The organism is Thermodesulfovibrionales bacterium, from assembly GCA_026417875.1.
GTDB lineage: Bacteria > Nitrospirota > Thermodesulfovibrionia > Thermodesulfovibrionales > CALJEL01 > CALJEL01.
Map to the genome: position 1 here is coordinate 1 of JAOACK010000008.1, position 50,475 is coordinate 50,475.

The window sequence follows — 50,475 nt, forward strand, 5'->3', positions numbered from 1 at the left end:
TGCCAGCACCGTACTGACCTTCAGGGATAATACCCTCAAAATCAGCATACTCAAGACTGTGGTCGTCAACCAGCACGGCAAGTCTTTTATCAGCAGGATTCATTGAAGGTCCTTTTGGAACTGCCCATGATTTCAAGACACCATCCATCTCGAGTCTGAGGTCATAATGGAGGTGTCTTGCATGGTGCTCATGGACCACAAATATGGCCATCCTTAGAGAACTTCAAGAAGCTCTATATCAAATATCAGTTCCTTTCCTGCAAGTGGATGGTTTGCATCCAGTGTGACAGTTGTTCCCGTTATCTTTGTAATAACCACATCAACAAAGGAACCATTGTCCTGCCTTATCTGAAGATGCAGTCCTACCTCTGGTTTTATATGAGTTGGAAATTGACTCATATCAACATCCGCTGTTAGCTCTTCAAGATAAGGGCCATAGGCCTCATCAGGCGAAAGGACAACCGTCTTTGTCTCACCTGTATTCATACCTATAACAGCCTTTTCAAAGCCTGGGATCAGTCTGCCTTCTCCGATTGTGAATTCAAGAGGCTCTCTTCCGAGGGATGTATCAAACACTGTGCCATCACTCAGTTTTCCTGTGTAATGCACCCTAACGGTATCTCCTATGCCTGCTCTTGCCATAAAAAACTCCTTGGGGATTTACTTCCAGACACCCTGATAAAGAAAAATTCAATATTCAGGGGCAGCCCTGACAGTTCAGGGATGAAATCCCATTAGAAATTATAACATAACTTATGACGCTGTCAATTGAAGAGATATAATCTTTGACACACCCGGCTCTTCCATTGTCACACCATAAAGATAATCGCAGTAACTCATTGTGGTCTTGTTATGAGTTATAACTATAAACTGGATCATTTTTGAAAGCTCTTTCAGCATCTTTGCAAATCTTTCAATATTAGCGTCATCAAGAGGAGCATCAGCTTCATCAAGTATGCAGAGCGGGGCTGGCTTTATAAGAAAACTCGCTATAAGAAGTGAAAGGGCTGTCAGAGCCTTCTCTCCACCTGAAAGAAGATTTATATTCTGGAGTCTTTTGCCGGGTGGCTGGGCTATTACCTCTATACCACTTTCAAGGATATTATTCTCATCTGTAAGAACAATAGATGCCTTGCCACCCCCAAATAGGGAGCTGAAGACCTCGCCAAACTTCTCATTGAGTGCTTCAAAAGCTTCCCTTAGTTTTTTCCTTGTTGTGACATTTATCTTCTGTATTGCTTCCTCAAGTTCTCGGATAGAATTCGTTAAATCCTCCTGCTGCGTGCTCAAAAAATTGTATCGCTCCTTTATCTCCTCATACTCTTCTATGATACCGGGATTAACAGGACCGAGTTCTTCTATCTTCTTTCTTATAACCTCAAGTCTCTCTGAAAGCTCCTCAACGGTTCCTTCAACGGGAAGTTCCTTTTCATCAAGTTCTTCAATATTGATTCCATAATTTATATTTATGGAATCCCTTATTCCATCAAGTCTCACAACGGTCTCTGCTCTTTGAACATCAAGCTCGCTAATTTCTTTAAGAATGACTTCAAGGCCCTCCCTCATTGTTTTAATCTTTTCCTCTGCCTCTAAAAATCTTTTTCTCTCTTCCTGAATCTCCTGCCTCTCCATAAAAAGTCTTTCCTTCATCTCCAATATCTCTTTTGCATGCTCTGCTGTCCTTTGTTTGAGTTCTTCAATATTCTTTAAAAGATTCTCTCTATCCCTATCAAGACCCTCGATAGCAGTAAGAAGAATTCCCTTTTTCTCCTCTATTATTCTGATCCTCTTTTCCCCATCTTCTATCTCTTTAAGAAGGGAATTATAATTCTCTATCTTCTTTGTCTGGTTCATCCTGAGCTCAGTGTACTCCTGCCTCATTGCTTCCATGAGTTGCCTCTTTTCAAGGAGTTTATTTTTTACAGATTCTATGTCTGATTCAAGAACAATCCTTTTTTCCTCGAGATCCCCTATCTCCTCATCCATCCTTTTAAGCTCTTCACTTAATGTAACTTTCTCTTTCAAAGACTCCTCTCTTTCAATATGGAGCGTGGAAAGCCTTCTCTCAAGTCTCTCTTTTTCCTGAAAGGCCTTATCCAGAGAATGCTTTAGACCTGTTAAGCGACCTTCCTCCTGTGTGAGAAGTTCATCGATTTTTTGAATTTCCTGTTCAAGACCAGACAATATATCTTTTTTTGTCTGTATCTCACTGTTTTTTCTATCAATAAGTTTTTTAAGACTGTCAATATAGTGCTCGAGTTCCTTTATTTCTCTCTTTCTCTTGAGAACCTCTTTCCCCTTACCTGACCATATTATTCCATCTTGATCCACAACCTCTCCATCTATTGTAGCTATTCTATCACTGTAGCCTTCTTTTTTTATCCTTATTGCTTCCTCAATCGACTCAACTATTATTGTATCCCTCAATATAGCCTTAAGAAGATTCTCATACCTGCTATCGATAATCTTAACAATATCTATTGCTTTTACTGAATTTAATGTTAAAGAGGTATGCTCTGCTTCACTGGGAGAAAAAAGGCCTTCACTGAAAAAGGCTGTTCTTGAAAGTTCCTTTTCTTTTACAAGACTGACAGCCCTTTTGAGGTCCTCCGGTCCTGAAAGCATAAAGGTGTTAATCCTTTCAGAAAGTATTCCTTCAACTGCTCTCTCATATTTCTCAGGAACTTCAAAAAGGTCTGAAAGGACTCCTTCTATCCTGAGACCCTCTGCTTCCATAAAAAACTTCTCTGTTGCTTCATCAAGTACGAGCTCCCTAAGCGAGCTGAGCCTTGACAGACCTGATGCAAGCTCTTCCTTTGCCTTCTGAAGCTCCTCTGTGAGACTTTCAATATTATTTTCTATCGTTCCCATCTGATCAAGTAATTCTTCCTTCCTGTTTTTCAAAGAGAAGATCTCCTCAGAAGAAAATTTTATGTCTTTTTCTATAGTTTCTATTGTTCCATCCAGGTTACTCAGTAATTCCTGAATTTCTCCAAGTTCCTTTTCAAAAGAGAAAAATCTTTTTTCTATTGATTCAAGATTTGCCTCTATTCTTGTCTTATCATTTGACCACCTGCTGAGTTCTTCAGAAAGCCTGAAGAGCGACCTTCTCTTTTCTTCAAGACTTTGGTCCTGAAAAGCTATCTCCTCTTCTAATGATTTCAACTTAAGAGAAAGTTCCTCAATCTTAACTTTTATACTGTCAATCTCAAGATTCAGGGCATTCCTTCTGAGAGAGAGTTCTTCTACGTTCTTCTTGAGGTCCTCAACTTTTTTAAGATTCTCCTCTCCCTCAAATTCAAGCCTTTCCTTCTCTTTCCTTTTTGCCTCTGCCTCAGCTTCCATCTGGATTATTGTCTTTTCATTTTCTGCAATCAATCTCTCCTTTTCTTCAAGTGCCAAATAGAGATTTTCCAGAGCCTTTTCCTTTTCAATAAGGAAAAGTCTTCCCTGCTGTATAGAATTATCAAGAATATTGATTTCAGCCCTTAAAGCACCCTCCCTCTCCTTATGAATATTTATTTTTTCAAGTACACTGGAAAGAAATGAATTCAGCTGATTAAAGTGATTTTTCGCAAGGTAAAGTTCTATCAGCCTTCGTTCATCAGAGAGTTTTTTATATCTTTCTGCCTTCTTTACCTGTCTGTCCAGGCTGTTTAACTGCCTCTTGACCTCGTTGATAATGTCATTTATCCTCTGAAGATTTATCTTTGATTGCTCAAGTTTCTGAAGTGCCTCTGCCTTTTTTACCTTGTATTTTATAACACCAGCTATCTCCTCAATCAGGAATCTCCTCTCCTGGGGTTTGGCATTTATTAATTGGGATATCCTTTCCTGTTCAAAGATAAAGTAATTTTTTACATCCATACCTGTGTCAAGAAGAAGGTCTTTTATATCCTTTAACCTGCAGGAATTATTGTTTATGGCATATTCACTTTCTCCGCTTCTATATATCCTTCTTGTTATTACTGTAATATTATTGCCTCCCGAACCATTATCTTCTGAAGAGGGTAAAAGGCCTGATATATGGAGGGATACCTCGGCCATGCCTTTTGGTTTCCTCGTCTGGGAGCCATTGAAGATAAGCTCATCCATCTTTTCGCCCCTCAGGGATTTAGCACTCTGTTCACCAAGAAGCCACTTTACGGCATCGACAAGATTGCTCTTTCCACAACCATTGGGACCAACGATACCAGTAATCCCTGGATGGAGCTGGATGGAAATCCTTTCGGCGAAAGATTTGAAACCTGATAGTTCAATTTTCTCTATCTTCATTACAGGGCAATTCAGGAAGCCATCTCTATGAGTTTTTCTGCAATCTGGATTGCATTGAGGGCTGCGCCCTTTCTTAGATTATCTGCCACAATCCACATATTTATACCATTTGGAATTGATTCATCTTCCCTTATCCTTCCCACATAGACCTCATCCTTTCCAGCTACATGCACAGGAAGGGGATAGACATTCTTCTCTGGAGCATCGAAGACAATCACTCCGGGAGCTTGAGAAAGGATTGCCCTCACCTCATTTGCTGAGAGCTTCTTCTCTGTTTCTATATTTACACTCTCTGAGTGACCCCTGAAAACAGGTACTCGCACCGTTGTAGCGGTAACCCTTATTGAAGGATCCCCCATTATCTTCTTTGTCTCGTTTACCATCTTCATCTCTTCTTTTGTATAACCATTCTCAAGGAATTTGTCTATATGGGGCAGTACATTGAAGGCAATCTGGTGGGGATAAACATTACACTTTATATCTCTGAAATTAAGAAGGTCTGCTGTCTGCTGAAGAAGTTCATCCATTGCCTTTTTGCCGGTTCCAGAAACAGACTGAAAGGTGGTAACCACAATCCTCTTTATTTTTGCAACATCATGAAGTGGTTTAAGTGCAACGACCATCTGAATGGTTGAGCAGTTAGGATTGGCAATTATTCCCTTATGCCACTTAAGGTCTTGGGGATTGACCTCTGGAACAACAAGAGGAACATCGGGCTCCATTCTCCACTGACTTGAATTATCAATTACCACACAGCCCGACCTGACAGCCACTGGTGCCCATACCTTTGAACGCTCCGCTCCTGCTGAAAAAAGGGCTATATCCACTCCCTTGAAAGAGTCTTCATTGAGGGTCTCAACAGGAATCTCTCTACTACGGAATTCTATCTTCTTACCAAGAGATCTCTCAGAGGCAAAGGCCCTTAATTCCCTTACGGGAAAGTCCCTCTCTTCAAGTATAAGGATCATCTCCTCACCAACTGCACCTGTTGCTCCTACAACAGCAACTACATAGGAATCTTTCTTCTTTAACATATTAACTCCTGCTCATACCTTTTATATTTATTCTAAAAAATTTTCGTACTTTGTAGCTCCAAGAAAATTAAGTTAAGAAAGAATCTCAAATTTCAATCAGGGATTAATCATATCAGAGCATTGTTACATATTTAGCAACCAAGTCACCAACCTCTGTTGTTGTATATCCCATCTGACCTGCCTGAAGACTTTTAAGATGCTTTGATGTAACTTCAATAACCGCCTTCTCAAGAATTTCAGCTGCCTTAGTTTCACCAAGGTATTCAAGCATCATACCTCCAGCGCAGATAGCTGCCAGGGGGTTAATCATGTTTTTACCAGTATATTTAGGCGCAGAGCCTCCAATAGGCTCAAACATTGAAACACCCTGAGGATTGATATTACCACCTGCAGCAATTCCCATTCCACCCTGTATCATGGCTCCAAGGTCAGTTATAATATCTCCAAACATATTATCTGTCACAATAACATCAAACCATTCAGGATTCTTAACAAACCACATGGTTATGGCATCAACATGGGCATAATCCACATTTATATCAGGATACTCCCTTGCGACTTCATAAAAAACCCTCTCCCAAAGGTCAAAGGCATAGGTTAGAACATTTGTCTTTCCACAGAGGGTAAGCTTTTTATTCTTATTCCTCTTTCTGCAGTATTCAAAGGCAAATCTTATACAGCGTTCAACACCTTTTCTTGTATTGATTGATTCCTGAATTGCTACCTCATCAGAAGTGCCCTTTCTGAGGAAACCTCCCGCACCTGCATAAAGTCCTTCTGTATTTTCCCTTACAACGACAAAATCTATATCCTCTGGTTTCTTATTTTTTAGAGGACAATCAACCCCGGGGTAAAGTTTTACTGGTCGGAGGTTTATATACTGATCAAGCTCAAATCTTATCCTCAACAGGATACCCTTTTCAAGTATACCGGGTTTTACCTGAGGATGGCCTATTGCTCCAAGATAAATAGCATGAAAATTTTTAAGCTCCTCTATAGCACCTTCAGGAAGGGTCTCCCCTGTTCTAAGGTACCGCTCACCACCAAAATCATAATAGTGATAATTCAATTTAAAGCCCAGTCTTTGTGATAGAGCATCGAGGACCTTCACTCCCTCTCTTATAACCTCAGGTCCCGTACCATCACCGGGAATTACAGCAATATTATAGGACTTCACGGAAACCTCCTGTTTAAATTTCTGAGGAATATTACTTTGCTATTTTCTTCTTCACCCACTCAATAAGACCTCCGGCAGCTATAAGCTCCTGCATGAAAGGCGGGATTGGTTTTGCTCTGTACTGCTTACCGGTTGTGATATTTTTAATGATACCTGTACCGGCATCAATCTCTATCTCGTCACCCTCGCTTATATTGTCTGCTGCTTCTACTGACTCAAAAATTGGTAGCCCTATATTAAAGGCGTTCCTGTAAAATATCCTTGCAAAGCTCTTTGCTATAACTGCCTGTACTCCTGCAGCCTTTATGGCAATTGGTGCATGCTCTCTTGAAGAACCACAGCCAAAATTCTTGCCTGCAACTATAATATCACCTGGCTTGACCTTGGATGCAAATTCCTTGTCTGCATCCTCCATCACATGCCTTGCCAGTTCAGATGGATCAGAGGTATTCAGATACCGTGCGGGAATAATTGCATCGGTATCTATGTTATCTCCAAACCTCCAGACCCTACCTTTCAATAACATTGTTTATTATATACATTACAGATATGAAGAGTAAAGACTTTTTAAAAAAGATTGTTGATAGGTAAAATAGCAGCCTGAATAGTTCAATTGAGACTGTGCTATTTTCAATGTTTTAAAAGTATCTCCTTCACACTATTTAAGGTCATGAATTATATTATGAAAGGCTTCCGGTAGAAATATTTATCTGCCCTGGAAATAAAATATTTTTATATTCAGGTACCCTAGGGCTGGCATTTTTGTTAAAATAACTTCATGATGTCTCTATTTCATCTCGCTCATAAGAACTTAAAGCTAAAAACCTTCAGAACTTCTGCCCTGATCGTATCAATTGCTCTTGTCTCGGGCCTCCTCTTTGCAGGCTCCATAAGCATGAAAAGTGTACTTAAGAGTGTCAAAGTAGGTGCAGAGAGGCTCGGTGCTGACATCATGGTGGTACCAGAGGGCTATGAGGAAAAGGCACGTTCTACCCTCATAGCAGGTAAACCATCTGTCTTTTATATGCCTGGTGAGATATTTGATAAAGTTAGAAAGATAAAGGGTGTGAAACAGGCCTCACCTCAACTGTTTATAAAATCATTACCCTATCCATGCTGTAGCATCGTGGATGTTCTGCTTGTTGCCTTTGATCCGGAGAGTGATTTCACAGTTAAACCCTGGCTTCAGGAAACAATAAAAAGAAAACTTTCCAGAGATGAAATTATTATAGGTGCCTCCATACCTGTCAGTAAAGATGAGAAAATGACCTTCTATGGTAAGGAACTCACTGTTGTCGGTAAACTCTCAAAGACAGGTCTAGAATACATAGACCATGCGGCTTATATGACAATGGAGACAGCCCGTGAACTTATAAGGGTTTCAAAAATAAAAGCCTATGAGCCACTTAATATAAAAGATGATGTATATTCAGCAATACTTGTTCAACTTGATCCCGGGATATCTCCTGAAAGGGCAGCACTTTTTATAGAGTATGAAATAAAGGGTATAAAGGCAATTACCTCACAGGAGGTCATGCTTTCTGTGAAAAGACAGCTCTCTGTGCTCATGAGGACATTGTTTGGTATAGCTATAAGTCTCTGGATAGTAACAATAATACTTGTTGGGGTAATCTTTTCAATGATAGTTAATGAAAGAAAGAGAGAGATAGGTATCCTGAGATCCCTTGGAGCAAAACGGTCAGAAGTATTTTATCTCATTACAATAGAGGCGTTTATAATATCCCTCATCGGAGGAATTACAGGAATACTTTCTGGTGGTTTAATTATTTTAGCAATAAAAGAACCTATCAGGGTAGCATTCAATCTTCCCTATCTTTGGCCTGATGCCCTTTTTGTGCTTGCCGTAGGAATAGTAATACTGCTGATATCCCTATTAACGGGTACAGGAACAGCGCTATTTCCAGCTCTCAGAATAAGTAGAATGGAGCCCTATGAGGCTATAAGAATGGGAGAATGATTGAGGATTTAATATAAAACTTTAAAAAATAGGAGGTTAAAACATGTTAAGAATTTTTGTTATTGTAATTATTATCAGCTTATTTTCATCAGTCAATGCTTCAGATATAATTATTGAGGATGTATCAGGTATCTTTTCTCCAAAGATACCCGATGCTGGTGCTATCTTCATGAAGATAAAGAATTTTGGCAATATGGATGATGCAATTATAGATGCAAGAGTTGATATAAAAGGTGTTACAGTGGAACTTCACGATGTAAAGGATGGTCAGATGTACAGAATTGATAAAATCAATCTGCCAGCAAAAAGCACTGTAGAACTTAAAAAAGGAGGGCTCCATATAATGCTCTTCAAACTCCCCATTGAACTTAAGGAAGACCAGGAATTCAAGCTTACCATTATATTAGAAAAGGCAGGAGAGATCACTCTTCCAGTGAAACTCAAGAGCTCAAGACAGATGCACCATCATTCCCATTAGAAATTTCACTATAAAACCAGTGCGGCGAAAGATCAAAATAGGCATAAGCGCCTGTCTTATAGGTAAGAAGGTCAGATACAATGGTTCACATAAACTGAATAGAAACATAAAGAGATGGGCATCATCAAAAGGAATTGAATTAATCCCGGTCTGCCCTGAGGTTGAGTGCGGCCTTCCTGTTCCGAGGGAACCGATGATCCTCATTGGTAATCCAGAAGCTCCAAGGCTATTAACCATCGAGACTGGAATTGATTATACAGATAAATTAAAAAGATGGTCAAAGGAGAAATTAAAAGCCCTGAAAAAAGAAAAACTCTCAGGATTCATTTTTAAAAGTCGTTCTCCAAGCTGTGGATTAAGAAGTGTAAAAATAAAAGGTCATAGAAAAAAAATTAATGGTCTCTTTACTTCATCAATCATAGATAGCTTTCCAGAAATGCCTGTTACAGAAGATGATAGACTGAAAACACCAGCCTCACGGGAAAGATTTTTTAAAAAAATTAAAAACCATATGAAAGAACAAAAAGCATAAAATAAAAATGTAGAGAGTCTATTTCCCGCCTCCAAAGTAAATCCTTTATCAAGGATCTTTCTAAAGCCTCAAGTTTTTTCCTATAATCACAAATTTTTTTATAGAAATTTTCTATTTTTCTATCGCTAATTTATTTTTTAAAATTTTTTCCGGAAGGAGCATGGAGCCGTGTTCCACTGGTCTGTAAAATCAATGTTTGGTTGAAAGATGAACGGAAAACTTCCTTAAATTCTAATCATAATCTAAAATCTATAGATAAAATAAAAATCATAGAAAATATCTGTTGGATTTTTTTAAAAAAACTTGATATAAAAATTACATGGAGCTTATTGATGCAAGAGGAATTCCATGCCCCAAACCAGTCATGCTGGCTGAAGAAGCCCTCTCCAGGATTAGTGAAGGTATTATCGAAATACTAGTTGATAATGAGGCCTCTGTAAAAAATCTCACAAGGTTTGCTAACAAGAATGGCTTTTATACAGAGAATTTGAAGGAAGATAACTACTGGAGGGTAAAGATTGTTAAAGGTTATCCATGCGAGATTGAAAGTCCTCCGGAGAGTATGAAAAGAGCAGAAGAGGTAACAAGTTCTGAAGTCCTCTCACGACTGTCAGAATATTTCTTGATAGTGGCAACAGATACTATGGGCAGGGATGAAGAACTTGGAAGGGTTTTGATGAAGTCCTTTTTTGAGACCATGAAGGTCACAAAGGAATTGCCCAAGATAATATTTTTTATGAACACCGGAGTGAAATTAACAACCATAAATGAAGAGCTCATTCTTATCCTCAAGGATATAGAGGAAATGGGTGTTGAGATCTTCTCCTGCGGGACATGCCTTAAATATTACAACTTAGAATCATCCCTGAAGGTTGGTTACAGGGGCACATCAAATCATATTATAGAGAATATGAAAGACTACAGAACAGTCTGGATTGGCTGAAATTATCTATTAAAATGTCTTTTAAGGGAGGTAACATGAAAAGATTAACTTTGATGGTAATTTTTTTATTATGTCTTATTCCTGTTATTTTATTAGCCTCTGAAAAGATTTCTCAAAAATATCCTACAAAAGAAGAACCGATGATAGTTGATGAAAAATCAAAAACAGTAATGATCTATACAGAGGTTCATGAGATGAATGTCCATCAGTACAATGTCCACTGGGGAGTGGTATTCAAGGATGGTAGATTTGCGGACAGGGCTATACTTAAGGCCTATGTTAATCAGCTTGATTTTCATGATGCCTTGATAAAAATCGGCGCAAAACCCGGAAACAATCTTAATAAAGACACTATAGGCTCCTATGTGGAAGGCGATGTATTGGAGGTTAAAGCAACCTGGCCAGGTCTTGGCAAGGAACTGTCTCTGGAAGAGATATTTGAAGATACATCAGGAAAAGGGTTTTTAATTAAATTTGGAGGTAACAGAAAGGCATCAGAGGAACAGAAGACAGGATGCATAACCTGTCTTGAAAGCTGCTGGATATCCATTACTAGTAATGCAAACTATCCCCAGACAGGGTCAATAAAGAGATTTATCAATCCTAATTCAAGATTCAGGGGAAGGGCTGATGTCCTTCCTCCAGATGGACAGCCTGTCATATTGATTTATAAATTGAAAAGACAATGAAACTTTCTGTAATTATTCCTGCACTGAATGAAGAAAATTTTATTATTAGATGCATAGAATCAGCAAAAACACTTAATCCCTCAGAGATTATAGTCGTTGATGCTGGAAGCAGTGATAAAACAGCTGAACTTGCTGAAAGGGAGGGTGCACTGGTTATAAAATCATCCCCAGGCAGGGGCATCCAGCTAATGAAGGGTGCCCTTGCATCAGAGGGTGAAATACTAATGTTTCTTCATGCTGATAGCATTATCTCTGAACCTTTAGATATAAAAAGTTATATAAATAATGGTTTTTCAGGAGGATTTTTAAGACTGAAATTTGATTATCACACACTCTCCCTGAGGCTTGTGGAATTTTTTGCAAACCTTAGAGCAAAACTTCTAAATCTCCCCTATGGAGATCAGGCTATCTTTGTAAGAAGAGACATATTTTATGAAATCGGGGGGTTCAGGGATTATCCTTTTTTAGAGGATATTGATTTTGTCATGAGATTGAGAAAAAGAGGAAGACTTGCAAGCATACCTGTACCGGTCATTGTCTCGTCAAGAAGACTGTTAAAGGGTTATCCCCTCTCACCCATTTTTGTAAGCCTGAGAAACGTTATGATTGTAATGCTTTTTCTAATGGGATTCAGTCCCTTCAAGCTTAAAAGACTTTACAAATGAGGTAACCATGGAAGAATCTGTATTAAAAAGATATAGGGATGCGGCAAAAGAAATAGAAAAGTCATTATGCTGTCCCACATCATACAATCCTGAATACCTGAAGATTATTCCTCAGGAAATACTTGAAAAAGACTATGGATGCGGTGATCCATCAAGATATGTTAGGCAGTCTGAGACTGTCCTTGACCTCGGCTCAGGAGCGGGAAAACTCTGCTACATAATGGCCCAGATAGTAGGACCTGAAGGAAAGGTTATCGGAGTTGATATGAATGACGAGATGCTCTCGGTAGCAAGAAAATACCAGAATACCATAGCAGAAAAACTCGGATACAGCAATGTGGAATTTAAAAAAGCAAGGATTCAGAATCTTAGACTTGATCTTGAAAGAGTTGATGAATATCTGAAAAAAAATCCTGTCAGGACATCAGATGATCTGATATTACTAAACAGCTTCTGTGAGAAACTTGAAAAAGAATCTCCTCTTATACCTGATAATTCCGTGGATGTTGTTGTATCAAACTGTGTTCTTAATCTTGTAAAGGAGGAGGACAAAAATAATCTTTTCAGAGAGATTTACAGAGTTCTTAAGCCAGGTGGAAGGGCTGTGATAAGCGATATAGTCTCTGACGAGGATGTGCCCGAACACATGAAAAAGGATCCTGAACTCTGGTCCGGATGCATTTCAGGCGCACTGAGAGAAGATCTATTTTTAAAGGCCTTTGAAGATGCAGGCTTTTACGGTACCAGGATACTTAAGTGGGATGATGCGCCCTGGAAGATAGTTGAAGGTATAGAATTTAGATCTTTAACAATCGTAGCCTATAAAGGTAAAGAAGGAGCATGCCTTGATAAAGGTCATGCAGTTATATATAAAGGGCCATTCAGAAAGATCGAGGACGATGATGGCCATGTCTTTGAAAGGGGAAAAAGAATTGCTGTCTGCGAAAAGACCTTTAATGTGCTTTTAAAGGAGCCCTATGCTGAAAATTTTGTTTTCATCCAGCCTTCTCAGCCTGTCTCACCTGTACCATTCCCATGCAGTGAAAAGATTGTTTACAGACATCCTTCAGAGACAAAAAAGGGAGTAGTCTTCAGCAATAACTCATGCAGTTCCTCTGATTGTTGTCCTAACTTTGAGCCATTCAGTGAAAGACTTAAAAGACTTAACCTTGTTTTACAGAAGAAAAGAATCAGGATTATACAGTTAAATCTCGGAAATCGCTGCAATCAATCATGCCTGCACTGTCATGTAGAGGCCTCTCCTTCAGGAAGGTTTATGGAAAGAGAAATAATAGAGAAGGTTATAAAATTTCTAAAGAAAAATCCAGGTCTTGATGTAGACATCACAGGTGGCGCACCTGAACTCCATCCTGATATAGAGTATCTCCTTAAAGAAATAGTAAGTTCGGTAAACAAAATTTACCTTAGGACCAATCTAACTGCTCTCATGGAACGTACTGAATTGATCCGGCTCTTCAAGGATCTGGAAATCGAATTGATCGCCTCACTTCCAGACATATCCGAAGAAAGGACAGACCTTATGCGAGGTAGAGGAGTTTTTGAAAGGTCTATAGAGGCTCTCAAAAAATTAAATGACCATGCCTTTGGAATAGAATCCCCTCTTCACCTCGTCCATAACCCTCCGGAGTATCTCTTACCTGAATTTCAGGAGATTGTTGAGAAAAAATACAGAGATTACCTCAGAGAAGAATACGGCATTTCATTTACCAGACTCTTTGTTCTCAACAACATGCCTGTTGGAAGATTTAAAGAAAGGCTTTATAAAAAAGGACAGTATCAGAATTATATGGCCATGCTTGCTTCAAATTTTAATCCCTCTACAGTTGAGAATCTCATGTGCCTTTTCATGATAAATATAAACTATGAAGGAAAGGTATCAGACTGTGACTTCAACAATATGCTTCAGCTCTATCTGAATGCCAGTATTGATGACCTATCAATTGATTACCTGAACGGTAGAAATATCATAACAGGTGACCACTGTTATGGATGTACTGCACTGAGGGGTTCTGGATGCTATGGAAGCGTACTTAAATAAAATATCAGAGACAGAAGAATCTCAAAAGAAGACAGCCCTTTTAGAAGGCTGTACTTATTGCGGTAAGTGTAAGAGGGCCTGCCCCTTTCTTGAAAGATACGGCCTCCCCTCAGAAATAATTATTAGTGAATCCGACTCTGTCTTTCTCTGCACGAATTGCAAAGCCTGCGACCTGGTCTGCCCGGAATCTCTTTCTCCATCTGATGCTCTATTGAATCTAAAATATGAACTGATCAAGAGAGACAGAATCAGTATAACCACAAAAAAGGCAATATATTCATCCAGTAGCTATGCAATGAGGGGTCATAGATTTCCTTTTGTTTATTATTCAAGGTCAGAGAAGGCCTTCTGGCCAGGTTGCTCCCTTCAGGGTACAAGACCGGACATTGTAAGAAAGCTTGTCAGAACCTTAAAGACAGGGCTTGTGCTTGATTGTTGCTTTGACCCCTTATTCCAGAACGGAGACCTTGATGGAGTGAGGACAGCCTCGGAGAGGATAAAGGAAAGACTAAAAAAACATGGAATAAATCATCTTATCCTTGGATGCACCAACTGTAAAAAGATATTCTCCCTTTACATGCCTGAAATAAAGACAGAGCATGTGCTTGAGACCATGGCTGAAATTCCTTTCTCAAAAAATTTTCATCTTAAAGAGCTTTATCTCCATCATCCCTGCCCTTCTTTCCGTTTTTCTATAAGAGAAGTAGCCAAGAGATTTATACCATCTTCAGTCAATATTATTTTGGAGTCATCCCGACCACTCTGCTGCGGACTTGGAGGTTCTGCAAGTGCTATTTCAGAAGAGCTATCAGACAGATTTACAGAGAAGATAATTGCTGATTCAAAGGAAAAACCGGTCATAACATACTGTATGGGTTGCAAAAATAAATTTCTCAAAAAAGGAAAAGAGGCATATCATATACTTGAATTCCTTACAGATGTAAAACCTCTTAAAAGTACAGTATCTTCAGGGAAAAAGTGGGTCAACAGATTTCTGCTTTCAACAATCTATAAACTCAAAAACAAAAAATTCCTTTTTGGACTCTCTCTGGTCCTTGCAATACTTCTTGTCACCTATTTAAGAAAGGCTGGATATATTTCTTCAGAATCCCTTTTTGATTTCATAAGAAAAAATAAGGTGCTCGCACCTTTATTATTTATACTGATCTATTCAATAGGTCCGAGCCTCTTTATACCCAGTCTTCCACTCACAATCGGAGCAGGTTTTCTCTGGGGACCTTTCTGGGGAGTCCTTTTTTCCATTACTGGTGCAACCTCAGGTGCCTTTGTCTCATTCCTTTTGAGTCGCTATCTTATGGGTGAGACAATAAAATATAAATTTGGATATGAGAGATGGAACTGGTTAAATGAAAAGGTTAAGAGACACGGCTGGAAGGCTGTTGCCTTTGCAAGGCTTCTTCCCATTCTTCCCTTTCCTGTACTAAATTATCTATTCGGTATTACACCCATTCCTGCTTTACACTATCTATGGAGTACCTGTGTCTTTATGCTTCCAGCTTGTATTGCCTATGTCTATTTCGGTAGTTCTATGGAGCAATTAATATTCAGAGGCAATTTAAAGGCAATTATTTTAGGAATACTTTTTGTGTCCCTCTTAATGCTTCTTCCTCTTGTAATAAAACCTTTATTTAAAAAATTGAGTTCAGAAAATGGAAGATAAAGCATGCATTGGGATCATCTTCAGGACCCCTGATTATGGTAAAGTAAAGAAGAGACTTGCCTCAACAATAGGAGAAGAAAGGGCCCTCCGGGCCTACACCGTCATGCTCTATGCAACCATTAGCAATGTATCAGGACTGGATAGAATAGATATATTTGGTTTCTATGAAGGAAGATTTCCCGAAGAGATAAGCACAATAAGCAGGTTCAAGGAAATCCTTCCTCAGGAAGGGCAGGAACTGGGAGAAAGACTCTTAAGAGCAATAGAACGCCTTTCTAAAGCAGGTTATAAAAAAATCCTATTAATAGGAGCTGATTCCCCTGATCTGCCTGCTGATAATATAAAAGAAGCTTTTAGAGCCCTTGATAACTTTGACCTTGTCATAGGTCCTTCAGAGGATGGAGGATATTATCTTATAGGTATGAAAGAACCTCTTTTCTTTATCTTTCAGGAGATCCCCTGGGGAGGGAGCGAGGTTTTAAAAACAACACTCAGGATGGCGTTACAAAAGGGGCTTTCTGTCTATCTTCTTCCGAGATGGTATGATATAGACACAGAGAAAGACCTAAAAAGATGGTTCAGTAAGTGCCTGAATTATTGAGAAGGAGTTTTAAGTATTTCTCTTTTATAAGCACTGGGTGTATAGCCAGCATATTTCTTAAAATATCTTATGAAATTACTCAGATCATTAAAACCCACCTCTGCTGCAACATCAGATACTGTTCTGTCAGGATCTCTCAGAAGTATCTTTGCCCTTTCAAGACGCAGCAGGCAGAGTAATTTCTTCGGACTGATACCTGTATATCTCCTGAATATCCTGCAGAAGTGAAACCTGCTGAAACCTGCCTCCCTTGCCATATCTAATATTGAAAGTTTGTCACCGAGATGTTCATTCATGAAATAGATTGTTTTTATTATACTGGCAGGAATATCTTCAATAGGCTTGTCAAGAAATTTAAGCACATCTGTTACGGGGAATGCTGTCCTTTTCTCTCTTGCTCTTCTTTTAAGGGTTAAAAGCTCATTCAATCTTTTTTTAAACTCATTCAGGTCGAATGGTTTTTTAAAAAATTCTCTTGCTCCTGCCTTGAATGTCTTTATTACAATCTCTTCAGAAGTTTCCTCTGTTAAAAATACAACCGGAATCTCGGGTCTCAAATTCTTTATTTCTTTTAAAATCATGAGGCCCTTGACTGGATTATATCCTGAATCAAGGATAAGAAGATCCATATCCATTTTTTTGATACGGTCACTCTGGCTGAGAGGGTAAATAAAGACAGACTCTCCCTCCAGTGAGAGAGTATTATAAATCTTTTCCTCTCCTTCTGTGAGCACAACAACAGGTCTTCTAGTCATATATATAAAATGCTCCCTGAATTATTTATTAATTATTAACTTTCTAAAATAAAATAAGCAATATTTGTGCCTGTAAAAATTGCTATGAGAATTCATAATTTTAAAATATCAAACTTCTTAAATATGTGTGTTTTCGCAATAAATTGTGAGTTTTCACACAGTTATAGGCAGTATAGCATGACATAATGGAAATTTTGCTCATTCTTGAGATAAAACCCTCCTGTCCTGTACCATAAATTTATGGAGAGAGAGATATTGAAAGATTACTTTACTGATGGGGATATCGAAAACCTTTTAAGAAAAAAGATCCTTGAACCCTGTCATGCAGAGGGTCTGGAATATTTCAGGCTCTCACAGGAATTTAAAAAATACTACAGGGGAACTGTATTTCATGAAAAGGGTTTTATACCAGGTTATCCAAGAATTCCCAGGATACTGCATCTTGAAAATGGCATAAAGAGATATTTTAAAAACTCTTTTTATATAGAAGAAAAGATGGATGGCTATAATGTGAGGTTATGTCTTATCAACAGCAGACCCCTTGCCTTTACAAGGGGTGGTTTTGTCTGCCCTTTTACTACAGACAGGATTGATGATTTTGTAAATCCCGATTTTTTCAGAAAATATCCTGATTATATTATCTGTGGAGAGGTGGTTGGACCTGGAAATCCTTACAACATAGAGACCACTTCATATATTAAGGAAGATGTGGCCTTCTTCGTATTTGACCTGTTTAATGAAAAAGGTGAGAGGCTTCCTCCGGAAAAAAGATATGCTATTGTCAAAGAGTTCAATATGAAAGAGGTCAGGAGATGGGGTCCTTTTTCAGCCACAGAAATAGAAAAGATTAAAGAGATTGTACTTGAATTGAATTATTCAATGAGAGAGGGCATTGTGATTAAATCCATTGACGGAAAGGTGAATCTTAAATATGTTACCCTTTCATCCTGCCTGAGGGATCTAGAGGCAACAACCCATCTTATAACAGAGCTGCCAGCTGGTTTTTATATCCAGAGGATACTTAGGGCAATATTCTTCAGCAATGAATTTAAAATACCTCTTACAGAGGAATACCTCCTTGAATCTGCAAAGGCTTTCTACCTAAAACCCCTTGAAACCCTCAGGAGTGTTGAAAAGGGTAAAGGTATAAGAGAGGTCTTCAGCGTAAAGGTAAAGAACAAAACAACAATTAATAAGCTCATTAAACACCTAAGCAGGGCAGGTATAAGAACAGAACTCCTTGAGATAAAAGAAGAGCAAGGTTATTTTAATTTCAAATTTGCAAGGCTCTATACAAAAGGAACAAAGGAGTTCAGACAGAGGCTTATGGGAAAGTCCTTTTATGATTAATCCCCTAAAGGGTCCTTGAATATCGCTTCAAGTTCAATCTTTAAATCTTTGAGCAACTGAGACTCTACTGTTCCCTTTCCCTCAGCTTTTATAATTAAAGAAAAACTGCCTACTTCATTGAAATATATTTCAACAGAATTAATCTCTGGATCAACGATCCAGTATTCCTTAACACCAGCCCTTTCATAAACTCTAAACTTCTCCCTTATATCTCGGAAAGCAGTAAAAGGTGAAAGAATCTCTATCACGAGATCAGGTGCTCCATATATACCATCCTTCTTTATGATATCTTTTTTTTCCCTTGTTATGAATATAATATCAGGCTGGAAGGCATTTTCATCATCAAGATAGACATCCACTGGTGAGGATATTACTATACCCTTTCCCTGCGTAGAATTCCTGATTCTTTCCACAATATTTCCAAGTACTATCTGGTGGCGGGGATTTGGTGCCGGTGTCATAACAAGCTCACCTTCTATTAGCTGGTATGGTGCTCCCTCTGGAAGTAATTTATAATAATTAACAGAGAGTCTTTTCTCTTTAATCAACGGCATAATTCATTATACCACATGCAGAAATTCTTTAAGTTTGAACTCCTCTGAGGAGTGTAGTCCTTTTAATTGCACCGAGCAGATAATCCTTGAATTTCTCAGGAAAGAGCCATTTTATACCGAGTTTTTCAGCCCACTTTATTAATCCCTGGTCTGCTGTTACTAAAAGGGCATCAAGCTCCATGGCAAGTAAAAGAAGATCAACATCCTCCTTGCTGTCAATAATTCCTTCCCTGAGTGCCTCCCTGTATTTCCTTCTAAGGTCCTGTATGATCTCCTCAGGGCTCTTTTTCTCCACATCCCTGACAGCCCTCTCAGCAATCCTCAGACCTTTATTTACCCTTTCCCTAATATCCTCTATCAATTCATAAAGTAGAAAAGCAGGGCACTTAAGCTCATGCATCTTTGGAGGTTTCTGATGCAAAACAACCAGGAGATCACCTGGTATCTTGCTCCTTTCCACAAAATGCATCAGCTCTGTAAATATAGAAGGAGGCATGTAAAACTCCAGTATATGAATCTGGGCAGCAAGAAAGAGAAAGGTCTCAAAGGCCTGAGTGGGATTGTCTCCAAAGCTTGCCCTTACATCTGGATTCACAAAAAGGCTTGTATCAAGCACGACCTTCTGGGGTGTTATTATAACAGAGTCCTGGGTCTCTCTCTTTTCCTCTTTTTCGACTTCCATTAGATNAATGATACAGGATAATACACGGGTGTTGCAACATAAAACCAGATGGCCTCATTTTTCTGATACAGAGTGGAAGGTTTTACCTTCTGATGATGATAGTTTCAGAGAAAGGTCCTTCCCGGGAAGGACCAACGGCTGTAATTCTGTAAATAACCTCTTTAAAATCTCCTGGCTCATCCACATATAGGGGATAGGCAGCTTCTCCGACAGGTGTAAAACTTTCACCGTAACTTCTGTATATCCTGTAACCCTTTATCCATTTTTCAGGATTTTCTTTCCATGTAAGCATAACCTTTTTATCAGAGAGAACAAATCTTAACCCCTCAGGTTTCGAAGGTATATAGTCCTCAGGCCTAACGGTCACCTCAGCTGCAAAACCCTCCACAGAATCTCTCTTACATCTCAGTCTGTAAGTCCTAATCATATTTGGCTCGGGTGTATCTTTAAAATAGCTGTCCTTAATCGGTTCTTTATTCAGAATCTCCTCCCTGCCATCCTCCACCTTGTAGAGATTGTAATGACATTCAGCAGATAAATTCCATGAAAGAACGATTCCATCATCTATTATCCTGAAATTAAATGAAGCCGGATAATCAGGTAAGGAGATTGAAGGAATTAACAATTTCCCTTCTTTTCTGTAGCCATCCACTGATACTGTTACAATAAGATATTCCACTGCCTCACCTGTATAGGGGCTGCTATCTGTAAAAGAGTGCTCCCTGGTCTGGCCTATTTTGATAAATGATCCCTGGCTCTTTTTGAAGATTTCAAAATATACTCCTTCCCTTGAATGATAATTCCAGTTTATTCTAATGCCATCAGGTCTGATGAGATAATTTATTTCTGAAACAGGCTCGGGAATTATAAATTTCTTATATGAAGGTTCACCCTTCTTACCGCAACCATGAAGTAGAGATGAAATAAAAAATAAATAAAAGAGATAACAGAAGACAACTGATAATTTCATTAGGTGACCCTTTGAATCAATCTCTTAAGTGCACTTATCTGTCTTCTTACTTCCCTGAGAGATGTGCCGCCTTTTGAATTCTTTGCACTAACAGAACCCTCTGGTGAGAGGAGCCTGAAGATATCAGATTCAATGAGGGGTGAAAATTTTTTCATCTCATCAATGCTTAATGTCTCAATGGACTTACCATTCTCTATGCAGTATCTTACAATTCTGCCAGTTATTTCATGAGCCCTTCTGAAGGGAAGGCCCTTTTTTACAAGATATTCAGCCAGATCTGTGGCCAAAGAGAATCCACCTGAGGCACTATACATGGCATCTTTATTAAATTTAATCAGGGGAAGCATCTCAGTTAGTAATCTCAGGCATGCCTTCACTGTATCAACGGTATCAAAGATAGGTTCCTTGTCTTCCTGCATGTCCCTGTTGTATGTAAGAGGAAGACCCTTCATGACTGTAAGAAGACTAATAAGGTTTCCGTAAATCCTTCCTGTTTTTCCCCTAATAAGCTCAAGGACATCGGGGTTCTTTTTCTGGGGCATAATGCTTGAACCCGTTGTATAGGCATCTGGCAATTCTGCAAAGTTAAATTCTGAAGAAGACCAGAGAATAAACTCCTCAGAAAGTCTTGAAAGATGCATCATAAGTACTGAAGTATTAAATAAAAACTCAAGGGCAAAATCCCTGTCAGAAACAGCATCCATACTATTAAGTGCTATCTCTTTAAATCCGAGCTTTTTTGCAACGAAATCCCTGTCAGTTGGAAGGGATGTTCCAGCAAGGGCACAGGCTCCAAGAGGCATAACATTAATCCTTTTAAGATTCTCCCTGAACCTCTCTGAATCCCTTAAAAGCATCCAGGCATAGGCAAGAAGGTGATGGCTTAGCAGCACTGGCTGGGCTCTCTGAAGGTGGGTATATCCAGGCATTATGTACTCCTTGTATTTTTCAGCAAGTTTAATAATAACCTTTATTAGTTTATCAATGAGTTTTAATATCTCTCTGACTTCCTCCCTTAGATAGAGTCTCAGGTCAGTAACCACCTGGTCATTTCTGGAACGGGCGGTATGAAGTCTTGCACCTGCCTCACCAGTTCGTTCCGTAAGATTATATTCAATGTTCATATGAACATCCTCAAGCTCTTTTTTAAAATCAAACCTTCCTTTCTCTATGTCTCTGAGGATATCCTTGAGACCCTTGATAATCTTTCTGCCATCAGACTTTGAGATGATACCCTGCTTTATGAGCATTTCCGCATGGCTGATACTTCCAAGTACATCGTATCTTGCAAGTCTTTTATCAAAGGAGATAGATTCAGTAAATTCCTCAACAGAGGATGCAGTGCCTTCTTTGAATCTTCCTGACCAGGGCTTTTTCATAAAATCTCCATTAGTCTTGATATTGCAAATTATACCATAGTTATGGAGTATTGCTGAATTTGCCAGCTTGTTTTCGATTGGCATAATTAAGTGATCTAATCATGCATAACAAGAGATTCTTTACCCTTAAAATAAATAGCCCTGAGCTTTCCGGTTTCTATAAAATCCTCATCGATTATTAAATAGTTACCCTTTGTAACCTCATCTTCAGGCATGCAGGTTATACTGATTATCTCTTTAAGAGAAAGTCCTGCCTTCCTTAATAGCCTGAGTTCTTCGAAGAATGCCCTTCCATGCTCCACACCCCTGGCTCCACTGTCCGTACCTATATTGATCTTCACACCTATAGAATTAGCATAATTTATTAAATCCATATGATGCCTTAGAATCCTCTCAATAACCTGCTGCTCACTGTCTGATAAATTTCTTGAAAAGGCTAACAGGGCAAAAAGGGTGGGCGTCCATGAGACCCTTCTTTCTTTCATTAACTGGATTAGGTCCTCAGTGATGAAATATCCATGCTCAATTGAGCTAACACCAGCCATTATTGCCTCCTCTATGGCTCTTCTACCATTAGCATGGCAGATAACTTTAAGATTCTTCTCACGGGCAAAAGAGCATATGAATCTTAACTCCTCAAAGGAAAATCCACCATTTGAGAGCATATTATTAAATCTTGGATCAATCACCCCTGAATTGAGAACCTTGAGAAAATCAGCTCCTTTTTTTGAAATCTCTTTGACGACCTCCTCTACCTCATCCATCCGGGTTATTCCCCTACCAAGAAAGGAGCCATAGAAACCCTTTTTATACAGAGCAACTCCAGCAACCTTTACATTTATAAAATCCTTTAATATCTCTCTTGCCAGAAAACCAGAGGCATTTTTAAATCCCATTTCCCATACCTCAAAGATTCCATGGCTCAAAAGTTTTTTTCCTATAGAGATAATTCCATCCCTTGAGACTTCCTTTCCATTAATTACAAAATGTATATGGCAGTCTCTAAAGGGTGGTATAATCATAAAAAATATTCTAAAATAATGTATGGATTTTTTCACAGAACTCTCTCCATTAATGCAGACTCTCATAGCCACCTCTTTTACCTATCTCCTTACAGCAGTTGGTGCATCAGGGGTATTCTTTGTAAAAGAAATAAAGGAAAAACTCCTTGACGGCATGCTCGGTTTTGCTGCTGGAGTGATGATTGCAGCAAGTTACTGGTCCCTTCTTGAACCATCTATAGAGATATCTGAAAAACTTGGTAGTTCAAGATGGTTTCCACCTCTAACAGGTTTTATACTGGGAGCCCTCTCCATGAGGTTACTCGATGCTTTACTCCCCCATCTCCATCCGGGCTTTCCTTCAGAGGCTACAGAGGGAATTAAGACAAAATGGAAAAGAACAACACTCTTTGTCTTTGCTGTTACACTTCACAATATACCTGAAGGCCTTGCTGTTGGTGTAGCCTTTGGTGCGCTGAAAGAGGGAATAGCCTCTGCAACACTGCCTGGTGCAATAGCCCTTGCCATTGGTATCGGAATCCAGAATCTTCCAGAAGGCTTAGCGATATCGATGCCCCTTAGAAGAGAGGGGTTTTCCAGGCTTAAAGGATTCTTTTACGGACAGCTCTCAGGAATGGTTGAGCCGATTGCAGGCCTTATAGGTGTTCTGGCTGTATCTACATCTCTCCAGATCCTTCCATATGCCCTGAGTTTTGCAGCAGGTGCCATGATATACATTGTTATAGAGGAGTTAATACCAGAATCCCAGAGGAAAGGAAATACTGATATTGCAACTATGGGTGCAATTACAGGATTTGCTATAATGATGGTTCTTGATGTGGGACTGAAGTCCTGATTTAGTCAGAATGGCTGAACTTTAAGATTCATTTATTTTTAATTGTTATATAACCTGAAAGGAGAATGAGAATACCACCGATAACAGTTTTTATATCTATGAGCTCCTTTAAAAATACCATGCCGAGTATGATTGAAAAAAAAGGCTCAAGATAACCGATAAGACCTCCTCTTATAGCAGTAACTGTCTTCATTCCATAAAAATAAAGTACTGGTGCTAGTGTAGAATGCACTATTCCCATTATCAGAAAAGCCCAGAGACCTTTCATAATATCTGCTGTCGTGCCTGAAAAAGGAAGTAGCATCAGGGTAATTAATGTATTCTGAAAAAAGGTCAGAATTACTGGATGGTACTGAGGTGCAAGTTTCCTGATCAAGATTATAAGCATGGCATAGGCAAGACCTGAAAGGAGTCCTGATATTATTCCAAGTGAATCACGGTCACCAGCTCCTACGGCACGATAAAACTCTTCAGGTGAAACTCCCAGCATTATCCATAACCCCGCACTTGCTATAAGGGCTGCAATAATTGTAGTTAAGGAAAATCTCTCTTTAAGAATTAAAGGTGCAAGAAAGGCTACCATTACAGGAGCAGTATAGTGTGTGAGCACTGCATTGGCAATAGATGTATTTTTATAGGCATAAAAGAATGTAAAGGTATTTACAAGACTCACTGGAGCAAGTACAAAAAGAGGAAGGACACTTTTAAATGTAATCTCCCTCCACAGGTCCTTTTTAAGAAGGATAATAATACCTGTTGTCAGAGCTGAGATTAAAGCCGCATAGAACATAAGTACCGTTACAGTCATTCCAGAAAGCTTTATGACAACACCAAGGGAGCTCCAGAGAAAGATAGCAAGGATAACTGAAGCCATCTTAAAGTTCTAACTCTCTTATTTGCTTAAGGACATATTCCCTGATTTCTCTTGGCGATCTTTTATTTATTAAGACCCTTCCATTATCTATCGCTGGCATTAGTAACTCCTCCTGGATACCTCCACATTTACAGGTATAGGAGAGTTCTGAGTAGGGCACAATCTTTCTTGAGCCACAGTCCCTGCAGTAAAGAACCCTCTTTCTGCCAGACCACTTTCCTCTCTTAGCAAATGGTCTTCCTTCAATATCCATTATATCCATGGCAAAATCTATGACAGGTGCATTGCTTATAGACTGTGCCAATACCATAACCATCAACAAGAGGGTTAAGCAGGGGGATATCTTCTTCTTTGATTCCACCACTAACAAAGAACTTCACATGTTTGTAACCCCTCAGGTCAAGCTCCCATCTGCACTCTTCAAGGATTCTGAAGAAATTTCCCCTTCTTGAAGAAGGCGTATCAAACCTTACAGCATATAATTTATCTTTCAGAGCCTCCGCCACATTTATGACCTCAAACTTCTCATCCTGCAGTGTATCTATCAGGGCAACCCTCTTGACCTCTGGTTCAAGAACTTCATCATAGGCCTTAATTGCCTCCAGGGTCGAACCCATGCATAGTACAAGGGCATGGGGCATTGTGCCCATAGCAGACTCACCTATTAATTCTCCAGACTTTACAACAGCTACTCCATCAGCTCCTCCTATAAAGGCATTCCTCTCAATCATCGGTGCAAGTATAGGGTGCATCCTCCTAGCACCAAAACTTATGACAAGTCTATGACCTGCGAGCTTTTTGAATCTTGCTGCCTTTGTTGCAATACCTGATGCCTGGCATATTAAACCTAAAATAGCTGTTTCATAGACACAGAAGTCCTGATACCTTCCCTCTATCTCCATCACTGGTTCATAGGGATAAAATATTGTACCCTCTTTCATTGCCCTGAGTTTTACAGGAAGGTTTTTTACAAGCTCAAGAACCTCCTCAAGACCTGCAAAAACTCCCCATCTCCATCCATACGGCAGGTCCTTGGCAATAAATTCTGCCCTGACAAGCGGGTTTACCCCCTTTGCCCTGAGGATTTTAAGGGTTCTCTCAAAATAGACATCAGTAATCTTACCATCAATGATATCCTTTGGATCTGCTGTATGAAACATAAAAACCTCCACATATATTTTTAAAATTTGATTCTATTTTAACTTAAGATAAAGAATGTTATAAATGGGAATTACTCAGCTCAACTATTGATTCCGTCCTTAATATATAAAAGAATCTGATAATTAAATCACTAAAATGCTAAACGTAAATTGCAGATAGGAAAAGGGCAGGTATGCCTCAAAGTCTTTACAGAGCGACAGAATTTATTATTCACTTGATAATAGCCTTATTCACCATGAAGTGAGTCTTGTGATGTGGTTAATGAAGGCCATTTCTTTTCTGGGTATTCAGTATAAGGTGTCTGAGAAGGGGCCTCCAAAAAATCAAAGATTTTTTGGGGTATGGTATTGCCTTTTCGGCACACCTGCCTTTTAATTGTAAGAATATCATAGATTTCTATCGGCAGATTCGGGCTAAAAGTAAAATTTGACAACAGGAATAAAAAGCATTATACTTTATTGTAAATTTATGAATCGGAATTATTGGAGGTTTAATCATGGAAGTAAAAGTATATACAGAGGATTATGTTCTTGAAATTGAGGGAGTAAGATACAGACACCATCCTAATGGTGGCGGCCTGGTAGCTGAAACAGCATATGTGGAACCAACTGCCTATGTAGGACCTTTTGCAAAGGTATGTGGTAATGCAAAAATACTAGATAGCGCCTATATATACGGAAATGCCTGGGTTTTTGGAAATGCAGAGGTATCAGAAAATGCAGAGGTCTTTGGAAATGCAAAGGTTTTTGGAAATGCAAAGATTAAAGGAGAGGCTAAGGTTTATGGTTTTGCATCCGTGTATGGTAATGCTGTGGTATCAGGATTTGCCGAGGTCTGCGAATTTGCTGAGGTAGGTGGCGATGCTGTGATTTCAGGTAACATGATAATAGGTGGTAATATTAAACTTACCAGCAAAAAAGAAACAATTCCATAACGAGAAAATTTCTATACTATCTTTACACCCATTACATTTTTCATTATCCTGAGACCGGCTTCATGGTCTTCGGGACTCAAACCTGCAACCCCATCCCTCACAACGGTGACATTATAACCCCTGAGTGTGGCGTCAGAGGCTGTAAACATTACACATATATGGGTAACACAACCGGTAAGCCTCAAGGTATCAATCTCCAGTTTCTTCAGGGTTTCATCAAGTTTTGTATTGTAAAAACCTGAATAGGTAGTCTTTTCAATAATAATGTCTCCTTCTATAGGTTCAAGTTCCTTCACAACCCTTGCACCCTCAGTGCCTCTAATAGCATGGGGTGGCCATCCGAATCTCTTAAACTCACTGTCATCAGGTTCATGGCTGTCGCATACATAAATAACGGGTTTACCTTCTTTCCTTGCCTCTTCAATCTCTCTTTTTATAACAGGTATCACCTTTCTAGTATCAGGCACCTCAAGAGGTGCTCCTTCAAGTACAAAGTCATTTAACATATCAATTACAAGCAGTGCCTCCTTTGCCATATTAACCTCCTTCTACTCTTCATACAAACTTTTTCTTCAATGCCCTCTCTACATGCTCTGGTACAAGGCCCTTTACAGAACCACAGAGAGAGACAACTTCCTTAACAATTGTTGAACTCAAAAAACTGTACTCTTCAGAGGGCATCATAAATACTGTCTCAACTCCTCCTTCAGAAAGCCTTCTGTTCATATGCGCCATCTGGAGCTCGTATTCAAAATCAGATACAGCCCTCAGGCCCCTTATTATGGCAACTGCACCTTTTTCCTTTACATAGTCAACGAGTAAACAATCAAAGGCCTCCACCTTCACATTCTTATATCCCTTAATCGCCTCTTCAATTAACTCAATCCGCTCTTTAAGATCAAAGAGTGGTTTCTTCTTCGGATTTGGTGCCACTGCTATAATTATCTCATCAAAAATCCTTAAACCCCTCTCTATAAGATCGAGATGGCCATTCGTTACGGGATCAAAGGTTCCTGGATAAACTGCCCTTTTCATTCCTGCCTCCTATAGAATGATAATACTGTATCACCATACCTGTATCTTCTTAATAATACAAGACTTCCAATGTCTTCTGGAAGTATTTTTTTATGGAAATGCTCTATACACAAAATTGTATCTTTCTTAATACCACTAAACAATGGTAAATTTTTAATAAGTATATCGTATTCTCCTGATTCATAGGGCGGATCTGCAAAGACAATATCAAAGTCCTCCTTTGAAGTTTTCAAAAAACTTGCTACATGCATTATTATCACTCTGCCCTTCTCTGAAAGACCGCTCTCTAAAAGTCTTCTCTTTATAATCCCGGGGTTTTTCTTTGATATCTCTACAAAGAGTACAGAATCCGCACCTCTTTTTAATGCCTCAAGTCCAACTCCACCCTCACCTGCGTAAAGGTCAAGAAAATGAGAGTTCTTGATCCTCTCGCCAATTATATCAAAAAAAGCCTTTTTTACAAGGGAGGTTGTTCGTCTGATATCTATTTTAATAGACTTTTTCCCTTTGTCCATTCTATACCAAAAAGATCTGCTATGGTTGCACCAATATGAAAGAAACCTTTAAGTAGTCCGAGAGTCTTTCCTTTAATGGATTTATTATAAACAATGGCTGGCACATATTCCCTTGAATGGTCTGTGCTTGGTGTGAGCGGATCGCATCCATGGTCTGCTGTAAGAATTAAATAGTCCTTAGGTGAAAGCACTGATATCAGCTTTTCAAGATAATGGTCAAACTCTCTAAGGGCTTCAGCAAAACCCTCTGGATCATTTCTGTGTCCGTAAAGTGTATCAAAATCCGTGAGAGTGATAAATAAAAGGCCGTGAGAGACCTGCTTATAAATCTCAATCAATTTCTCCATGCCATCCTTATTTGAACCCATGGAATATTTATCAGTGAAACCCCTTCCTGAAAAGATATCCCAGACCTTTCCTATTGATATAATCTTAAGGCCTTTATTTTTCATTATATCAAGAAGGGTTCCTTCAGGTGGTTCAATTGTAAAATCTTTTCTCCCCGCTGTCCTTATGAAATTACCTGGTCTTCCTTTAAAAGGTCTTGCTATCACCCTGGCAACCTCATGCTCACCTCTCAGCAATTCTCTTGCAATCCTGCATATTTCATAAAGCTCATCAGGTGCCACTACCTCCTCATGGGCAGCTATCTGAAACACACTATCAGCAGAGGTATAGACTATCAGAGCACCCGTTCTCATATGCTCATCACCCAGTTCCTTGATAATCTCTGTTCCAGAGGCTGGTTTATTACCAATAATCTTCCTTCCTGTAAGTTTCTCAAACTCTCTCACAATATCAGGAGGGAATCCTCTTGGATAGGTAGGAAAGGGTTTCTCGAGCACAATACCCATCATCTCCCAGTGACCTGTAATAGTATCTTTACCCTTTGAGACCTCCTCAAGCTTTGCAATTATAGAAGGATGGTCCTCGATCTTTTTAATTCCTCTAAATTCACCTAAGTTGCCAATACCAAGGGATTCAAGAACAGGTATGTTAAGATCAACAACCTCTGATATATGAGCAAGGGTATTACTTCCAATGTCACCGTATTCTCCTGCATCTGGTGTCTCACCAATACCAAGACCATCCATGACTATAAGAATTAGGCGCACAGGATATTATACAATCAAAACATCAGACCTGATTCATCCACTGAAGGAATAAATTAATTCATGACCCCGTAACTCAAACCTGTAATTTCGGCAGGTGGGCTTACGGCTTGCCACTGATCCTAGAGATGGCAGTAAAGAGAAGACACCCTGGGATGATTTAAAAATTAAAGGGGCTGGACAGTCTCCAGCCCCTTTAAAATACTTAAACAATTATCAGCAACCTGCTGCCTTCTTAAAATAGGTTGATATGTTTTTACCATCCTTTATTGTATACTTAACCTTCACTTCGTCTCCCTCAGTGATTCTTCCGTCCTTAAATTTTGAAAGGGTTGCCTCATCCTCAACTATAACAGTAACTTCCTGACCAGCCTGTGTGGTGATAATTACTGCACCTGTCTTGAGGTCTATCGACTTCACCTTTCCTTTTAAAGAAACAACCTCTTCAGCTGAAATTGTACCAGAAAAGATAAGGGACAGCATTAAAAGAATTCCAGCAATAGCATATAACCTTTTCATTTTCTCCTCCTTTATCTTATTTTTCTTGATCCATACCTTATTGGATCACCCTTATAACCCAAGGCCTTCCAGTCAAGCCTCTTGCCACTGAAGTGACAGTCATTGCATTTAAGTGCTCTTTCTTTTGGTACCACCTCATGATTTATGCTTCCATAAAAAGCGGTTGACACAAACTCAAATCTCCCGCTGTATGAAAGACCTGAACCCTTTGCACCCTCCTGAAGTGCCTTCTCCCAGTCATAATGGCTCCACAGGCCTTTATATGTCTGTGGAATAAGGAGATATTTATAAACTGAATCCATTGGTTGTTTACCTCTGTGAACTTTAAAGGGATAGATCTTTGAGTTTGGGTCCTTTATATTTCCAACCGGTTTTGATATATAGACTGTCTTAGAAGGATCAGCGATCTTCTGACCTTTAATATAGCGCTCGATCTTACCACTGTACCATTCATAGGTTGGAATCACATTCATCTGCCAGACAAAGGTTCCTTTATGTTTTGCATACGTTTCTTTTCCGAACTGCTCCTCGGGCTCAATGTCCCTACCAACTGTTGACCAGTCCCAGTACATCTTGGTAGCCTGACCTTTGGCAAAAAATGGTATATGGCAGGTCTGGCATGCTACTGTTTTTGTGTGTTTTGAGATAATATTTCCTGAGGGCGAATCTTTATGAGGTTCTCTGTGGCAGTCCTCACATGAAACCCTTCCATCATTTGTAGCAAGGAATGTTGAGACACCAGCTATCCTGTGATTTTCGGTTACATGACAGGCTGTACAATTCATATCAGCAACTCCACCCATATGGACGTCATGATCCCTTGTCGGTTTGCTTAGTGTTGAGTCAAGGTCACCGTGTTTTACAGCATCTCCTCCACCACCAAAGAAATGACATACACCACAATTATCTCTTGTGGGAGTACCAACACTCTGTGCAGCCTTTGTAAGGGACATTATTCCCTTTTCAATTAGCGACCTGTCAGGCTCTCCAGCAAGACCCTTCCTGTAATTACCCTCTCTTGCATGACAGATTAGACAGTCAATCTTTGTTTTATCTCTTAAATCAAAAGTATTATCTTTCCAGCCGTAACCGGGATGACACTTCGTACAGAATTCTGAATTTGCACACTTGTCTCCACCTTCTATAGAAATACAGAAGTTATTTATGAAATTAGCCTTTCCAAACTCTTCCTTGCTGTTTTCCATTCCTTTAATTGTGTTCGGTTTTCCCTTCCATTTCCAGTGAGAGGTTCTCATGAAATCTTCTGCCTCCTTTTCATGACACTGAAGACAGGTCTTTGTAACCTCCTCTCCGCTCTTGAAAGGCCCCTTTATCCATTGGGAATGATCCGGTCCTGCTGATGCCAGTTGATAACCGGAAAGCAGGAACAAAGTAACAGCTGTTAATAATAGTCTCATATACCAACCTCCTTGAAAAATGAAAAGGAAAGCCAAGGGCTTTCCCATCAAGGTCTTTATTTAACTTTTGTAGCATAGAAAATTATAAAATTTCTTTTCTTATTTATCAATAAGTTTAGAAACTAATTAAATTCTAAACTTTATATATATTGGAAGGATATTAATGCAGGCCCGAAAGAGCATACAAGAAAGGGTTAATATATTCGTAAATAAAATAATACTTAAAAAGATGCGATGGCCTCTCTGCTGATGGCAATTTTAAGCGACCCATCCCGAGATAATTTAAGTTATACTTAAATATGGACAGTAACACCCCACAGAACGGAAGCAAACTGCCACTTGATGCAAAACTCCTCTCAGAGGCAGTAATAGAATTAAATATATCACGAAGGAGTGTAAGCCTCTATCCGAAGGACCATCCTATAACAAAGGAGTCCCTTAACAGGGCACATAATTTTATGAAAAAACTCTTTGAACTAAGACATGAGATCACTCTCGGTATAGCAAAGGATAACCTTATAGTGGATGAATATACCCTTGACCGGAGAAACCCTGTTTTTAAAGAATTCGGGAGGAGTCTTCATGAAAAGGGAATTGCTGCTGTAACCTTCCAGTCAGGTCTTTCTATTGACGAACTCTATATATTCCATGAACTTATAACAAAAGAAGAACTTCAGGGTCAGGAACTCATAGAATCTGCAAAAAGAAGGGGATTAAGACATATAATCATATCTCCTCTAGATATATCAAAATTGCAATTCCTCGAAGGACATCTCAGAGAAGGTGGTATCGGTACAAGGGTACTTGAGGATTATGTATCAGGTCTTCTTGAAGGCAGACTTGCAGATGCAGATGCAGAAGGTATAATACTGATGACACCACCTGATGAGATTGCAGATATTCTTAATGAAAACTTAAGGGAGGACGCTCCAGAGGAGACCTATGAGAGGGTAATTACGGCCTATCTCAGAAAAAAAGGAGAAAGAATAAGAAGTGACCTATTCAGCAAATTCCTATCCCTTATAGAGAATCTCAATCCTGAGCTGAAAAAACAATTCCTCAAAAAATCCTTCAGTATAAAAAGACTTGATGAAGCAGAGATGGAACAGATAATAAAAGAGCTTACCCCAGAGGACCTGGACAGAATCATGCGCATATTTGAAGAACAGGTATCCTTTATTCCGGAAACACTGAGAAATCTCATGAATAAACTCTATGAAACAAAAGGTGAAACAAAACTCCTTGAAATGATAATAGGTAATAAGAAGGTTGTTCATGATTTGGAGCTCGATGAAAGAACAGTTATGCTTTTTTCAGAAGATCACTTTGATACCTACGTTCCTGAAGATTATATAGTTGAGCTAGATGCTATGCTGAGGGGCTTTGAGGGAAAAAAAACAGCCCTTTCAGAAGAGGCAATCAGGGTATGCGATGAAGTATACACAGAAAAGGTTATCTCTGAGATAATGATAGAGCTGCTTGCTTCTGGTACAGCCAACAGAGATGAGTTTTTACAGCTCTTAACCAGACTCTCAGGATATGTTCAGTCCTTTCTTGATACCGGTAGATTCAGTGAGATACTGGAGGTATATAATGCTGTTTACTCATCTTCACTTACAGGTCCTTTCAGGGAAGAGGCAGCAAGCATGATAGAATATTTTTTCAGGTCAGAACAGTTTATCTCTAGGTTAATAGAGAGCTTCAGACTCTGGGGAAGACTTAACAGAGAAGGAGTAATAAAACTGGCAACTGTCCTGAGGCATTATTTAATAAAGCCTTTTATTGAACAGGCAATTAAGGAACAAGATCAGGTCACGAAAAAATTTTATCTGTCCATTCTTTCAAGGCTCGGTTCAGAGGTTGCTGATGAGGCATACTTAAGACTTGAAAATAAAAATCCCGAAGTTCTCAGAGATATGATATACCTTATCAGAGAATGTGGAGGGAAGAGATATCTCAAAACAATAAGGAATCTTGCAAGGCATGAAGACAGGTATGTGGCACTGGAAGCAGTAAAAACCCTTCTCCATTTCAGGACTCCTGATGCGGTTTCCCATCTGAAACTTTATTTAAGGAGTGATAATCCTGACATAAGGGATATGGCTGTAAAACTTGCCGGCTCATATAAAATAAAAGAGGCTGTACCCTATTTACTTGAACTCCTCGAAAAGAAGGACATCCTCGGAACAGAATCTTATTATAAAATCTCTGTCGTTAATGCCCTTGCAGAAATAGGGGATCCGAAAGCTATTCCTGTCCTGAAAAAGATCTATAATTCAAAAACACTCCTGTTCTGGTCAAATCTCGATGAATTAAAACTTGAGATATTCAGAACAATTCATAAATATCCACTAGAATCTGTAAAAGAACTCCTCGAAATGGGGCTTGACTCAAAAAATAAAGAGATAGCATCTATATCAAGAAGACTGCTTGAAGGAGTAAGGCAGGATGGCTGAATCAAAGACTTCTGAATTTATCTCATCTGTAATGACTGCCCTTTCAAACTGTAGCCTTTATTCAAAAGACCATCCCTTTGTATCAGAATTCTCAGAAAAGGCGGTAAAGCTTGCCCAAGACCTTTTTAAAGAAGATAGTCTCGATCTGACAATACTCGGAGATACCCTCATGATAAATGGAGAACTCTTCAGGGAAACAGGCACACATGTACAGAATTTTATCAGGAGAATAAAGAAAAAGGGCATTGAAAGAATAACAATATCAAAGGGAGTAAACCTTCAGGAGTTTATTAATTTTATAGTGGCATTGAGCGGTTATGAAAAAATAAATTCAACTCCCCATATATCTGTAGGTATAGTGGAGGTCAAATTCAGGGGTGAGGGTATTGATATAAGCTCAATTGTTAATGAGAAGATAGAAAAGGTAAAGGGAGTTTACACCAGTGCCTCAAGGTTCAAGAAGATTGATATGGTGAGTCTGGAAGATGCAGTTGCTGGTTTTATATCTGCCCTGAAAAGAGAAAATAATGTGCTGAAGGTCATAAGTCCAGTAAAATCCCACAGCGAGTACACCTATGTACATATAACAAATGTCTCCATACTTACAATCTTCCAGGCAGAACTCCTGGGGTTAAAAGGAGAGATTCTTCATGAGGCGGGTCTTGCAGGACTCCTCCATGATATAGGGAAGACCTACATACCAAAGGAGGTACTCGAAAAACCCACAAGACTAACTCCATCGGAATGGGAAGAGATGAAAAAACATCCGGTCTATGGTGCTCTCTATCTATCAACCCTGCCAGAAGTACCCAGGCTTGCGGTCATAGCTGCCTTTGAACATCATATGAAGTTTGACGGAAGCGGGTATCCCGATACAAAAAGATATGGCAAAAAACAGCATCTCATAAGCCAGCTCGTTGCAATTGCTGATTTCTTTGATGCCATGAGGACTCACAGATCTTACAGACGCTCCCTCGGTGTGAATGAGGTTATAAAGCTCATGTTTGATCTTGCAGGAACAGAATTTAACCCTCTTCTTGTTGAAAATTTTGCCGATGGCTTAAAGAGGATACATGCCCTTTAATAGCAGTCTTGTTCTTGAATTCTATGAGACCCTTCCTGGAAGATATATTATCCAGACAACTGTTCATTCAATAGTTGCGGTCATTATTATAAACAGTATAAAAAGATCATGGAATATAAGCTCTCCTTTCACCCTGCAGAAATTGCATTTTATTCCAGTTACAATGCCACCAATAATGATTATCTTTTATTATATACTTGACCCTTTAAGAAATTCTCCTGAAGGGAGACTAAGGGCATTAATAGATATTGAAAGGATACTTGCCATTGAGTATGGAGGAATTAGCCTTGGAATGCTGCTTATCTCATCAATGTTGCTGACTACCGTCATATCCATTTTTCAGGAGATGATACCTGTTTTAAAAAACATCTTATTTGCAAAAAAGGAAGAGGAAAAAAGGATTCTGAGAACTATTCAGGTTAATTTCTTTAATAAAGAACATTTAGTAAATATAATAGAAGACAGGGAATACATAATATTTTCATCAACAGGGAGTAAACCCTCTATCTTTATATCAGAGGGACTTATAAATGATCTCACGGATGAAGAGATAAATGCAGCTATAGCACATGAGGCAGCTCACATCATCAGGTCAGCAAGGCCTGCATTAATCGCTGTTTATATATTTAGGATAACGATGTTCTTTAACCCTGTTGCCCTGATTGAATTCAGAAAGGCTGTCCAGGAAGAAGAAAAGATATGTGACAGGATGGCTGTAGAATACACTGGTAAGCCTGAAATCCTAAAATCAGTACTCAGGAAATTTCTACCGCATCCGGAAGAAAAGAGCCATATGAATAAATCCCGTGAGGCGATTATTGAAGAGAGGATGACTGAGCTATCAAATTATGCACCGAAAGAAAAAGGCTTAATGGCTTTTCTTCTGGCAATTCTATTAACAGGAGTTATAAATTATTTTATAGTATGACAGTGAAAGGAATAATAAAATTTATTCGAAGTATTATACTGTTAGTGCTGGCGCTGGCTGTAATTAATCATATTTCAGGAATCGTAGAAAAGGATAGTTTGCGATATTATAGCAGCATTGAAGATTTAAGGAAAGATTTTAATGATATAATCATCCCTACCTACATACCGGAATTTCTTGCATGGCCACCCTCAAAGATAATCGGTCAAAAGAAACCCTACAGGGCAGTAGCCCTGGAATTAATGGATAAGAAAAATAATGTGGCACTGATACTTGTAGAATCTGAGAGAAAAGAATTCAGGATGAAAGGTCTTTCTCCTGTAGAGGTAAAGGAGGTAATTCGCCATGTTATTAACGGAAGGGAAGCAATACTCAGGGTCGGAAAGTGCAGACAGGATTTTTTGATCTCTGAAGAACACACCTGCAGTGAATTAACCTGGCGTGAAGGAAGATATTTTATAAATCTCACATTAAAATCAGGACCTTTTGAACTCCTGAAAATTGCTGAAAGCATGATTCATTAGAAATTTTTTTCAACACCTTTTATCACTCCATCAATTAAAATAGCCTGAATGGCGGTAAAAAATTACGTCCTGCCAGAAATCTTTCCTGATTAGATAGGATATTTTTCCCTCCGGCATAGGAAATTTTACCAATTTTATTTCACTTGATCTTTTGATATTCTCTAATCAAAAGGAGGTGATAAAGATGACAAGGTACACAAAGACAGAAGAAGCAGCAGGACCAGCAAGAATGCCACCTGGCCTTTCGCTCATTCTGGGGCCAGTTATTGGCTTTGTCTATGTGGTCTTTCTTCCCTTTATAGGAGTTGTCATGGTAACAGTCCTTACATTAAGAAAAGTGGCAAGTGCCCTCTTCAGCCTGGTAAGAACAATAGCAAACTTCGGGTGGAGACCACTTGAGTCCTATCTTGCTGGAAGAAAGAAACATTTAAAAAAATAGGGATAATTCCCTGAAAGGAGGTCAATATGAAAACCCTGTTTGATTTCATAACTTATGTAAAAGGCATAGAATACCTCATTGCCCTGTCCTTTATAGCCCTTTACATAATCTATGCAGAGATACTGAAACCAAAACCATTCAGGACCCTTGTGGAGAGAGCCAGAGAGGACATGGAATATATCAAAAGGACAGGTTACAGAGAGACAGCAAAAACACTCCTTAAAGCAGTTTCAGCACCCTTTGTTGCTCTTGCTTATGTGATAATCTTACCTTTCACCTTCATAGGAGCCCTTGCAGTCAGTGCCTATAATGGACTCATCACACTTGGAAGCAGGATTGCCATATTTGGCTGGAGACCGACTGAGGCCTACCTTGCGGGAAAAAAGAAAAAGAAGGAAAAAAAGGAGGCTGAAAAATGAGAAAGACCTTGTCAATGCTGATTCTGTTATTTTCCCTTCTCACCCTGCTCTTTTATCAGAGGGCAGGGTCTGTGTCCTATCCAAAGGTCATATCTTTAGATAATATCAGCGGTAATTATACACCAGTAAAATTTGACCACGAAAAGCATGTCCTTTTTTCAACAGGATGTTCTCAATGCCATCATGAACACCAGAATAATGAATCCCTCTCATGCAAGGATTGTCATAATTTATCACCAACTTTCTTTAAAAAATCAGTTAGCAGAAATTTTATTGCCTGTAAAAATTGCCATTCAGAATTCAATCCCTCTGTACCCCAGATACCTGGTCTTAAGGCTGCCTATCACAGGGCATGCTTTCAGTGCCACAGGGGAATGGATGTGGGAATAGATCCAAAGGGATGCTCGGGAAGATGTCATTCACTTAAAAACACAACAGCAGAAAGGAGGTCACCATGAAAAGGGACATAACAAGAAGGGATTTCCTTAAATTCACAGGTGCGCTGGGTGGTGCCCTATTGATAAAACCAGGGAATTCCGAGGCTTACAAAGAATTCTCTGGATGGCCTGACGCCTATGGGTGTCTCACTGACCTTAGTGAATGCGTAGGATGTAGAAGCTGCGAAAGGGCATGCAATGAAGTCAACAACCTTCCACCACCTGCTCTACCCTTTGATGATGGCTCTGTTTTCAATCAAAAGAGAAGACCCGACGCAAAGGCTTATACAGTGGTTAACAGATTCTCAGATCCCCGTGACCCAAATAAATTTTTATTCCGAAAGGTTCAGTGCAATCACTGTAATGAACCTGCCTGTGCAAGCGCCTGCCCTGTCCGTGCATATGAAAAGAAGCCAGAAGGTGCTGTGCTTTATGACCCTGACAAATGCTTCGGGTGCAGATACTGTATGATCGCCTGTCCTTTCTATGTACCTGCCTATGATTACGAAAGTGCCCTGGAACCAAAAATTCTTAAATGCACCATGTGTTATCCCAGGATAAAAGCCGGAAAGTTGCCAGGTTGTGTTGAGGCGTGCCCGGCTGGTGCAATTACCTTTGGTAAGAGAAAGGATCTCATAAACCTTGCAAGAGAAAAGATTATGAGAAATCCACAGAAGTATGTGAATCATATATATGGAGAACATGAGGCTGGTGGAACATCATGGATGTATATCTCTCCCGTGCCTTTTGAATATCTCGGGTTTCAAACAGATATTCCAAAACACCCACTTATAGAAGAGGTAAAGGGATTCCTTGGAGCTGTACCGGTTGTCTTTGCTGTATGGCCAGCTCTTTTCGGTATGGTCTATGCGGCTGTAAAGCATAGGGATGAACTCTTTAGGTCAGAACATAAGGAGGTGAAGAAATGAGCAACCATGTCATTGAAAAAGAGAGCTTTTCATCCTGGTTTATGAGAAAACTTACTCTTGGAATGTCATGGTCTGAATATGCCAGGAGTCTCATAACACCCTTCAATATAGTGGCTGCCTTGATACTGATGGTGGGAATTCCTGTAATAGCAGTAAGATTTCTTTATGGTCTTGACTCTGTAACCCATGCATCAGATGACTACCCCTGGGGTATTATCCTTGGTTGGGGACTCTTTGGAGGCGTTCCGCTTTCAGCCACAGGGTTTGTTATGGGAACAGCGTATTATATATTTGGATTCAGAAGGTATAAACCCCTTCTACGTCTTGGCCTTCTAACTGGATTTATGGGATATCTATTTGCTGTTGTCTATCTCCTTGTTGATCTCGGAAGACCCTGGAGGATCTATTATCCTATGCTTATAGATTATGGAACAGCCTCTGTTCTCTTCCTGGTCGCCTGGCATGTGGCAACCTATCTCACTGTTCAGTTCCTTGAATTCAGTGAGGCTATACTTGAATGGATAAAATCAAAAAGACTATATGTATGGGCCACAATGATAACCATTGCCATGACCATTGCAGGAATCATACTCTCCACACTTCATCAGTCAGCTCTTGGAGCACTCTTTCTTCTTACACCCGGCAAACTGCATCCTCTATGGTACAGTTCCTATATACCTCATCTTTTTTTAAGCTCTGCTATATATGCAGCTCTTGCAATGGTTATTGCTGTGAGTTACCTTATTGCAAAGTACATGCCTCATGTATGTGATGATAATTATCTTAAAAACCTTGACAGCCTCACCATTGGTCTTGGAAAGGGAACTGCTATCGGCATGTATGTTTACTTTGCCCTTAAGATGATCGCTCTCGCCCATGATGATAACTGGTCATATCTCAATACTCCCTATGGTTACTGGTATCTTATGGAGGTTATAGGATTTGTATTGATACCTGTGCTGATCCTTACTTATGGAGTGAAAAAGGAATCTCCTGGTATTGTAAGATTTGGTGCATTCTATGCGTTAGCTGGCATAATACTCAACAGGCTTAATGTCTCAGTAATAACCTTTAACTGGCAGTTACCAGGCCATCTGCATCATATAATTCCACCTGTAACAGAAGTAATAATTGTCTTGACAATAGCAACAATCCACATACTCATATTCAGGTGGATTGTAAGGAGAATGCCTGTGACATATGAAGTTCCAGAATACAGAGACCTTCATCATTAAAATAGAGGGCAGGCCTCGAGCCTGCCCTAATGGAGGGACTTATGATAATTATTGTTCTCATTCTTCTTTTCCTGAGCCCTCCCCTTAACCTCTCAGCCCAGTCAGAGGAGTGTCTTAACTGCCATACAAAAAAAGGAAACATAAAAAAATTTGATGATGGAACTTTAATAGATGTCTATGTTGATATTGAACAGCTAAGACTATCAGTGCACGGCAATCTCAGCTGCACCGATTGTCATTATGATGTAATCCTTAAAGAAGGAAAACACAGTGAAAGAAGATTCAGAAGCAGAGAGTTTTTTAGAATAAAAACCGCCCTTCTGTGCAGGAGATGCCACAGGCCTGAAGAGATTAAAATGAAGCAGATTCATGAGGAGCTCTTAAGGGATGAAGAAAAAGGCATTGCCCATCTCTGCACAAACTGCCATGGCTCTCACGGTGTTATGCCTGTAAAGAAAAAAATTTACAGAGAGGAGGAGCTGTACTGTATGTCCTGTCACAGAAACGCTGTGACATTAATGTTCAAAAGTGGTGAGACAATTAGAGCATCCATAAAAAAAGAGGAACTAGAATCCTCTGTGCACANAAATCTCAGCTGTCCTGACTGTCATGTTGGCTTCTCCTCATCATTTCACCCAAAAAGATATTTTAAAAGCAGGCGTGACTATACAATTGCAAATTCAGAGACATGCAGGAGATGCCATTTTGATAAATATGTAAAAACCCTTGACAGTATTCATTATACAATACTCAGCTCTGGAAGACTTGAAGCACCTGTATGCGTTGACTGCCATGGTTTCCACTCAATTAAGCGCATAGCAAGGGAAAAAATTCTGATCGCAAGGAGATGCCAGAAGTGCCATGGAACTATCTATGAGACCTACATTAAGAGTGTCCATGGAAAGGCGCTTATTGATGAAAGGAATCAGGATGTTCCTGTATGCACTGACTGCCACACAGCTCATGATATTAAAAATCCACTGACTGTTGATTTCAGAGAAAAAATACCTGATATCTGCAGTAGCTGCCATGCAGATCCCATCATAATGAATAAATACGGCTTATCAACAGATGTAGTAAGTACATATCTAACTGATTTTCACGGGGTAACACTCTCAATGTACAAAAAAGAAAAGAAAGATAGAGAATTTCAAAAAGCCATGGCAGTCTGTACAGATTGCCATGGCACACATGACATATCAAAAATGGATATTGATAAAACAATTATTAAAAAAAATCTTGTTAAAAAATGCCGCACATGTCATCCTGACGCATCAGATGATTTTCCCGATGCCTGGATCTCTCATTACGGAATAGACCTTAAAAGGACACCTCTGCTCTTTATCATCAAAAAGGTATATGAAATCCTTATCCCGCTCACAATAGCAGGCCTAGCCATACAGATTATCCTTCATATATGGAGGTACGCTGTAAACAGATAGGAGGAAAGCCATGGAAGAAAAAATAAGGAAGTTTTCCACATTCAGAATAGCAGAACATGCCCTGGTAATGTTAACCTTCCCGATCCTTGCTGTAACAGGACTAGTTCAGAAGTTTCATGAACTTGATATCTCAAGATATATAATAAACCTGTCAGGTGGAATTGATATGTTAAGATTGATCCACAGAAATACAGGTCTCTTCTTCTGTCTGCAGATAGCCGTTCATGTTCTTTACGGAGCGGTGGAACTTTACAGAGGTGTTGAACCAAAGATAATGATTAGAAAAAAGGATTTTGCTGATGCAATTCATAATCTGAAATACTATCTTGGCTTTGAGCCAAAACCAGCCTCTACAGAGATATTTACCTACAGGCAGAAATTTGAGTACTGGGGAATACTCACAGGCTCAATTATAATGGCACTAACAGGCCTGATACTAAGATTTCCTGTTTTAGCAGCAAAGCTTCTTCCAGGCATTCTTATACCAGCAGCTAAACTTATTCACACAAACCATGCTCTTATCCTTGCTTTAATCCTACTCTGGCATCTTTATAACTCCATTTTCAACCCTGAGGTTTTCCCTCTTAACAGAAGCATATTTACGGGTTACGTTTACAGGAGAAAGGCTTAAAGAATTTAAAATTTCTCAGCATTAAAAGGAATCTTAAAAATTCTGTTCTATCTCCTCCAGATTGAAACTTCTGCAGAATTTAAAGACATTTTTTGTTTCTAAATCTTGAAACTTAATACTTTTCAAAACTTTGTTATATAATTAAATAAAGTGATTGAGAGAAGCCTGCAGAAAAGGATCTTCCTGACCGTCATACTTGGGATATCCCTGATTTTCTTCAGCTTTGGCGTAACTGCCTATTATATAACGAAAAAAACAATTGAAAACTCTTTAACAAACAACCTTGCCCTCTGCAGGACAATAAGAGACCAGGTTGATTATTTTCTTTCTGAAAATATTAACAGACTCTATGATATATCCCTCTCAGGTAGTATCAACCTTGACGATAGGAATTTCATTCCCGAAAAGGAAGCACTGAAAAGAGCCTATCATTATTCTATATTCAAGGAGGGAATCTTTATTGCTGATAAAAAAGGAACCCTGCTCCTGAATTTTCCCGAACGGCCCTCAGAACTCTTTTTAAATATATTAAGCATAGAGCCTGTAAGTAAAGCCATTGAACTTGCTCGACCAGTTATATCAAACATATATACCATTGAACCATCAATGAAAAAGATAATCTTTGTACTTGTGCCCTTAAGAGATAGTAACGGAAATCTAATCGGTATTGCAGGTGGAGAAATAGACCCTACAAGCCCATTCTTCTCTAGCATACTAAGGCTTGAAGGTCCTGGTGATGAAAGGCATATAGAGATTATAGATTCTAACGGCGTTGTTATTGCCTCATCAAAAAGAGCGAGGATACTGAGCACTTCTGACCATAATAGTTTTATTAAAAAAAGCATAACAGAAAAAAGAGAAGCAATAACCACCTGTCATGAATGTCATTCTGAGAAAATAAGCTCAAACAGTCTTATAACCCTTGTACCATCAAGGATTGCACCATGGGCAGTTGTACTGCGAGAAAAGGAAGAGACAGTATTTTCAACTGTAAAAGAATTAAAAGAGACCTTTCTCACACTGGCTATCCTTTTTACGGGTCTTACACTTATTATAACAATAGGTGTAAGCAGGAGCATAGTGAATCCTATTCAGAATCTTATAAAAATTACCGAAAAAATTGCCGACGGAGACCTCTCCCATACTATACCTGTTTATGGTGATGATGAAATAGGATCACTCAGCAGAAGCTTTGAAAAGATGAGAAAACGCCTTCTTGAGTATACAGAAAACATTAAAAAATACAACCTTGAGCTAGAAAAACTTGTTATGGAAAGGACCCTGAAAGTCAGAGAAAGCAAACAGAGAATCCAGAATCTCCTAAAAAAAATAATCACATCCCAGGAGGAAGAGAGAAAAAGAATCTCAAGAGAACTCCATGATGAGACCCTTCAGGACCTTTCTGCAATTCTGATGCGGATAGACATGTGCAAACTCTATCCACAGAATATTACACAAGAAAAGATAGAAGAAGTAAGAAACATTACACTGAAGGCAATAGATGGAATCTTCAATATCATCCAGAATATGAGACCATCCATTCTTGATGATCTCGGTCTTGAATCTGCAATAAGATGGCTTCTGGGTACACATCTTAAAGAAAAAGGAATAGAGTATTATCTGAATATTGATGAGGCCATAAAGGATATGAGATTCTCCCCAGAAATAGAAATAACAATATTCAGGATAGTCCAGGAGGCTATAACAAATATAGCAAGGCACTCCAATGCAAAAAATGCCTTTATTAATATGCAGCTCACAGATAAAAACCTTCTTATTGAGATAGAAGATGACGGAGATGGATTTGATATTTACAGCATTTTTAACGAGATATCCTCGACTGACCGAACAGGGAGGGGCCTTGGTTTGCTCGGAATGAAGGAAAGGGCATCATTGATAGGTGGAAAACTGAAAATATGCTCTTCGCGGGATGCTGGTACGAGGATAATTATCAGTATTCCAGCTGAGATAATAAGGAGGGAAGATGATAAGAGTATTGATAGCTGATGACCACAGTCTTGTAAGAGAAGGCATAATAGCCTTTTTAAAAATCTGTGATGATATTGAGGTTATAGGTGAGGCATCTGATGGACTTGAGGCTGTGGAAAAAACAGAAAATCTTAAGCCAGACATTGTTTTGCTTGATATAAATATGCCAAAACTTGGAGGACTTGAGGCGACCCTTGAGATAAAAAGAAAATTGCCCGATGTAAAGATATTAATCCTCACTCAGTATGATGACCGGGAATATATAGCAAGGCTTCTGAGGGCCGGAGTCTCAGGATATATCCTTAAAAGGGCAGCGGGTTCGGAACTTGTCAATGCGATCAGGGCTGTAAAGAGAGGTGAGCTCTATCTCCATCCATCTATTGCAAAGGAGATTGTACAGGGTTATCTTAACAAAGAAAAGGCTCCTCAGGAAGATTCCTATGAAAAGCTCACAGAAAGAGAAAAACAGGTTCTTAAACTCATATCAGAGGGATACACTTATAAGGAAATTGCTGATATGCTCGGTATAAGCGTTAAGACAGCTATAGCCCACCACACAAAAATAAGTGAAAAGCTTAATATTCACACAAGAGCTGGCCTAATAAAATTTGCCATACAGAAGGGAATAATAAAGCTCGATGAGCTTAATACTTAATTTTTAAATTTTTCAAATTTTATCATTCAAATTGACCGTAATAGTGAAATTTAAAATTTGGAAATTTGCCAGAAAACATTATATTCCAGTCGTGAGTAAGGTTTCCTGTCTACCTACTACAATCCTCTTCATCCCTAATATTCTACCATTTTGATGACATTCAATTATTAATGCAATACTATTATCATCATCCTTTCCTTAGAATCTCGCTTGATTATCTCTTTTAAAAAAATCTTGGTGAAAACTAAAAAATGCATTTTCAATCAAATCCAAAGCCAGTAAACCTTACAGAGCAGTAAAACCAATCTATTTCATGGTGAATATAAAATCCATCTCAAGAGGAGAATTCATGGGTAATGTATGAACTCCGACAGCAATCCTTGTGTGCCTGCCGTGCTCACCAAAAACCTTCAGAAGGAGTTCAGAGGAAGCATTAAGTACAAAGGAATGGTCTTTAAAATCCTCTGATGTCTGGAGATAACCATTTATTCTCAGGCACCTGATTCTCTCAAGGCTTCGGATATTTGACTTTATAATTGAAAGACAATTAAGCACGACCTGTACAGCACACTCCTTTGCCTGTTCAATACCAACATCCCTTCCTATCCTTCCTTCGTAGAGCAGTCTTCCCTCTCTTACAGGAAGAAGACCGCTCAGAAAGATAATGCCATTGTGCTCAACAAAAGGCACATAGGCTCCCAGAGGCACAGGAATTTCAGGAAGCTCAAATCCGAGACCTTTAAGAACCTCCTCAGGACTCATCCCTTTTCCCCTCCTCTGATTCTCTCATGAAAGCCGGAATATCAAGCGGGTCATCATAATGAAGAAGGTCTCTTGGAAGCTCAAAATCCTCAAGGGACTTACTTAAAATCCTCTTTGCACCCTGAAGGGAACGAAAAGGAGCAGAAGGAATATAAGATGGCATGGTGGTATCTTCTTGTTCATCCTTTCGCTTCATGAGTTTTTCAGGCTGTCTTTTTTCTTTCTGGTCTGACGCCATCTCCTTCTCATAATCAGCAGCAACTATTGTGACCTTTATAGAATCTTCCATGAATTCATCAATAACGGCTCCGAATATTAGATGGACGTCTTCATGAACAGCATCGTAAATAAAGGAGCATGCTTCATTGACTAGCTCTATATCCATATCAGGACCACCCGTGATATTTAGCAATACCCTCCTTGCACCTTCAATATTCGATTCCTCAATAAGGGGATTTGTAACAGCCCTTCTTGCTGCTTCTATGCCTGAGCCTTTCGCAATCCCAACTCCCATAACAGCCCTTCCTGCACCACTAAGGACAGTCCTAAGGTCAGCAAAATCAAGATTTATTAGACCAGGTTTAAGTATGAGGTCTGTTATACCCTGCACAGCCTGCCTGAGTACATTATTGACAAGTTCAAAGGATTTTGTAAGGGACATTCCTTTCTCAGCAATTAGTCTTATTCTGTCATTAGGTATAACTATTATGGAATCTACATTCTTTCTTAACTCTTCAATTCCCCTCATGGCATTGTCATGCCTTTTCTTTCCTTCGTAATAAAAGGGCTTTGTAACCACTGCCACCGTAAGAATACCGAGTTCCTTTGCAATGGCTGCAACAACAGGAGCACCTCCAGTTCCGGTTCCACCACCCATTCCTGCAGTTATAAATACCATATCAGCACCCTTAAGAACCTCTTCTATCCTTGAGGCATCCTCCATTGCAGCATCCCGTCCGAGCTGTGGATTTGAGCCAGCTCCCAGTCCCTTTGTAAGCCTTGAGCCTATCTGTAGCTTCAGAGGTGAAAGGGAAAGAGATAAGGCCTGTGTGTCTGTATTGATTGCAATGAATTCTACACCTGTAATTCCGGAGGATATCATGCTGTTTATAGCATTTCCACCACCTCCACCAATTCCTATTACTTTAATCCTTGCACCACAGTCAATTACTTCTTCAAGCTCAAACATGGGCACCTCCTTAACTATTAAAATTCTGAAGTGAGATACTTTTTCAATCTAAAATCTGGAAAAACCTGCATTCTTAAACTCTTCTTTATCCTCTCGATTATCCCTTTGATCAAAAACCTATCTTTATAATACTCTCTAATTCTCTCTGAGTTTATACTCAGCAAACCGAAAACCAGTGTATTTTGGGGACTGAGAAAAGATGAAGAAAGACCGGATATTTTAAGCCTATCAGGATATCCTATCCTCACCGGCATCCCCGTAAGAGANTCAAAAAGAATATCAAGGCCATTCAAAAGTGAGGAGCCACCTGTAAGAACAGCTCCACATATACCATAAGCATCAGTTTTTTCTCCTGCCTTTTCAACAGCAGCCTTTATCATAGAAATAACCTCCAGAGTCCTCGCATAGATAATTTCATCTATAAGTCTCAGGGGAACCCTTCTTTTAGTCCTCGAGCTATCTATCTCTATTTCTTCCAATGAGTCCCTCATGATTGCCGAACTATATTTTATCTTTACAACCTCTGCCTCCTTAACGGATATCTTCAGACCTATGGCAAGATCATTTGTAATGTGATTTCCACCAACAGGTATGCTTGCTGTATGAATAAGCCTTCTGTCTTTAAATATAGCTATATCAGTTGTACCTCCTCCTATATCAAGTAATAATACTCCCTCTTCTATCTCCTCTTCGGTGAGCAAAACCTTCCTCAGAGCTAAAGGTTCAAATACGATGTTCTCAACTTTAAGACCTGCCTGTTCACAGACTCCTATGAGATTCTCTACAGAATTTAACGGAGCTGTTATTATCTGAACTCTTACAGCAAGTCTGAAACCTTTCATACCGATTGGATTCCTTATGCCCGTCTCATTATCAACAATAAATTCAACAGGAATCACATGTAGTAATTCCCTGTCAAGCGGGATATAAACAGAGCTCGCCGATTCTATGGCATTTTCTATATCCCTTTCTGAAATCCTTTTACCCCTTACTCTTACCGCACCATAGCTCTCAAAAAACTCTATTAAATTTCCAGAGATACCTGTAGTAACAGAACCAATATTGAGATTAAATCTTTCCTGAGCCTCCTTTACTGCTTTTTTTATAGAAAGGGCTGCCTCCTCCATGTCAACGATTTGACCCTTTCTAAGGCCTCTTGATGGTAGGCTCACAGCTCCTTTGAGTACAGTACCACTTTCTGAAATCTCTGCTGAAAGAAGCGTGACCTTCGTTGTTCCTAAATCAAGACAGTTTATCTCATAAGCCATCCTTTTTTTCCCTCACAATAAGCCTTTCATTAAACCTGAGATCAATAATATAAGGTCTCAGTGCTTTTTCCCTTATGGATGGAGCAAAATCGACAAGCCTCCTCAGCTTTTCTCTGTATGAACCATGTCCTATTTTTATTGAAAGATAATCTTGACCTTTTCCTTTCTGCCTGACGAGTATCGTGAGGTCTTCCTTTTTTGAACCTGTAACAATAAGCTCACTTTCACCAGCGCTTATATTCATGGTCCTCATCTCTTTAAGAAGTAACAGTGCTTCGCTTATGAGCTCCCTGTTTTCATAATCAATCTCAAGAAGTGGCAGTAGCATTGGACTGTCATCCTGAAGCTCTTCGATAAGCACTCCCGTATCATCTATAAGAAATTTCCTTCCATCCTTTTTAATGATTGCCTGGGGAGATGCCTCCTCTACCCAGATAATGAGTTTATCTGGAAGTTCCTTTCTGATGACTGCCTCCTTTATCCATGGTGAACCTATAAGCCTGTGATAAACCTGTGGGGAAGAAATATCAAGGAGGCTCCTTTTATAACCTATATTTGCAATCCTCTTGATATCAGCCTCAGAAAGTATATGATTGCCTCTTATAACAATATTTTCAATGATAAAAAGAGCCCTCATTGCTTTGTAGGCTAAAAAGGAAGAAAGGCTGATAATTATTACCCCTGCAAGAATGTATAAGCCGAGTGGCCTTCTTCTCTCAAATTCTCTTAAATTTTTAGTTCTTCTGGAGCGCATCAAAAAGTATCTCCTTTACAAGCTCTTCGAAGGTTATACCTGCTGAGCGTGCTATTTTTGGAAGAAGGGATGTCTCTGTCATACCGGGAATAGTGTTTACTTCAAGCACATAAGTTTCACCTTTGTCTGTAATTATTAGATCAACTCTGGTTGCACCGCTACAATCAAGCGCCCTATGGGCAAGGAGTCCTGTATCAAGAGCTCTTTGAAGTCTGTCTTGAGGAATGTCAGGAGGGATAATGTACTCTGTCATTCCCTGAGTATATTTTGCCCTGTAACTGTAAAACCTCTCCTTTGGTCTGACCTCCACAGCGCCTATTGCCCTGTTTTTTAAAATCCCGACATGGACCTCCTTCCCTTTAATGTACTCCTCAATAAGGCACTCTCCATATTCTTTTGCAACCTTTATTGCATGAACAAGTTCTTCAGGCCTGTCAACAACTGTAACTCCCACACTTGAACCCTCATGTACAGGTTTTACGACAAGGGGAAGTCCGAATCTTTTGATAATCTCCTTTTCATCAGGTATCTCTTTCTTTTCAATAATCATGAATTCCGGAACACTCAATCCATGAGCAGTAAATAATCGCTTTGAAGCTAGTTTATCCATTGCAAGGCTTGATGCCTTAATCCCTGAGCCCGTATAAGGTATACCTAAGACCTCTAAAAATCCCTGAATAGCACCATTTTCACCTATACCTCCATGAAGCGCTAGAAATATACAATCAAACCTCTCCTTCTTTAAGTACTCTGAAAGGCCTCCTGCAGTTATCGCCTTTATCTTCTGATTCTTTAAAACCTCCCTTTCCTGCGGTCCTGGTCTGTGACCCTTCTGCCTCAGGTCTATTCTGGAAACCTTAAAACCAAGTCTTTCAAGGGCATCCGCTATTGCCCTTCCACTTCTTAAGGAGACTTCTCTTTCAGAGGAAAGCCCACCCATAAGAACACCTATCTTCAGTCTTTTAGGCTTCACATTCACACTCCTGTCTTATGATCTTTACCTCAGGTTCAAGAAATAAATTGAATTTTTTCATAACCCTTTCCTGAACCCGTTCTACAAGATTTAAAAAATCTTTTTGGGTTCCCCTGCCCCTGTTTACTATAAAATTTGCATGAATCATACTAACCTCCATATCACCAGAACGCATCCCTTTACAACCTGCCTGTTCAATAAGCCTTCCTGCAAAATCTCCTGGAGGATTCTTAAAAACAGAGCCAGCTGATGGAAGTCCTAATGGCTGGGTCTGTCTTCTTTTCTGCAGATAATCCCTCATTCTTTTTTCAAGCTCCTCAACTGCATCTATTTTAAAGGAGAATTCAGCCTCCAGTATTATTTCCCTGTCTCCTATTGATGAGTTTCTATAGGAAAAATGGATATCTTCTCTTTTTAATTCCTTTAAAACTCCATCGGTGGTTAGCAATCTCACAAGCCTCAATTTATCTTTTATCTCACAGCCAAAGGCTCCCGCATTTCCTTTCACTGCACCACCAACAGTACCAGGTATTCCCAGAAGTCCTTCAAATCCCTGAAGCCCTTCCTGCACAGTAAACCTTACAAGTCTGCTAAGAGGCGCACCTGCCTGAGCTACCACGCTGGTCTGGTCAATTCTTCTAAGATCTCTTAGTCCTGAAAGGTATATAACTGCAATGTCCATATCCCTGTCAGGCCAGACAATATTACTGCCACCACCGATTATTATGAATCTAATGCCGCTGTTTTTAATCAAATAAATTAATCTCTTCAGGGCTTCTACGGTCTTCACATGTATGAAGGCTGAAACTGAACCACCTGTCCTGAGTGTTGTGTGATAGCGCATAAGTTCATCTGTAAGGATTATCAGTCCCTCTTCTTTTCTTAATTTTTCTATGAGTTTCTCATCCATTATTCTTTAATTCCTTTAAGACCTCCTCTCCTATCTTCCAGACATCTCCAGCACCCATTGTAAGGAGTATATCACCTTCCCTTAACTCTTCTTTTATCTTCTGAATAAGTTTTTCTCTGTCAGTGACATAATATATGAAATCCGTTTCAGGAGCTGAGCCTCCAGAACTGCTTCTCTGTAGGATCTGCTCATAGAGCACTCCTGTGTTCACACCCTCTATGGGC

52 protein-coding genes and 1 pseudogene are annotated in these 50,475 nt (G+C 39.4%); 25 read left to right on the forward strand and 28 right to left on the reverse strand.

All coding sequences use genetic code 11. From position 1 onward, the window contains the following. From N2257_02720 to leuD, 6 genes and pseudogenes are all read right to left on the reverse strand, one after another. Window positions 1-211 (reverse strand): 3'-phosphoesterase (locus N2257_02720; GenBank protein ID MCX7793309.1); only part of this gene is annotated, 211 nt, incomplete at its 3' end. 2 nt (window positions 212-213) lie between these two features. Then, window positions 214-621: pseudogene (locus tag N2257_02725) on the reverse strand (peptidylprolyl isomerase). A 132-nt stretch (window positions 622-753) separates the two neighbouring features. Next, a complete protein-coding gene (gene smc / locus N2257_02730) occupies window positions 754-4,275 on the reverse strand; it encodes a chromosome segregation protein SMC (GenBank protein MCX7793310.1) in 3,522 nt (1,173 codons plus the stop codon). A gap of 11 nt (window positions 4,276-4,286) precedes the next feature. Then, the gene (locus tag N2257_02735; GenBank protein MCX7793311.1) at window positions 4,287-5,309 is read right to left on the reverse strand and encodes an aspartate-semialdehyde dehydrogenase; all 1,023 of its coding nucleotides are present in this window, start codon (window positions 5,307-5,309) and stop codon (window positions 4,287-4,289) included. 112 nt (window positions 5,310-5,421) lie between these two features. Further along, complete coding sequence (locus N2257_02740) at window positions 5,422-6,486, reverse strand: 3-isopropylmalate dehydrogenase (GenBank protein ID MCX7793312.1); 1,065 nt, start codon at window positions 6,484-6,486, stop codon at window positions 5,422-5,424. Between the two features lie 31 nt (window positions 6,487-6,517). Continuing rightward, entirely contained in the window at window positions 6,518-7,012 is a 495-nt protein-coding gene (leuD, locus tag N2257_02745) for a 3-isopropylmalate dehydratase small subunit (protein MCX7793313.1), read from the reverse strand. Between the two features lie 252 nt (window positions 7,013-7,264). Here leuD and N2257_02750 point away from each other — a divergent pair, with 252 nt between their 5' ends. The 9 genes from N2257_02750 to N2257_02790 all read left to right on the forward strand — a co-directional run bounded on the left by N2257_02750 (window position 7,265) and on the right by N2257_02790 (window position 16,112). After that, window positions 7,265-8,464, forward strand: coding sequence for an FtsX-like permease family protein (locus N2257_02750; protein MCX7793314.1), 1,200 nt, complete (start codon window positions 7,265-7,267; stop codon window positions 8,462-8,464). Window positions 8,465-8,507: 43 nt separating this feature from the next. Further along, on the forward strand, window positions 8,508-8,942 hold the full coding sequence (locus tag N2257_02755; protein MCX7793315.1) for a copper chaperone PCu(A)C: 435 nt from the start codon (window positions 8,508-8,510) through the stop codon (window positions 8,940-8,942). A 19-nt stretch (window positions 8,943-8,961) separates the two neighbouring features. Further along, window positions 8,962-9,474 carry a DUF523 domain-containing protein gene (locus N2257_02760; protein MCX7793316.1) on the forward strand — a complete coding sequence of 171 codons (513 nt, stop codon included), beginning with the start codon at window positions 8,962-8,964 and terminating at the stop codon, window positions 9,472-9,474. Window positions 9,475-9,793: 319 nt separating this feature from the next. Then, window positions 9,794-10,417, forward strand: a complete 624-nt coding sequence (yedF, locus tag N2257_02765) for a sulfurtransferase-like selenium metabolism protein YedF (GenBank protein MCX7793317.1) — start codon at window positions 9,794-9,796, stop codon at window positions 10,415-10,417. Window positions 10,418-10,452: 35 nt separating this feature from the next. Beyond that, window positions 10,453-11,106, forward strand: a complete 654-nt coding sequence (locus N2257_02770; GenBank protein ID MCX7793318.1) for a YdjY domain-containing protein — start codon at window positions 10,453-10,455, stop codon at window positions 11,104-11,106. Further along, a complete protein-coding gene (locus N2257_02775) occupies window positions 11,103-11,771 on the forward strand; it encodes a TIGR04283 family arsenosugar biosynthesis glycosyltransferase (GenBank protein ID MCX7793319.1) in 669 nt (222 codons plus the stop codon). Before N2257_02770 ends, N2257_02775 begins: the two co-directional genes overlap by 4 nt. A 7-nt stretch (window positions 11,772-11,778) precedes the next feature. Then, the gene (gene arsS / locus N2257_02780) at window positions 11,779-13,830 is read left to right on the forward strand and encodes an arsenosugar biosynthesis radical SAM protein ArsS (protein MCX7793320.1); all 2,052 of its coding nucleotides are present in this window, start codon (window positions 11,779-11,781) and stop codon (window positions 13,828-13,830) included. Then, entirely contained in the window at window positions 13,811-15,511 is a 1,701-nt protein-coding gene (locus tag N2257_02785) for a VTT domain-containing protein (GenBank protein ID MCX7793321.1), read from the forward strand. The genes arsS and N2257_02785 overlap by 20 nt, the downstream gene beginning before the upstream one ends. Next, window positions 15,501-16,112, forward strand: a complete 612-nt coding sequence (locus tag N2257_02790; protein ID MCX7793322.1) for a TIGR04282 family arsenosugar biosynthesis glycosyltransferase — start codon at window positions 15,501-15,503, stop codon at window positions 16,110-16,112. The genes N2257_02785 and N2257_02790 overlap by 11 nt, the downstream gene beginning before the upstream one ends. Here N2257_02790 and N2257_02795 read toward each other — a convergent pair. Further along, a complete protein-coding gene (locus N2257_02795; protein ID MCX7793323.1) occupies window positions 16,106-16,867 on the reverse strand; it encodes a helix-turn-helix domain-containing protein in 762 nt (253 codons plus the stop codon). The two genes, N2257_02790 and N2257_02795, sit on opposite strands and share 7 nt — an antisense overlap. A gap of 240 nt (window positions 16,868-17,107) precedes the next feature. On the opposite strand from N2257_02795, the gene N2257_02800 reads away from it, so the two are divergent. After that, window positions 17,108-18,217, forward strand: coding sequence for an RNA ligase (locus N2257_02800; protein ID MCX7793324.1), 1,110 nt, complete (start codon window positions 17,108-17,110; stop codon window positions 18,215-18,217). Here the strand turns inward: N2257_02800 and N2257_02805 are convergent. From N2257_02805 to N2257_02825, 5 genes are all read right to left on the reverse strand, one after another. Then, complete coding sequence (locus N2257_02805; GenBank protein ID MCX7793325.1) at window positions 18,214-18,771, reverse strand: Uma2 family endonuclease; 558 nt, start codon at window positions 18,769-18,771, stop codon at window positions 18,214-18,216. The two genes, N2257_02800 and N2257_02805, sit on opposite strands and share 4 nt — an antisense overlap. Before the next feature lie 28 nt (window positions 18,772-18,799). Then, window positions 18,800-19,453 (reverse strand): RNA ligase partner protein, encoded by a 654-nt coding sequence (locus N2257_02810; protein MCX7793326.1) that lies wholly within the window; start codon window positions 19,451-19,453, stop codon window positions 18,800-18,802. Between the two features lie 82 nt (window positions 19,454-19,535). Continuing rightward, window positions 19,536-20,423 (reverse strand): hypothetical protein, encoded by an 888-nt coding sequence (locus N2257_02815; GenBank protein MCX7793327.1) that lies wholly within the window; start codon window positions 20,421-20,423, stop codon window positions 19,536-19,538. After that, the gene (gene argH / locus N2257_02820; GenBank protein MCX7793328.1) at window positions 20,423-21,802 is read right to left on the reverse strand and encodes an argininosuccinate lyase; all 1,380 of its coding nucleotides are present in this window, start codon (window positions 21,800-21,802) and stop codon (window positions 20,423-20,425) included. The genes N2257_02815 and argH overlap by 1 nt, the downstream gene beginning before the upstream one ends. A 95-nt stretch (window positions 21,803-21,897) precedes the next feature. Continuing rightward, a complete protein-coding gene (locus N2257_02825) occupies window positions 21,898-22,860 on the reverse strand; it encodes an amidohydrolase family protein (protein MCX7793329.1) in 963 nt (320 codons plus the stop codon). On the opposite strand from N2257_02825, the gene N2257_02830 reads away from it, so the two are divergent. Continuing rightward, window positions 22,847-23,659 carry a ZIP family metal transporter gene (locus tag N2257_02830; protein MCX7793330.1) on the forward strand — a complete coding sequence of 271 codons (813 nt, stop codon included), beginning with the start codon at window positions 22,847-22,849 and terminating at the stop codon, window positions 23,657-23,659. The two genes, N2257_02825 and N2257_02830, sit on opposite strands and share 14 nt — an antisense overlap. Window positions 23,660-23,687: 28 nt before the next feature. Here N2257_02830 and N2257_02835 read toward each other — a convergent pair whose 3' ends face one another. The 3 genes from N2257_02835 to N2257_02845 are packed head-to-tail and all read right to left on the reverse strand — an operon-like array spanning window position 23,688 to window position 25,693. Further along, window positions 23,688-24,533: a DMT family transporter gene (locus N2257_02835; protein MCX7793331.1), complete on the reverse strand. Its 846-nt coding sequence runs from the start codon at window positions 24,531-24,533 to the stop codon at window positions 23,688-23,690. Window position 24,534: 1 nt separating this feature from the next. Next, window positions 24,535-24,795: a hypothetical protein gene (locus N2257_02840; GenBank protein MCX7793332.1), complete on the reverse strand. Its 261-nt coding sequence runs from the start codon at window positions 24,793-24,795 to the stop codon at window positions 24,535-24,537. After that, entirely contained in the window at window positions 24,776-25,693 is a 918-nt protein-coding gene (locus N2257_02845; GenBank protein ID MCX7793333.1) for a nicotinate phosphoribosyltransferase, read from the reverse strand. Before N2257_02845 ends, N2257_02840 begins: the two co-directional genes overlap by 20 nt. Before the next feature lie 497 nt (window positions 25,694-26,190). Between N2257_02845 and N2257_02850 the strand changes: the two genes are divergently transcribed. Next, on the forward strand, window positions 26,191-26,628 hold the full coding sequence (locus N2257_02850) for a hypothetical protein (GenBank protein ID MCX7793334.1): 438 nt from the start codon (window positions 26,191-26,193) through the stop codon (window positions 26,626-26,628). 11 nt (window positions 26,629-26,639) lie between these two features. Here the strand turns inward: N2257_02850 and N2257_02855 are convergent, their stop codons facing one another. From N2257_02855 to N2257_02880, 6 genes are all read right to left on the reverse strand, one after another. After that, window positions 26,640-27,164, reverse strand: a complete 525-nt coding sequence (locus N2257_02855) for a cysteine hydrolase (protein ID MCX7793335.1) — start codon at window positions 27,162-27,164, stop codon at window positions 26,640-26,642. Between the two features lie 19 nt (window positions 27,165-27,183). Then, a complete protein-coding gene (coaD, locus tag N2257_02860; GenBank protein MCX7793336.1) occupies window positions 27,184-27,663 on the reverse strand; it encodes a pantetheine-phosphate adenylyltransferase in 480 nt (159 codons plus the stop codon). After that, window positions 27,660-28,178 carry an RsmD family RNA methyltransferase gene (locus N2257_02865; GenBank protein MCX7793337.1) on the reverse strand — a complete coding sequence of 173 codons (519 nt, stop codon included), beginning with the start codon at window positions 28,176-28,178 and terminating at the stop codon, window positions 27,660-27,662. The genes coaD and N2257_02865 overlap by 4 nt, the downstream gene beginning before the upstream one ends. Next, the gene (locus tag N2257_02870; protein ID MCX7793338.1) at window positions 28,148-29,293 is read right to left on the reverse strand and encodes a phosphopentomutase; all 1,146 of its coding nucleotides are present in this window, start codon (window positions 29,291-29,293) and stop codon (window positions 28,148-28,150) included. Before N2257_02870 ends, N2257_02865 begins: the two co-directional genes overlap by 31 nt. 213 nt (window positions 29,294-29,506) lie before the next feature. Continuing rightward, window positions 29,507-29,809 (reverse strand): hypothetical protein, encoded by a 303-nt coding sequence (locus tag N2257_02875; protein MCX7793339.1) that lies wholly within the window; start codon window positions 29,807-29,809, stop codon window positions 29,507-29,509. A gap of 11 nt (window positions 29,810-29,820) precedes the next feature. After that, window positions 29,821-31,227: a tetrathionate reductase family octaheme c-type cytochrome gene (locus tag N2257_02880; GenBank protein MCX7793340.1), complete on the reverse strand. Its 1,407-nt coding sequence runs from the start codon at window positions 31,225-31,227 to the stop codon at window positions 29,821-29,823. 299 nt (window positions 31,228-31,526) lie between these two features. Between N2257_02880 and N2257_02885 the strand changes: the two genes are divergently transcribed. From N2257_02885 to N2257_02945, 13 genes are all read left to right on the forward strand, one after another. Beyond that, window positions 31,527-33,683 carry a HEAT repeat domain-containing protein gene (locus tag N2257_02885; protein MCX7793341.1) on the forward strand — a complete coding sequence of 719 codons (2,157 nt, stop codon included), beginning with the start codon at window positions 31,527-31,529 and terminating at the stop codon, window positions 33,681-33,683. Next, entirely contained in the window at window positions 33,676-34,767 is a 1,092-nt protein-coding gene (locus N2257_02890) for an HD domain-containing protein (protein ID MCX7793342.1), read from the forward strand. Before N2257_02885 ends, N2257_02890 begins: the two co-directional genes overlap by 8 nt. Beyond that, window positions 34,757-35,695 carry a M48 family metalloprotease gene (locus tag N2257_02895; protein ID MCX7793343.1) on the forward strand — a complete coding sequence of 313 codons (939 nt, stop codon included), beginning with the start codon at window positions 34,757-34,759 and terminating at the stop codon, window positions 35,693-35,695. The genes N2257_02890 and N2257_02895 overlap by 11 nt, the downstream gene beginning before the upstream one ends. A 98-nt stretch (window positions 35,696-35,793) precedes the next feature. Then, window positions 35,794-36,219 (forward strand): hypothetical protein, encoded by a 426-nt coding sequence (locus tag N2257_02900; GenBank protein MCX7793344.1) that lies wholly within the window; start codon window positions 35,794-35,796, stop codon window positions 36,217-36,219. Window positions 36,220-36,403: 184 nt separating this feature from the next. Then, window positions 36,404-36,658 carry a hypothetical protein gene (locus N2257_02905; protein ID MCX7793345.1) on the forward strand — a complete coding sequence of 85 codons (255 nt, stop codon included), beginning with the start codon at window positions 36,404-36,406 and terminating at the stop codon, window positions 36,656-36,658. 26 nt (window positions 36,659-36,684) lie between these two features. Beyond that, on the forward strand, window positions 36,685-37,077 hold the full coding sequence (locus tag N2257_02910; protein ID MCX7793346.1) for a hypothetical protein: 393 nt from the start codon (window positions 36,685-36,687) through the stop codon (window positions 37,075-37,077). Further along, a complete protein-coding gene (locus tag N2257_02915) occupies window positions 37,074-37,535 on the forward strand; it encodes a cytochrome c family protein (protein MCX7793347.1) in 462 nt (153 codons plus the stop codon). The genes N2257_02910 and N2257_02915 overlap by 4 nt, the downstream gene beginning before the upstream one ends. Continuing rightward, window positions 37,532-38,443: a 4Fe-4S dicluster domain-containing protein gene (locus tag N2257_02920; protein ID MCX7793348.1), complete on the forward strand. Its 912-nt coding sequence runs from the start codon at window positions 37,532-37,534 to the stop codon at window positions 38,441-38,443. The genes N2257_02915 and N2257_02920 overlap by 4 nt, the downstream gene beginning before the upstream one ends. Continuing rightward, window positions 38,440-39,678 carry a polysulfide reductase NrfD gene (gene nrfD / locus N2257_02925; protein ID MCX7793349.1) on the forward strand — a complete coding sequence of 413 codons (1,239 nt, stop codon included), beginning with the start codon at window positions 38,440-38,442 and terminating at the stop codon, window positions 39,676-39,678. Before N2257_02920 ends, nrfD begins: the two co-directional genes overlap by 4 nt. A gap of 41 nt (window positions 39,679-39,719) precedes the next feature. Further along, entirely contained in the window at window positions 39,720-41,120 is a 1,401-nt protein-coding gene (locus N2257_02930; GenBank protein MCX7793350.1) for a cytochrome c3 family protein, read from the forward strand. A 10-nt stretch (window positions 41,121-41,130) separates the two neighbouring features. Beyond that, entirely contained in the window at window positions 41,131-41,751 is a 621-nt protein-coding gene (locus tag N2257_02935) for a cytochrome b/b6 domain-containing protein (GenBank protein ID MCX7793351.1), read from the forward strand. Between the two features lie 150 nt (window positions 41,752-41,901). Beyond that, on the forward strand, window positions 41,902-43,758 hold the full coding sequence (locus N2257_02940) for a HAMP domain-containing protein (GenBank protein ID MCX7793352.1): 1,857 nt from the start codon (window positions 41,902-41,904) through the stop codon (window positions 43,756-43,758). Beyond that, on the forward strand, window positions 43,736-44,395 hold the full coding sequence (locus tag N2257_02945) for a response regulator transcription factor (protein ID MCX7793353.1): 660 nt from the start codon (window positions 43,736-43,738) through the stop codon (window positions 44,393-44,395). Before N2257_02940 ends, N2257_02945 begins: the two co-directional genes overlap by 23 nt. Window positions 44,396-44,701: 306 nt before the next feature. Here the strand turns inward: N2257_02945 and N2257_02950 are convergent, their stop codons facing one another. The 7 genes from N2257_02950 to N2257_02980 all read right to left on the reverse strand — a co-directional run. Further along, window positions 44,702-45,157 carry a RidA family protein gene (locus N2257_02950; protein MCX7793354.1) on the reverse strand — a complete coding sequence of 152 codons (456 nt, stop codon included), beginning with the start codon at window positions 45,155-45,157 and terminating at the stop codon, window positions 44,702-44,704. After that, entirely contained in the window at window positions 45,147-46,346 is a 1,200-nt protein-coding gene (gene ftsZ, locus N2257_02955) for a cell division protein FtsZ (protein MCX7793355.1), read from the reverse strand. Before ftsZ ends, N2257_02950 begins: the two co-directional genes overlap by 11 nt. Window positions 46,347-46,363: 17 nt before the next feature. Further along, window positions 46,364-47,614: a cell division protein FtsA gene (ftsA, locus tag N2257_02960; GenBank protein ID MCX7793356.1), complete on the reverse strand. Its 1,251-nt coding sequence runs from the start codon at window positions 47,612-47,614 to the stop codon at window positions 46,364-46,366. Continuing rightward, window positions 47,604-48,368, reverse strand: a complete 765-nt coding sequence (locus tag N2257_02965; GenBank protein ID MCX7793357.1) for an FtsQ-type POTRA domain-containing protein — start codon at window positions 48,366-48,368, stop codon at window positions 47,604-47,606. The genes ftsA and N2257_02965 overlap by 11 nt, the downstream gene beginning before the upstream one ends. Continuing rightward, complete coding sequence (locus N2257_02970) at window positions 48,349-49,341, reverse strand: D-alanine--D-alanine ligase (GenBank protein ID MCX7793358.1); 993 nt, start codon at window positions 49,339-49,341, stop codon at window positions 48,349-48,351. The genes N2257_02965 and N2257_02970 overlap by 20 nt, the downstream gene beginning before the upstream one ends. After that, window positions 49,331-50,251 (reverse strand): UDP-N-acetylmuramate dehydrogenase, encoded by a 921-nt coding sequence (gene murB / locus N2257_02975; protein ID MCX7793359.1) that lies wholly within the window; start codon window positions 50,249-50,251, stop codon window positions 49,331-49,333. The genes N2257_02970 and murB overlap by 11 nt, the downstream gene beginning before the upstream one ends. After that, on the reverse strand, window positions 50,244-50,475 hold a 232-nt coding region (locus tag N2257_02980; GenBank protein MCX7793360.1), incomplete at its 5' end, for a hypothetical protein. The genes murB and N2257_02980, both read right to left, overlap by 8 nt.

Bases quoted from the DNA above. Each gene is read 5' to 3' on its own strand.
- N2257_02890 (MCX7793342.1), top strand. From the start codon at position 33,676: ATGGCTGAATCAAAGACTTCTGAATTTATCTCATCTGTAATGACTGCC.
- N2257_02865 (MCX7793337.1), bottom strand. From the start codon at position 28,178: ATGGACAAAGGGAAAAAGTCTATTAAAATAGATATCAGACGAACAACC.
- N2257_02885 (MCX7793341.1), top strand. From the start codon at position 31,527: ATGGACAGTAACACCCCACAGAACGGAAGCAAACTGCCACTTGATGCA.
- N2257_02850 (MCX7793334.1), top strand. From the start codon at position 26,191: ATGGAAGTAAAAGTATATACAGAGGATTATGTTCTTGAAATTGAGGGA.
- leuD (MCX7793313.1), bottom strand. From the start codon at position 7,012: ATGTTATTGAAAGGTAGGGTCTGGAGGTTTGGAGATAACATAGATACC.
- N2257_02755 (MCX7793315.1), top strand. From the start codon at position 8,508: ATGTTAAGAATTTTTGTTATTGTAATTATTATCAGCTTATTTTCATCA.
- N2257_02795 (MCX7793323.1), bottom strand. From the start codon at position 16,867: ATGACTAGAAGACCTGTTGTTGTGCTCACAGAAGGAGAGGAAAAGATT.
- N2257_02800 (MCX7793324.1), top strand. From the start codon at position 17,108: ATGGAGAGAGAGATATTGAAAGATTACTTTACTGATGGGGATATCGAA.
- N2257_02815 (MCX7793327.1), bottom strand. From the start codon at position 20,423: ATGAAATTATCAGTTGTCTTCTGTTATCTCTTTTATTTATTTTTTATT.
- N2257_02965 (MCX7793357.1), bottom strand. From the start codon at position 48,368: ATGCGCTCCAGAAGAACTAAAAATTTAAGAGAATTTGAGAGAAGAAGG.
- murB (MCX7793359.1), bottom strand. From the start codon at position 50,251: ATGGATGAGAAACTCATAGAAAAATTAAGAAAAGAAGAGGGACTGATA.
- N2257_02920 (MCX7793348.1), top strand. From the start codon at position 37,532: ATGAAAAGGGACATAACAAGAAGGGATTTCCTTAAATTCACAGGTGCG.
- ftsZ (MCX7793355.1), bottom strand. From the start codon at position 46,346: ATGTTTGAGCTTGAAGAAGTAATTGACTGTGGTGCAAGGATTAAAGTA.
- N2257_02875 (MCX7793339.1), bottom strand. From the start codon at position 29,809: ATGAAAAGGTTATATGCTATTGCTGGAATTCTTTTAATGCTGTCCCTT.
- argH (MCX7793328.1), bottom strand. From the start codon at position 21,802: ATGAAAAAGCCCTGGTCAGGAAGATTCAAAGAAGGCACTGCATCCTCT.
- N2257_02810 (MCX7793326.1), bottom strand. From the start codon at position 19,453: ATGGAAGTCGAAAAAGAGGAAAAGAGAGAGACCCAGGACTCTGTTATA.
- N2257_02805 (MCX7793325.1), bottom strand. From the start codon at position 18,771: ATGCCGTTGATTAAAGAGAAAAGACTCTCTGTTAATTATTATAAATTA.
- N2257_02845 (MCX7793333.1), bottom strand. From the start codon at position 25,693: ATGTTTCATACAGCAGATCCAAAGGATATCATTGATGGTAAGATTACT.
- smc (MCX7793310.1), bottom strand. From the start codon at position 4,275: ATGAAGATAGAGAAAATTGAACTATCAGGTTTCAAATCTTTCGCCGAA.
- N2257_02945 (MCX7793353.1), top strand. From the start codon at position 43,736: ATGATAAGAGTATTGATAGCTGATGACCACAGTCTTGTAAGAGAAGGC.
- N2257_02935 (MCX7793351.1), top strand. From the start codon at position 41,131: ATGGAAGAAAAAATAAGGAAGTTTTCCACATTCAGAATAGCAGAACAT.
- N2257_02895 (MCX7793343.1), top strand. From the start codon at position 34,757: ATGCCCTTTAATAGCAGTCTTGTTCTTGAATTCTATGAGACCCTTCCT.
- N2257_02790 (MCX7793322.1), top strand. From the start codon at position 15,501: ATGGAAGATAAAGCATGCATTGGGATCATCTTCAGGACCCCTGATTAT.
- N2257_02950 (MCX7793354.1), bottom strand. From the start codon at position 45,157: ATGAGTCCTGAGGAGGTTCTTAAAGGTCTCGGATTTGAGCTTCCTGAA.
- N2257_02750 (MCX7793314.1), top strand. From the start codon at position 7,265: ATGATGTCTCTATTTCATCTCGCTCATAAGAACTTAAAGCTAAAAACC.
- N2257_02775 (MCX7793319.1), top strand. From the start codon at position 11,103: ATGAAACTTTCTGTAATTATTCCTGCACTGAATGAAGAAAATTTTATT.
- N2257_02830 (MCX7793330.1), top strand. From the start codon at position 22,847: ATGGATTTTTTCACAGAACTCTCTCCATTAATGCAGACTCTCATAGCC.
- nrfD (MCX7793349.1), top strand. From the start codon at position 38,440: ATGAGCAACCATGTCATTGAAAAAGAGAGCTTTTCATCCTGGTTTATG.
- N2257_02880 (MCX7793340.1), bottom strand. From the start codon at position 31,227: ATGAGACTATTATTAACAGCTGTTACTTTGTTCCTGCTTTCCGGTTAT.
- N2257_02855 (MCX7793335.1), bottom strand. From the start codon at position 27,164: ATGGCAAAGGAGGCACTGCTTGTAATTGATATGTTAAATGACTTTGTA.
- coaD (MCX7793336.1), bottom strand. From the start codon at position 27,663: ATGAAAAGGGCAGTTTATCCAGGAACCTTTGATCCCGTAACGAATGGC.
- N2257_02840 (MCX7793332.1), bottom strand. From the start codon at position 24,795: ATGGATATAATGGATATTGAAGGAAGACCATTTGCTAAGAGAGGAAAG.
- N2257_02735 (MCX7793311.1), bottom strand. From the start codon at position 5,309: ATGTTAAAGAAGAAAGATTCCTATGTAGTTGCTGTTGTAGGAGCAACA.
- N2257_02915 (MCX7793347.1), top strand. From the start codon at position 37,074: ATGAGAAAGACCTTGTCAATGCTGATTCTGTTATTTTCCCTTCTCACC.
- N2257_02835 (MCX7793331.1), bottom strand. From the start codon at position 24,533: ATGGCTTCAGTTATCCTTGCTATCTTTCTCTGGAGCTCCCTTGGTGTT.
- N2257_02905 (MCX7793345.1), top strand. From the start codon at position 36,404: ATGACAAGGTACACAAAGACAGAAGAAGCAGCAGGACCAGCAAGAATG.
- N2257_02770 (MCX7793318.1), top strand. From the start codon at position 10,453: ATGAAAAGATTAACTTTGATGGTAATTTTTTTATTATGTCTTATTCCT.
- N2257_02785 (MCX7793321.1), top strand. From the start codon at position 13,811: ATGGAAGCGTACTTAAATAAAATATCAGAGACAGAAGAATCTCAAAAG.
- N2257_02910 (MCX7793346.1), top strand. From the start codon at position 36,685: ATGAAAACCCTGTTTGATTTCATAACTTATGTAAAAGGCATAGAATAC.
- yedF (MCX7793317.1), top strand. From the start codon at position 9,794: ATGGAGCTTATTGATGCAAGAGGAATTCCATGCCCCAAACCAGTCATG.
- arsS (MCX7793320.1), top strand. From the start codon at position 11,779: ATGGAAGAATCTGTATTAAAAAGATATAGGGATGCGGCAAAAGAAATA.